Here is a 47,044-nt window from a genome sequence, read left to right as displayed (position 1 = left end):
TCTTGCACTTTATTCTCGATCGCGCGCTCAAAACCCAGGCTACCTCAAGTGCGATCGATATATTCAGCAAGCCCTAAGTAGCTCAAACTAATACGCCACGACAGAAACCCGGCTTCTTCAAGAAACCGGGTTTCTGGCTGTTCTGTTTTTTAGGTTGAGGGCAAATACCCGCACTTTACAGCTAATAACTGAATTCAACGGCTCTGTTTCCCACAAATTCCGGCGCAGCAACTGTTAAACGCATATCTTCGCAGGCAACTGTTAGCCAGGGCTGGCCTAAGTTTAAACTAACAAAAGGACTTTCTTCTGCCACTTCTAATTCGCCTTTAATCAAACCGATACGAGAGTGTAATCCTCCTTTAAACAACAGCAAATTGCTGCGGTCAGCGCTGAAAACATTTCCGCTAAAAGGCAGCGGTAAGGCTAAACTTTGCTGGCTGTAATTGAGACTGCACAGTGGACGGTTTTCTTGGCGAACTGTGACGCGGTAGCCTAGCGGTGCTGCTTTTACCGAATCGCTACCTTCCCAACTAAATTGAGCTAATTCTTTAGGAAGCCCCCAAATTTCCCGCCCACCGGCTACCGAGTTAGGATTGTCTACGTAGATGTGGGAAATCCAAGCGCCCCATTTTCCGGCATAATTGGCGATCGCGCTAACTACAATTAACTCATTGTACTCCATCACCGAACCCAACCCGTAGGAGGATATATAAATGCCAGCTAGGGTTTTTCCGGGCAATAAAGAGACAATTTCTAACTCAGAGGGAACCAAGGGGCGCACTCGTGCCACATCTACCAATTGTAAAGTCTGAACAGCATAACCTTGCAGATTCCAAGGTGCAGGTGGATATACCATTTTAAGTGATTTTAAGCTTGAGCTTTTATACTTATTTTAGCTTAAAGCCTAAAAAAGTTGTTTGGGGGCGGGTTTATTAATATTGTTAGTGGGAATTAGATGTTATTCGTAAAACCCACCCCTACCATCCGCGTTAATCCGCTTTAATCTGCGGTTAAAAACCTCCAAATCTACTTAGTAGCATAACCCGTACTTACCAAAAACTCCCGCAACTTCCCAAAGAATTGAGTGCGATCGCGCCCTTGATAAACCCTCTCCAACAACTGCCAACCTTCCGCCTCCTGGCCCATGACATACTTGTTCGCCATGAAGGCGGCCAAAACCCCTTTCACCTCCACATTGTCACTCAAACGCTTGTTAGATTCCAGCCAAAGCTCAGCAGAATTCGTGTATACTTCCACCGGATACTCCTTGGTAACATCTTGCATTTTTCCAGCGCGGTACTGCCAAATTTGCAGCGGAAAGCGAGAATCAGCGTAATTTGTAAAAGCCTCGGAAAATCGGCCGTCCTGACTCTTAAACTCTGGGATATCATTTTTGCCAAAATCGACTATTTCGTAACTCACATTGCCCCAGAAATGCTTGATATGAGTGTATTTGTTAGCCGCCGAGTCGTAGCGGTAAATAAACGAATAATTGCAGCAGCGGACGCCGCTTTTGATTGACACTAAATCGGCCAGCACTTCCGGTTCCTTGTCGCCATCCAAATCACGGATTCGCAGCGATAAAAAACGTCCTTCTGATATTTCTTGGCTAGCTCTTTTGTCGGGATTATCTACTAGAGAGCGAGTCGGAATCAGCACTGGTTCTTCTAATAAAGTTTTACCGTCGCGGATAATTCTGATGCGGAGATTTTTAGCATTTTCTGCTTCTTTTACGAAAGAAACTTCTGCGCGAAGTTTCCCCGATTCCGAGATTTCTGTTGTTCTCGGCCCGCCGATATCCGGTGGAACTTGGGCGATATATTCCGCAGGAACTAAGGCTGTTTGGCCGGGTTTGGCGATCGCCTGACAGAAAAAAGTTGCGACTTCGGCGCGAGTAACATTCCGAGTAGGTTCTAGCTGTTTAACAGCAGGATAATTGACCACAAGTTGTTTTTCTGTGGCGGCGGCGATCGCACTTCTGGCCAGTTCAGGAATATCCCGCGCATCTTCAAAAGTCGCATCCAAAATCTCAGCCGCCGACCCCGTAGGTGTATATTTCAAGCCGCTGCTTAAAGCTACCAAAGCCTGCCAGCGGGTAATATTCAAAGTGGGGTTAAAGATACTGCCACTGTATCCAGACATAAAACCCGTCTGATAAGCTTCTCGAATTGCTTTAAAACCCCAGTAATTTGTAGGAATATCTGCAAAGTCGATCGGAGCGCGGACGGTTTTGGCATCGGGAAAAGCCATGCGAACCATCGCCGCAAACTCAGCGCGGCTGACTGGGCGATCCGGGCGAAAAGTCCCGTCTTCGTAGTAGCCGCTGATAATTTTTTTCTCTGCTAACTCCTCAATGCAAGCTTGAGCCCAATGGTCGTTAACATCCTTAAATTTGGCTTCAGCAAAGGCCGGCGCTACATTCAGGCCCGGAAACATTAAATTCCCGATGATTATTCCCAGGGCTACCAGTAAAGCGATGGCAGCTTGACGTTTGTGCGATCGAACCATAGAAAAGACTCCTCTACTTGCAAATTGGCGAGCGAAAGTTCCGGAAAATTTACATAATATCAAGTATATTAGCCCGATTTAATACCATTTATTAAAAATTTAGCTGCGACCAGGGACACGGCATTGCCGTGTCCCTACTTTTTCGAGTTGGTATAATAAAGCTTACTTCGACTCGAAAGTCATCTCCATCACCATTTTTGTTGTGATGGTTAATTCTTCAGAACTGCCAGCATTTTTAGCACTCATTTCGCTATTTGAACTAACAGACCCAGTAGACCGAAAAGGCATTAATCTATCCAAGCGCATTGTGGTTGATCCCCGACCCTGAGAAGCAAAAGATTTTAGGGTTAAGGTAGTTCCCGGAGGCAGTTGGGGAGAGGTAATATTTTGAGGGTTTGCTTGCTGCTCTATACTTACATTCAGAGAGGCCACTCCATCTTGCCAGCTAGCCAATTCATAGGTAGAAATGTCATTCACATTCATGCCGAAATTAGAGGAAGAAGAAACGCGCCATTTGGCTCCTTTTCCGACTGCTTCTGCAGGCAGTGGCGAGGTAAGTTGCTCTATAGATTTAGACATTTGTCCAACCATTTGTTTGAGGTTGTTGTCAGCTCCTTGGGGCACAATAAAGTTACCTCCTTTATGAAAACCGCGATTGTCCATGATGAAAGAGCCTTTCATTCCGACCATGCTTTTGAGTGTGGAACGCATGGCATCTCGGGCGGCTGGGGGGGTATTTCCAGTATCGCCGGTGATATCTGCGTTAGTATAAGCAAACTCGTAGTGAATATCGCCGTTGGGATCAATTTTAGTGACTTTTGTCTCGAAAGTCATCACCGATACTGGACTTTTAGCAACAGGCGAAGACCGACCCGATGCGGATATTTCCATATCCATTTTTACGGTCATAACTGTCGTTTCTTTGACATCGATAGCTGGTTTTAAACGCAGTTGCTGTCGGGGTTCCACTCCCGGATTTAGCAGTTTGACTTGAGGGGTTTTTGAGTTGGCAGCAGGCGCTGATAAGCCACGGTCTGGCTGCTGCACTACAAGTGGAGTTTCAGCACTGAGGGAAGCAGGAGAAAGCTCGATCGCCCATCCCGGGGTCGCTAAACAAAGAGATGCTAGAAACAGTGTTTTTTTCATGGATTTAATTGGCGTTTACTTGAATGTTTGCTTGTTGCCACAGGCGATCGACTGTCACGAATTTGTAACCTTTATACAAAAGCAAGGGAATTATTTTTTCAGCCGAAGCTGCAACATCTTCGCCACCGCAATAGCCGTCGTGCAGTACAATAATTGATCCGTTTTCAGTTTGCTGCACAACGCGACTAATAACTTTCCTAACCCCCGGTCGAACCCAATCTTCCGGGACGACACTCCACATTACGGGGCGATATTCCCACTGTTGCAATAACTCTAATGTTCGCGGCGTAAAAATGCCGTTGGGCGGCCGCACGTCTAGGATTAATTTTGGATCTAAATCGCAAGCTTTGGCAATTGCTTTTTGCGTGTCTTCTAAACTTTGTTTCAGTTCGTGGGTTTTGAGTTTGGGAAACGATATATGCTGATAGCCGTGGAGACCGATCCAGTGTCCGCGATCGTACACTTCTTTAGCCGTTTCTGGATGCCTGTCAACGCAAAAACCTAGCCAGAAAAAACTAGCTTTGATGTCGTATTTATCTAAAATTTTTAACAGTTGAGGTGTGTGCTGACGGTGCGGCCCGTCGTCAAATGTGAGGGCAATTTCTCGGCTGTTGATATCTCCCGTCCACAGACATCTGGGAAAAGCAGATTTGAGAATGGGATAAACGACAGGAAACAGGGGTGCTAGTGGCATTGGTTAATGTTGCGAAAGTGCGATCGGGTAGAAATGAAGCTGCGTTACAATAGAGTAAAGTTAACTCAATCTAGGTAAATATGACAACTACCGTTGATATTGCAACGCTAATTGTCAGCACGCCGGAAACTTGCGGCGGCCGCCCCCTCATCGCCAAAGCCCGAATTACCGTAGAAAATATTGCTATTGATTTTAATGCTGGGCTGACTCCAGAACAAATCATTGATGAAAAACCGCACTTGACTTTAGCACAAATTCATGGTTAAGAAGCCTACTATTATGCGAACCAAGACAAAATTGACGGGGATATAGCTGCAGAAAACGCTGAGTGGGAGCGCGGGGAATCTGAATATACGATCAAACTTAAGTCGTTACAATAATAGAATTTGATAGAAATAGTTAGGAGCTTATATTAAAGCTGAATAACTGTTATGAATAGATGAGCTATCGCCACTTAAAAAGTGTTTAACTCTTTTGATAGATTCTCAAACTATCTGCGATAAATTGACCTCTATCTGAAGATCGATGCGATCGCCCTACAGCGTCCTCCTATACTGAAAACCAGCATAACTAATCGAGAAACAATCAAGGAGGAACAATGACCGAGGAATATTTAGCCGAACGAACAGTTTCAGCCGTATTTAAGGAAGAAGAACAATTAGACGGCGTAATTCGGCGGTTGCTCGATCGCGGAGTTTCCCGCGACCACATCTCAGTCATGGGAAAAAACTTTCAATCTAAAACTAAAATTGCCGGCTTTATTACTAAAAAAGATGTGATATTAGGCGGTCTGCGAAGCGGGGCGATTTTTGGTTCCTTATTCGGTTCTTTTTTGGGTTTGCTAACAGGCGTCGGCGTGCTGTTTATTCCCTTTGTCGGTGCAGTAGTCTCGGCGGGCCCGCTGGGTGCTGTACTGTTGGGTGCAGCTAGCGGCGCGATCGCAGGTTCGGCCGGTGCTGGTCTAGTTTCCGCTTTAGTTGCTTTGGGAATGCCCGAAGAAAAAGCAACTATCTATCAAACCCGCGTTGAAGCAGGCGAATTTCTCGTGATGGCAGAAGTTCCTGCAGATAAATCGGGCGAATTTCAACTTTTGCTAGAAAGTGCAGGTGGCGAAGAAGTTTCTGTTAGCGAAATGACGCTTCCGCGCGCTGTCAAAGGTCGCTGCAACAGTCCGGCAGATTTGTCTCCAGAAGTGCGATCTCACCTGTCGGAAGCTGCTCAAAAAACCTTTATGGAATCCTACAACGCCGCATTTGATGAAAGCAACGACTCCATACAAGCAGAACACACCGCTTGGAACGCCATTCACCAGCAGTATGAAGAAGATGAAAACGGCGTTTGGACTCAGCCTTTAGCCAAAGTCTAGTTTCCCGATCGCAGTAAACTAATAAAAGATAGAATGCAGCCTCTAAAACCTAATTTTTAGAGGCTTGTACGATTTGAGATTATAGATTAGAGAATATTGTCTCAGTCCTTTTAATCAAATTTTGGGACGATGCTCAAAGCCCATCCCACAATTTTTTTTATTGTGGGATGGGCTTTGAGCATCGTCCAATTTTTTTTGCAATCTTGTTTATTTTATAATTGTGAATTGTGAAAAATTTAATTCCTCTGATATTGCACAAAGTTGCGTTGTCAAGTACAATCTATAGGCTTACAATATAAAATTGAGTTAAGCAAATGCAAAAATACGTTTGTACAGTTTGCAATTACGTCTACGATCCAGCAGAAGGCGACCCCGACGGAGGCATAGATCCCGGTACTGCCTTTGAAGATATCCCCGACGATTGGGTTTGTCCCACTTGCGGGGTGGCAAAATCGGATTTTGAACCAGAATAAGCGAGAAAAAATTTGTCCGATCGAATCCTCAAAATTACAGTCATTGGCGGCGGTGCCGCTGGTTTTTTTAGTGCAATTACCTGTGCCAAAACCTACCCGCAGGCCCGCGTCACTTTACTAGAAGCTGGGCGGCAACTCCTGGCAAAAGTTCGCATCTCTGGCGGCGGGCGCTGCAACGTGACTCACGCTTGTTTTGAACCCGGTGTTTTAGTGCAGAATTACCCCAGAGGTGGGAAAGCTCTGCGCGGTGCTTTTACTCGATTTCAACCCCGCGATACTGTAGAATGGTTTGCAGGTCACGGTGTGAAGTTGAAAACAGAAGAAGACGGGCGAATGTTTCCGACCACCGACGATTCGGGGACAATTGTTAACTGTTTGATCCGGGCTGCTGAGGATGCAGGCGTAAAAATTCGCACCGGGGATGCAGTAGTTTCAGTAAGGAAATTAACCGGGAATAACGCAGAGGCCGAACACGGAGACACCGCCCCTAGGTTTGAAATTGAGTTGAAGTCGGGGGAGACATTTAAGTGCGATCGCATTCTTCTCGCTACAGGCAGCAATCCGTCGGGTTATAAGTGGGCAAAAGAGTTAGGCAATACTGTAGAACAGCCCGTTCCTTCTCTATTTACTTTTAATATTTCTGACAGCAGAATCAAAGATTTAGCCGGAATTTCTGTTCCTAATGCTAAGGTGAAATTGCCGGGGGCTAAATTAGAGCAAAGCGGGCCTTTGCTAATTACTCACTGGGGTTTAAGCGGGCCTGCTGTACTCAAACTTTCGGCTTGGGGTGCGAGATTTTTGCACGAGCGCCATTATAAAACATCTGTGCTGGTTAATTGGCTTCCCCAGTACAATGCGGAAGTTTTGCGGCAGCAACTGCTAGCGGTTAAGTCGCAGTTGTCGCACCGATTGATTGTTTCTAGCTGTCCGTTTCCGGTGCCGCGCCGCCTCTGGGAACGTTTGACAAGTTCGATCGGCATTGATGAGCAAAAACGCTGGGCCGACTTATCTAACAAAATCCTCGATCGCCTCCTGCTAGAACTCGTTCAAGGCGAATATCAGATTGCCGGAAAAGGCGCATTTAAAGAAGAGTTCGTCACCTGCGGCGGTGTCAACCTCAAAGAAGTCGATTTTAAGACAATGGAAAGCCGCCGCTGTCCCGGACTTTTCTTTGCGGGCGAAATCTTGGATATCGACGGCGTGACGGGCGGTTTCAACTTCCAAAGTGCCTGGACTACAGCGTGGTTGGCCGGGATCGCGATCGGCAAATGATCGCATTTTAGATTTTAGATTGGTCAATCAAGGTTTGGGAGTTGCGAGCGGGCGATCGGCTTGCCTGTATTAAATTTTGTGTTATTTTTGAGTTAAGGCGCACAAAATGTGTGTGCGCTTCAGCTTGTAGACAAAATTCGCAGTTTTGCGGAGTTAACATCGGGTGAGATACATGAAAAACTTGAATCTAAAAACCCTAAAGTTCGATCGCAACCTTGACAGCCATTTTGACTCACCTTTCATCGAAAAAAATGGCTTGCTGGAACTCAACCCCAAATTTATCACTCCCGAATTTTTAACAGCCTGGACGTTTGAAACACACCTGTACGACGAACAAGTTGCGATCGACCACTTTGTCATCACATTTCCCAGCCGCACCGAACTCGAAAACTACGCCGCATCTTTCCGCCCTTTCGGTGCCAAAACAGTTGAAGGCCCCGACTTGTTCCCGCTCAACTTTTGTGCGGAAAACATTAATGTTCCCTCCGACTTGTGGCTGCATTTAATGACCTTATTAATGCCAGCGGGCGGCTTAGTAGTATTAGATGCGCCCCACGCAGCCGGCGACCAAACAAACCGCTTCCAGCAAGAAAGAGGATTAGAGGCCGTTCACCACGTCGCGATTCGAGTTGAAAACGCCCAGAAAGCTGCTAAGATATGGCAAAATAAAAACTTTAAACCGCTATCAGAGCATCCTCTAAACTCCGGCTCATTAACCCAGTGGTTTCTGCAAAACCCCGCCGGACAAATTCTCGAATTAATAGAACGTCGCCACGGCAACAACGCCACGTTTGACTGCAAAAACATCGCAGGTTTGCGCCTTAGTGAAGTCGCCAGTCAGTAGGCCAGGCATCTTGCCTGCCCCACAATTAGCAATTACCCATTCCCCATTACAAAATAAAATATATGGTCGCCTTAAAAATCCCCAAAGTTACAATTCAACCCCCGGAATTCAACTCAATTGAAGAAGAACGCCGCCACCGCAAACAGCGTTTAGCCGCCGCATTCCGATTATTTGCCCGCTTCGGATTCAGCGAAGGAGTTGCCGGACACATCACCGTCCGCGACCCCGAACACCTAGACCATTTCTGGGTTAATTCTTTTGGAATGCACTTTAGTTTAATTCGAGTCAGCGACCTAATTTTAGTCAACCACAAAGGCGAAGTTGTTGAAGGCAATAAACCCGTAAACGAAGCAGCATTTGCCATTCATTCCCAAGTACACAACGCCCGCCCCGACGTAATAGCAGCAGCCCACGCTCATTCTCCCTACGGCAAAAGTTGGTCGAGTTTGGGCCGCCTGCTTGACCCGCTGACACAAGATGCTTGTTCTTTTTATGAAGACCAAGCTTTATTTGACGATTACACGGGAGTTGTTTTGGAAATCGAAGAAGCTAAACGCATAGCCAACACTTTAGGTGAGAAAAAAGCCCTTATCTTACAAAATCACGGACTGTTAACAGTAGGTCAAACAGTAGATGAAGCAGCTTGGTGGTTTATTGCAATGGAACGTTCTTGTCAAGCGCAGTTAATGGCCGAAGCTGCGGGAAAACCCATTCTCATCAAGCCAGAATGTGCGCGTTTAACACAGCAGCAAGTAGGGTCTCACCGCATGGGATGGTTTAGCTTTCAACCGCTTTATGATATGATAGTGCGCCGAGAACCAGACCTATTAGATTAGAAATTTGGCGGTTAAAACTCGGGGGTTGAAACCGCTACTACACAAACACAGCCCGCCTACGAATAAAAAATGAAGGGGTATTAAAGCCGGATTTAGTATCAGGAGTGCAAAAGTTATAAATTCATGCTGAAGCCGATTCCAACCAAGCTATCAAATCTTCTTGACTTGTAAAATCTAACAAGATTTCACCTAAGTCCTGTAATTGTTGGAGAGATAACTGCCGAATGCGAGTTTTAGTTTCTGGTGGGATTTCGCCAGTGCGCCGCGCGATTTGACGCATGATTAATGCTGTTTGTCCCTCAATTAGACCTTCTTGGCGACCTTCTTGCATCCCCTTAATAACAGCACCGCGTTGGTCTTCAAAGAACATTTCCCGCTTTTCTAATGAGGCTAACTCGTCAAGGTTTAAGGTAGACCTGTTAGCGATGTTAAAAGCTGTTTTAATTTCGGGGACTGATGCCAATTTATCCGGTATCTCGTCCAGTTCCGGAGCATTTTTGATAAAATAAATCCAGCTTTGAATCAGATTTTCAACTTGTTCTAATTTTTTGTTAAACTTTGGTAGTTCAACGAAAACTAACTCTATTTCTCTATAATACTCGAAGTTTTCTTCGACTTCTTTAAATACAAAATGTGAGAGAAACTTTTCTGTATTTTCAAACAGGATAAAATCCGTAATTGTGAGAGCGATGAGAGGATTTAATTTTGAGTATCCTTCTCTCCGTTTAAGTTGAGTGGCGTAGGTTTTGGCTGCATTATATATGACGCGCTTAGTAAAAGCTTCTACATTGATTACCTGCATTTCGATAATTACAGTTTTGTTGCCCGTAATTTTTGCTTTGACATCCAGGTAAGTGTCTTTTAATCCAGTCACGCTAGGCGCGGCGTAGGGATCGATGATTTCTAAGTCTTTAATTGTCGGCTCTGCGTTGTAGAGCATAGCATTGAGGAAGCTAATCAAAACTTCTTTGCTCTGGGGCGAAGCAAATATTTTTTTGAAACCAAAATCGGTCTTAGGATTGATGAAATTCATAATTTGTAATTAGTAAATGGTGTTTAATTGTGGTAATTATATCACAAAAGTCCTTCCATTTCTAAATCTTCAATTATCTGCAATCCGCGCGGGTCGCCGACTCGCAAAAGTGAAGATTTAGCATCTTCCCGCACGCCCATATCTTCATCTTCTTCTAAAGCTTCAATTAAACCATCGATCGCCCCAGCGTACACTATATTATTCGGCAATTCCCGCGCCAGTTGCCCGAGCGCCCAAGCGCAGTTGCTCCGCACAGCAGACACAGAATCTCCCCGCAACGCTTCAATCAACGGCGGAATCGCAGCAATCACCACATAGTAACCAACTTTTGCCATTTGACCCAAAGAACTCGCCGCCCACAAACGCACCGCCGAAATATCAGTTTTCAGAGCATCAATTAAAGATGGCAAAGCGCGGTGGTCCCTGCAATTTCCCAAGGCCCAAACTACCCCTTTGCGAACGTAACCGTTCCAATCGCGGTTAAGCTGAAGAATCAGCGGTTCCACAGCATCGGGACTCGGATTTCGCCCCAACGCATAAGCAGCGCTCACCCGCACCAAGGGGCAACCGTCTCTCAACAAATTAATTAAATGCGAAATTGCTCGATCGTCCTGCAGTTCGCAAAAAGCCCGCGCCGCAATCATCCGGTGCTGAGGTTCCGGGGATTCCAACAAAGGCAGCATTTCCTCTGGATCTGGCAGCGGGGGTTCGGATTCGTCAAATTGATCCAAAGGGCTTTCCAGTTCCGTGTCAATATCAAGGGCGTTCGGGTAGTCGTTATTGTTCATAAAAAAACTTTACCGCACTGAGGATGCTCTTCAGCAACTCAGACAACGGTCAACAGCAACTAGGATAATACCAATAAAAGTATTCCGAGGGAGGACTGAAGTCCTCATGTGGTTCATAGTGAGGACTTCAGTTCTCCTTAAAGCTCGTAGTCAAGACTTAATTTTCCATAAAGTCACAAACTTTTTAGCTTCTTTCAGTATTAGGACTCTTAGTCTTTACTACAAACAGTACGTTTTATTTTTCAAAGAGGCTTGAGCATCGAGAGGGAATGAGTGTGATAGCCTAATTTTTGATAGAGATTCACTGCAGGCTGATTGCTCAGAAATACTTGCAAACCAATTTGCCTATCGCCCCTTTGCCGCGCCCAATTTTCAGCATGAATAACTAAAGCTGCACCGACTCCTAAACGGCGATGTTCCGGTGCTACGTATAGCAAAAAAATGTGAGCGTAACGTTCTCCGGTGGTTTGGTCGATCGCATTTCCCAACCACAAACATCCGACAACCGATGTCAGAGTTTGGACTTGAGATTGGGGATTGAGATACTGCGAGGGAAGCGCTGGCAAAATTTCTGCCTCTTCCTGGCTGTTTTTCTGGCACTCTACCCACCAAACCGGCGTCTGGTTAGAAAAATACTGCTCGACAGTTTGAGCCAAATGTCCCAATTCCCCATCCGGGTAAAGCTCTCGGTAAGTCCGGTGCATAAACTTTACCAGTTTTGCCCGATCGAGTCCAGATCCTGAGCGGAGCCCGTAGCCCTGTATTAGTTGAGCAGACATCAGCTCACCGGACACGCAAAGCGGAATAATTTAGCCCCAAGAAAATTGGATTCACTACTGCCGCTTGCTTTTGGGGGATCGCTTCCTCAATCGGTGCCGGGGCAGCCATGTCAGCCGGCAAAAAGATGCGAGCGCTGACTGCTACCAGAGCCGCGAAAAATACTAATATCGCTATAAATGGAGCAATGTATTGACGAATGATAGCCATAACCGCACAAACTTGATTCTTGAGTAGATATTATTAAGTGTACCATACAAATCTTGTCAGCTATAATGGCTGCCATTGGACACTTAGCTCAAGAAGAGAGCGATCGCAAATACCAACAAACAGAAAATATAATATTATGAGTGCCTCGCCTGCTGTTTATGAAGCTCTGGCTAAATCAATTGTTTTTTTGAATCAAAAGCCGAGCGCGCAAAATGAAGTTGCGAGTTTCCTGGATACTAATGGCTACTATATTGATCGCATATTCGACGACCCAGAAACAAACTTTTATGCGATCGGGTTCGGCTCATCCAATCCTGAAAACCCGCCCGCCCTCGTATTTAAAGGTACAGACTTCATCGACGGCGACGCTATCTTTTCCGACTCCCGAGACATTGGTTTACCTGAATTTGAAAAGAACAAAGATAATATCAAAAACTGGCTAACAGAAATCGGTCAAGATACAGGTAAAAACCCCAGTAAATTATTGCCGGATGTCATCGGGCACAGTTGGGGCGGAGCCGTCGCTCAAATTGTAGCAACCGAATACACATCTCTGACCGGCGATATCTTTACTTTCAATTCTCCGGGAGTGTCAGCGAGTACATTCAACACTTTTCGGAGAAATCTCAGCAGGGCAGGCAACAAAAATGTCACTCACTACATTGTCAGCGGAGATGTAGTCAGCTTGTTTGGGGAAGCATTTATCCCGGGCAAAGTATTTATCCAAAGTTTTACAGACCCGAGTATTAATCCCTTAACTGTTTTGGCCAAACATCGAACTGAAAATTTGTTAACTACTCCGCCCGTGGGTTTTTTGCAGAGGCAAATTTCCATTGAACAATTAAACAGTCCCGAATTTACTTATAACAACGATTCCGATTTTAACGAGTTTATCGCTGCGATGAATTTCGCCTTGCCCAATGTGTCAGTAGCCATCAGAACCAGAGGGGGTGCAGAGAGTGTGAGAACAGCACCTGAATTTTCTTTTGTGCAGTTAATCAGACAAATGCAATACGGTTTAGCTCCCTTACAACCGAATTATTTATCAGGGGACGATCGCAACAATACTGCTACCGGCGGCCCTGGAGAGGATACAATTATCGGCAACGGCGGTAACGATACTCTCCGAGGCAATCGAGGTAATGACAGCATCATCGGCGGTGGTGGTGACGACTTTTTGTACGGCGGCAGAGATAACGATTATTTGGAGGGCGGCGACGGAAACGATTTGATTTCCGGTGAGTTTGGCAACGATTTTTTAATTGGCGGCGCGGGGCGCGATCGCTTTGTATTGGAATCCGGCGGCGGAGCCGATGTGATTTTAGATTTTCAAGATGGTGAAGATTTAATTGTACTGTCGAGGGGTCTAACTTTTCCTCAAATTAGAGTAACCCAAGGTGTTGACGGAGCTTTAATTACTATCCCGATTACTGGGGAAATTCTTGCTACTCTCAGAGGCGTAGTGGCAAGCGATATTACTCGGGTAGATTTTGTATAGCTTTAGGGCGAGCAAATTTTGTATTTTGGGTGGCGCGAAATCGGCATATTTTTTGTAGCGATATTGTTTTTTTGTATTAAAAAATCTCTATCAATTCGCCCCTAAAAATTTACTAAAAATGACCAATTAATATGGTCACTAAACGAAGTTTATAGTAAACTTAGTGAAGTAGCTTAAACACTAATTCCCCCTCAAACGACAGGAAATAAAAAAATATGCCCTCCTCCCCCGCCGCTTACGAAACTATAGCTAAGCAACTTGTTTACATAGATAACAACCCCCAGTCTCAAACTTTAGTTCAAACAGGTTTGAGCGCTGCGGGCTACCAAATCGATCGCACTTTTGACGATCCGGGGACTGGATTTCACGCGATCGGCTTAATTTCCACCACCCCAGACAAACCGCCCGTTTTAGTATTTCGCGGCACCGACTCACTCGTAGATGATGCTGCAAACGCAGACAAGCGCGGCGCCGGTTTCAACCAATTTGAAGCCAACAAACAGGCATTAGGAAATTGGCTGACACAAATCAGTCAAGATACAGCAAAAAACCCCCGCCGCTTGCCACCAGACCTTCTCGGACACAGCTTGGGCGGTGCTTTAACGCAGCTAGCCGCAACTGAATTCACATCTACTATTGGAGATGTTGTCACCTTCAATTCTCCCGGAGTTGCTCAGAGTACAGTCAATACATTCAAGCAGAAAGTCGGCGCCGGAAAAAATGTAACTCACTACATAGTTGGCGGCGATTTTGTGAGTTTGGGAGGAGAAGCTTTTCTGCCAGGAAAAGTAGTTCTTCAAACATTTACTAACCCGATTATCAACCCGCTACTTGTCTTAGAAAAGCACACTCAAAGCGGTTTGTTAACTTCTCCTCCTCCCGGCTTAACTCAGACAGAAATCTCTGTAGACCAGTTGAACCGCCCTGATTTCACTTTCAGAGATTCAGATTATTTAGAGCTGTTAGCTGGCTTAGACTTTGCACTGCCGGCCTTGGGAACATCCCTGGAATCGCGCAGCAGTTTAGAGCAATTAAGAACCGCTCCAGGAAGCTCCTTTTTAGCAAACGTTGCCGCAATGAAAACTGCTCTTGATCTCTCCCAAAGTAATAATTTAGTAGGCGACGATGCTAACAATACAGCATCTGGTTTGGCAGGGAATGATATTATCACTGGCAATGGGGGAAACGACAGTCTCAGCGGCAATAAAGGCAGCGATATTATCAGCGGTGGCAGCGGCAACGACCTGCTATTAGGCGGCAAAGGGGATGACAATTTGAGTGGTGGAGAAGGAGACGATACACTCATTGGCGGAGCGGGTGCGGATCTCTTAATTGGTGGCGCTGGACGCGACGTATTGGTGTTAGGAAGAGGCGCCGGTACAGATACACTTGTAGACTTTCAAAAGGGTCAAGATTTAATCGGTTTGAGCGGAGGTTTGAGCTTTAACCAATTGAGAGTTACTCCAGGCGATTTTATAACGACGATCGAAATTACCAGTAACGGCGAAGTTCTTGCCAGTATTCCTGGCATTCCAAGTAGTCCGCTAACAGCTAGTGATTTTATTGCGATTTAGTTGGCGGCTGGCAATACAGATATACAGATATTCGGTAGGGACACAACATTGTTGTGTCCTTACAGCGGATTCCAGGTTTATGCAGTACAGTAGCAGCAGTTTGTAAACCAGTTTTTAAAGTGCTTAATATTAACCAAATCAAGCGCAGTAGCTAGTAAAATGTCAACCATCTTGGTAGTAGTGGGCGAAAACTTACGTAAAAAAGATTTGAGTTGTGACCACCATAATTCGATCGGATTAAAGTCAGGAGAATAGGGTGATAAATTCAGAATACTGGCACCAGCCGCTTGAATCAATGGTTCAATCACCGACAACTTATGGGCTGGTAGATTATCCATGATAAGGACTGCACCTTCCCATAAGTTTGGCACTAAGCACTGTTCTATAAAAACTTTAAATGCCTGACTATCCATCGACCCATTCAGCGTCATTAATCCTACTACTTTTTTTAAACTAATTGCTCCAATAACTGTTACTTTTGCACCCCGATAAAATGGTTTTAAATCATACACTCTACTACCACGTCTTGAACGGGCGTGGGTTCGTGTCAACCCCCATAAAACGCCCATTTTATCCAAAAAAACCAGGTTGTTTGGGTCGATATTTTTCACTTTCTCCCAAGAAGGAACACCTCAAAATTTGCACTCGCTCGGTGGCAGCTTGACTGCTACGTATAGTCTTTTTTTTCGCGTCATATTGTGTTTTTTTAATTCGCGACACATCATACGCTTAACTGACAGATTGCTGATAGCTATCTAGCCAATATTCACAATATTCTGATAAGGTACTATCAGGATGTTTTTCCACCATCTCGATCAATTTAGTTGTGAACGAGTGCAAAACACTTTTCAGGCTTCCCCCCGTTTTTTTTGGTTGAACGTGGCCAGTTATTTTTTTTTGTTTTAAAATTTTTTGCACAAACGCTTTACTCACATCAAAACGTTGGGCTACTTTCCTGACTGATGTATCACCTTGTTCATAGGTTTTAACTATTTTTTCACGAAACTCGATCGAATAAGCTTTCATTTTTTATGCTGATATACTAAATTTAGTGTACCACACATACATGGAATCTGCTGTATTTTATTTTATGAACGCAAGCACACAGAATTTATACTCCTTCCATGATTAAAAACATCAATATTCTAGCAGTGGCGGGTTCACCGAAATCTAGAAAAAGTAGTGCAGACATTGGTAAACCCGCCCGGGTCTTATAATTATAGCGATCGCACTTGATATTAATCGAAATCGTCCAGTCCTGGTCTGGGCATGGATGCTAATTTTTTCTCATCTTCTAGGGGCAGAAAGAAAATGGTTAGCATACCGGGAATCACAGCCAGCGCGCTCATCAAAAAATAATTTTGATAGCCGAGATTCGCCTGCAAGTAGCCGCTAAAAACGCCAGGAATCAGCACTCCTGCGGCCATAAAAGCCGTTGTAATTGCATAGTGAGATGCTTCGTATTCAGGGCGGACAGTCCGCATCAAGAACACTGTATAGGCAGCTACGCCAAGTCCGTAAGTAAATTGCTCGATCGAATTTACAGCATAAGCCCATTCAATCCCCGGTTGATGTATTGCCAACAGCCAATACAGCACGTTAGTTGAATTTTGCAGAATTGCCGTCGGCCACATCCATTTTTTCAATCCTTGTTTAGCAATCAAATAGCCGCCAAGTAAACCTCCAATTAACAGAAACATTACCCCTAAAGTACCGGATAATAAACCCATTTCCGATGTAGAAACTGCTAATCCTCCTTTCTCCACTTTATCCATTAAAAATGGCGGGGCCATTTTAAACGTCAAGGCATCGCCTAACCTAAAAATCACGACATAAGTAACAATCCAACCAATTTTATCTTGCTGGAAATATGTTTTAAAGGCTTCGATAAAGCTTGTTGTTTTTTGGGGGGTATCGGATTCCAAATCGTAATTTCGAGGATAGGGAAGATACCACCGCTGAAAGAGATATATCACCACAAACATAATCGCACAAATGCCAAAGGCTGTCGCCCATCCGTAGTTAAGGGCAGACACGCTAAAATCCGAACCGAAAAGTGACAGCGGAATGTCTTGATATATTTTGGTGTCGCCTGTATTTCCGGTGACTAAATGCTGTTCGGCCAGTTTCCCCGCTAAGAACACCAATAAACCGCTACCGGCAATGACAGCACCTCTATAAGCCGTGTTGCGAACCCCGACAAACAAGGCTTGCTGGTCTTTATTGAGAGTGTTTAAATAAAATCCGTCAATGGCGATGTCGTGAGTAGCTGACACAAATGCGATCGCCGTAAAGATCACAAGCGATATAATAATCGGTTCCGGCGTTAATACGCCAAAAGCTAGGAAAGCAAACAGAAAAGCACAAATGATTTCAGTTGTTAAAATCCATTTGCGTTTGGTGGAATACAAATCAACCACTGGGCCCCACAAACCTTTTAAAACCCAAGGAAAAGACAACAGACTTGTCAATCCGATGAGCTCGTTACTGGTTCCCATACCTTTCAAAAAAATCACCGACATTAAATTAACGACGGTGTAAGGGAGGCCTTGAGCGAAGTACAATACTGATACCCACAATCCAGCGTTATGCTTTTTTTCCATTGGAAAGATATTTTGGCTAGTTAGTTATTTAATTTACTGAGTGCGATCGACAATTCCGGTCAATTAAACCGCTTGCATCACAGTATATGTCATTCCGATGCCAGCGGCAGCCATATAAATAGTGTATTTTAGCATCATTCTGGCTCACAAATATTTTCATTTTTGGAATAAGCCTGCAAAAGATGTTCTCCGTTAAAATGAACCAGGTGAGTAGCGTCTTCTGCTACCCAGACATCAGTTTCCCAGGAAATATCAGATAAATATTCCGCCATTGCCTTGCGGCTGAGGAAAGCTGTCACCATCACCAGAGGTACTGTCGAACTTCTAAAAAGATTCTCAAGCTCAGTTTTGCGTTTTGGATTAATCGGGCCGTGAGAAGTAACAGCTTCAATTAACACTAACCAGTTTTTTTCAGTGAAGTGAACAATTACATCTGGCATCTTACCGTGAGCATCGACTGTAACACCTAATGCAGTTAGCGAGGCTTCATTGAAATGAGCAAATTTCTCATCGGTATCTCCGACATAAAGCAGTCTGCCAGCAGGAGTAAAGCGCTCAGCAAACTCACTGACAATCTTTGATATTAAGACGTTATGAGCTCCGGGCGAAATAGTTTTTACATCACCTTCGATTGTAATTGCAATTCGCGCCATTTCTCGCTCTTGTGCATATCGTTGCTTCAGCGTTTCGACGGAGGCGAGGTAAGCGCGAAGATTCTTGTCCCAGTCAGAAGTGTCATAAGTTCGCAGCAGTTCTAAAGCACTTTCTTCTATCTGATAGGCAGTTTTTGGACTATTCACCGGACGTTCGGGACTGTCAGGATTAACAACAATTAAACCTGCATCTAGAAACTGATGCACAGTCTGGCGACGCACAGTTTCCCGCGTATTTGGTGCATATTTTTTTCCGTACTCCTCGTCCATAAATTCCATAATTGGTGTAATTCCCCGAAGTGGAGATTTTGCCGATTCCCAAGCATCCTTTGGCTTGAGGTCAAGCAAAGCCAGAAGGGTTAAGGCGGAACGTTCGTTAAGCTGACCTTTTGGAAAACCCAGCGCTGCAAGTATTTCTAGAGATTCATCAATACGGTTCTTGATTGTCATTGGGCTATTTTCTAACGGATTGGTGGCGTTCAGCAGTTGTCTCTCGACAAGTTGATCGATCTCCCGCTGTGTAGGAAATATTTCTCCTATTTGAGCGCCAAGTAAAAGTAATTGCTCTACATTAGGATACTTCAAAGTGCGTAAATCCGTAGCATTAACTTGAGTGTGTCCGTTGAACAGTCGGAAAAACGCATCTACCAAACTCGAATTTAGATAAACGGCCAATCCCCGCGCCAGGGTGAGGTCTAATCCGCGTCCCTGTTGGTGAAAGTAATTCAAATGGTTCTCAAAACCAACGCTAGAACTATTAATTTTATTGGCATCCCAGACAACTGCAACAATTCGCTTTTTCTCTTCCTTTGAGGAGAAGCGCTTGCTCAAAACATAATGTTCGTTAGGGACGAGGAGTGCAGCAGTTTTTTCCGTGACAGCTAAAGCTTGATGCTTTCTCGTTGCGGTGGGATATTCAACACCGCCAGCCGAGAAGTGTGCGGGATAAATCAGCGGAACTGTACCGTTTTCAGGTTTTAGCCGCAAGTCAGATCGAACACGAAAATCTACAACTTTTCCGGTGGAAACTGTTAGGCCTAATTCCTCTAACGTGCAAGTAAATTGAGCCATTTGCTCGACTATTTTCTGGCTGACAGAATCCGGTAAAATCCGAATAAATTGCTCGGAATCTTGGGGATGAATTAGGGCGGTATAGGGCTGTTGGTGAGACAAAACCAGGTCGTCATCCACGCTGCTGCTTGAGGTAATTAGTACAGTATCTGGCTGTTCTATTTGTTTGGTGGCGCGCACAATAATAGTTTCTTGCAGCACCGCATCATCGCGAAATGGCAACTGTCGCGATTCAAAGATGTGTAGTTGGCGTAAAGCCATCATTTGAAGGAATACTTTGCGGAAATCTCGAAAGTATAAACCGTTGCAAAAGCTGCGGGGAGTAATCGACACTAATTCACCGTTTGGTTTGAGCAGGTGAGCGGCAGCTACTGTGAAGCCAGCGTAGAGATTGCTGGTTTCTAGTCCTATAGAACGCAGCAAGGTTCGGGCTTGGGATTTAGCGTCTATTTTGGCATAGGGAGGATTGATAATTGCATGGGTAAATTCCCGTTTTACTGGTTGTGTAAATAGATTGGGCTGCAACATATCGGCGCTGTCTTGAATAAAATCAATTTCGCGAATCTCACAGGTAAAAGATATCCCAAAACGCTGACATTCTATACTGCACAAGTCTAAGGTTTGCTTGAGGTATTCAATCAAAATAAGGTCAATTTCATAAGCTGTAACGTGCAGGCTACGCGGTTTGTTTGGGCGCTGGCAAAGTTCGCAAACAACGGCTGCTAACAGGGAACCAATTCCTGCACCGGCATCTAAAAGCGATATATCGGCACAGTTGAATTCAAACATTCCCGCCATCAAACTTGCGACTGAGGAAGGTGTTAAAAATTGTCCCTTTTCTCCTCTCTGGCTTTGCTGCAACTTTCGGGTTGCTTCTTGGCGCCAGCCATCTACTCGCTCGAGTAAATTGCTTGCTGTTGAGTAGCTGTTACCCGGAAGGGCTAGCGTTTGAAAGTGCGGTAATATCATTTCTTCAAAAAGTGCGTTAGCGAAGCCCTCGAAGAGGATCGCCAGTTCAGTGTATTTTCGCCCAAACTTTCACCATTGTGCGAAAATGTCAAGCGGACTCTCAAACCAAAAGTCCGTAAAGGACTGTTAAACGCTCTCTCACACATTTCTGATGCGAAATACCAAAACATTCTTTTTGTCAAGCTTGTTCCTGATTGGCTTAACAATTAGTTTTCTGCTGACTCCTGGTTGGTTCTCCAATTTCCCATCCCGCGCTAGCGCAACTATGCCCCCGCAAACCCAAACCGCTGAATTTCGCGCCTTCTGGGTGGATGCCTTCAACCCCGGCTTCAAAACTCCTCAAGAAGTCACAAAATTGATCGCAGACGCGCAGCGGGCAAATGCTAACGCGATCGTCGCCCAAGTCCGCCGCCGCGGCGATGCTTTTTACACCAGTGCGATCGAACCCCGCACTCTCGATCCCAACGTTCCTGCGGGTTTCGATCCCCTGCAAGATTTGATTGACAAAGCTCACGCCGCAGGCATTGAAGTATACGCTTGGATGGTGACGCTGCCGGTGGTTTCGGGCACCAAACTTCCCGCCGGTCACGTTTGGCAACAACACGGGCCCAATGCGCCGGGAATCAACAATTGGGCGATGCTGACTTACGGGGGGGAAGCACCCGGTTTCCTCGATCCCGGCCATCCAGACGCCGTAGATTATACTGTTTCCGTCTATTTGGACTTGCTCAAGCGCTACGATGTGGACGGCGTACAGTTGGATTATGTGCGCTACGGTGGGCCGACTTGGGGCTACAATCCGACTGCGATCGCCCGTTTCAATCAGCAAACAGGTCGATCGGGCAAACCCGCACCCAGCGATCCCGCGTGGATGCAGTGGAGGCGCGATCAGGTGACAAATTTAGTGCGGAAGCTTTATGTAGAAAGCCTTGCGATTAAACCGCGCGTTAAAATTACCGCCGCCACGATCGCCTGGGGAGACGGCCCAGCAAACGATGCAGGGTGGTATCAAACGCAGCCTTACAAAGAAGTATTGCAAGATTGGCGCGCTTGGCTGGAGGAAGGGATCGTAGACATGGCGATGCCGATGACTTACCAGCGCGAGTACAAACCATCGCAAAAACTCGCTTATGACCACTGGATCGAGTTCGCCAAAGACCACCAGTACAATCGCCAAATTGCGATCGGCCCCGGCAATTACCTCAACTACATCGAAGACACCCTAGCGCAGGTTCGCCGCGCCGAACAGCCGTCTGCGAAAGGAAATCACGTAGCCGGTACGGTGCTGTATTCCTACGCTAGCAGCAACGTGTACACGAATGTGGAACTGCGATCGGGCGGTAGCGGTGATTTGCCCCGCCAGCCTTGGAAATACGTTCCCCAAAGCAACGATTTGTTTTACACCGCGCTGTCGCAGCCGAGTCAATACGTTGATGCTGCGACGGGCAAAACCTATGAAACTCAGCCTGTATGGGCGACAACCGCAGCGGTTCCCGATATGCCTTGGAAGTCGCGGCCGACTACAGGTGCGATCGCCGGAAATTGGCAGCGGTGCGCTCAAACTTGCGACGGTGCGAGCTTGACATTGCAGTCGATCGATGCTGGTGCCAAGGTTCGTCAACTGCGCGCCGATGGTAAAGGATGGTTTGGGGCGATCGAGCTTTCTCCGGGAACTTATCAGTTGAAAGTTGACGGAAGTCAAATTCAACAAACAGTTAATGTTGTCGCCGGTGAAGTAACAAAAATCAATCTCGGAGCATCTTAATCACTTTTTAAGGTGCGCCGAGATCCGCTATTACGATCGACTTACAGCGTATCCCGGGTTTATATAGCAATCCTCGCATCAGTTTCAATAACTGGTTAACTGGTTCCCACGCTCTGCCTGGGAACCGATATCACTCTTGCTCTGCCTCGGCTGCGACAATGGAGGCAGAGCCTCCGGATCTGCGTTACCAGGCTCTTCCTGGTAACGAGGATAATCATTTAGGATTGCTATAGAACCCATTTAGGATCTTTTTGTTGTCTCACAAGCCTTTGAGGTCTCTAGGTTGTATCTGGTTTGATGCCTGTTAGCTTGAAGTCCTGACTCTGGTATTAAATCCTCTGGTAAAACGATATCCTCAAAACCATATAGTTCGATCAAGAAGATACCAAATGGGTTCTATAAAGTTTCTAAGATTTCTGACTTAGGGAATCTTACTTTTGCGAGTGAAGCATACTTATCTGCTTCAGAGCGATAGCCAGCCGCACAAGCTACGACGGTAGTAAAGCCTTTTGCAGAAAGACCCAACAGGCGATCGTAATTGACAGGTTCAATTCCTTCCATTGGACAGGTGTCAACACCAAGCAATGCAGCACTGGTCATAAAGTTGCCCAGTGCAATATAAGTTTGGTGCGTTGACCATTGATTGATATTAAAACTGCGGGTACCATCAACCAAGTCACTGACGATTAGATTCCGATATCCTGCCATTGCCTCTACAGTCCCGCCTCGCACCTCGGCAGTGCGGGCAACAAAGCGATCGACATCCTCGGCAGTGAGATTCTTTTTAATCGCGAACACGACATAATGAGAGCAATCAGTAACCTGTGACTGATTCCAGGAGAGGGGCTTGAGCTGTTCTTTAAGTTCCGAGCTGGTGATAATCAGAAATTTCCAAGGTTGAAGCCCATAAGAAGATGGTGTTAACACTAACGCATCTTCTAAAGCTGTCCAGATTTCTGGAGCAATTGTTTTGGCTGGATCGAACTGTTTGGTGGCATATCGCCTTGTGAGATTTTCGAGTAAGTCTGTCGTAGTAATGTGATTCATTTCTTTTACTTAAGAAATTGCAATTAATCATGGTTGAAACGGGTAATTGCAGGCTGGTTGCAAATAATCCTGGTTCAAATGAAATGATAACGGAAGCGGTCTGCAAAAAGTAGCGAGTAGGTCGATTTGATCCCCCGACAGACTAATTTTTAGCTAATTCTTAATCGCTTTCCAGGATGCTGGCCAGCAAAGCTTGCTGAGCGTGCATCCTATTTTCTGCCTGATCCCAAACGCGCGATTGACTGCCTTCAATCACTGTATCGGTAATCTCTTCATCTCGGTGTGCGGGCAAACAGTGCAATACAATTGCATTCTTATCTGCTAACTTCAGCAACTGTTCATTTACCTGATATGGCTTAAACAAAGGAATCCTGATTTTTGCTTCCTCTTCCTGTCCCATACTCGCCCAAACATCAGTATAAATCACTTGAGCATTCTTAGCAGCAGCTTCCGCATCAGCAGTTACAGTAACTTCTGTTTTTCCCTGAGCAATTGCCTTAGCTTTTGCCACAATCTCAATATTCGGTCCGAAATCTTCAGGACAAGCAATTCTGACATTTATCCCCGTCATTGCACAGCCCAACATCAGCGAATTTGCCATGTTGTTACCGTCGCCAAAATAACTCAGGGTCAATCCTTCTAGCTTGCCAAAACACTCTTTTACTGTCAGTAAATCCGCCAGGACTTGACATGGGTGTTCGTCATCTGTAAGCGCATTAATTACAGGAATTTTCGCATAATTGGCAAAAGTTGCTAAGTCCTTTTGCTCGAAAGTCCGAATCGCCAAAATGTCTAAATACCTGTCTAAGACCCTTGCTGTATCTACCAAAGGTTCCCCGCGGCTGACTTGTGTAACGTTGGGATTGAGGTCAATCACTTGCCCTCCCAATTTATACATTGCTACCGTAAAACTTACCCTCGTTCGCGTTGAAGCTTTAGAAAATAACAAGCCGAGAACTTTATTGCGTTTCAGCTTGACCATTCCCGATTTTAAACTGGCTGCTAGATCCAGCAAATAATTTAATTCGTCAATGCTTAAATCTGCCAGACTTAATAAATCTCGCCCTTTTAATGAGTCCATGCTTTCCCCCACACACAAATTTTTAACTGTGTCTTAAATCTTAGCCTGCAGAGGTGGGTTTTGTTTCTGTAACCGCTAGTTGATATCGGCGGGTAAGGTTTATGCGGGCAATTGCTCGATCGCGCGATCGATCGAATCGCAACCTTGTTCAACCGTTTCTACCACAGCCAACACGCCCCGCAATTCCCCAGCGCCTGGGAAACCCTTAGCATACCAGGTTAAGTGCTTGCGCGCTTGGCAAACACCGCTTTCACCTTTATATTCCCACAAAGCCCGCAAATGTTCCTTAGCACATTCGAGGCGTTCAATTGGTGTCGGAGCTATCTTTTCCACACCAGTTTTCAAGAAATAATCAACTTCTCCAACCAAAAAAGGATAGCCCAAAGTTCCCCGCGAACACATCACTCCATCTGCGCCGGTTTCTTCCAGACATCGCATCGCTGCTTCCACAGAAAAAATATCCCCGTTAGCAATAACTGGAATCGATAAAACTTCTTTCACTCGGCGAATCCACTCCCATTTTGCCGGGCCGGTGTAACCTTGCGATCGAGTGCGGCCGTGTACGGTAATCATTTTTGCTCCCGCATCTTCCATCCGCTTCGCAAATTCCAAAATATTAATTTCTTTGTCAGTCCAACCGATTCTAGTTTTAACCGTGACAGGAACCTCTACCGCTTCCACAACAGCCCGCACAATTGCCTCGGCCGTTTCCGGATCTCGCAGCAGGGAAGAACCGCCGCCGTTTTTAGTAATTTTGTTAACCGGACAGCCCATATTAATATCAACAGTATCCGCTCCTTCTGCCACTGCTTTCTGGGCCGCTTCTGCCAAGAAATCCGGCCGGCAGTCAAACAATTGAATGCTAATCGGACGCTCGTTCGGGTCAACTTCCATAATTCTCGGCAGTTGCTTCACGTAGTGCAAACCCGTAGCGTTCACCATTTCCGTGTACATCATCGAATCCGGCGCGTAGCGGCGCACCAGGCGGCGAAATACCAAATCGGTAACGCCGGATAAGGGCGATTGCAGGACGCGGCTTTTAACTTCAAAATCGCCGATTTTGAGCGGAGTTGCTAACCTTTCTTTTAATTCGGGAGATAGAGCAAGCATAGTCGATCGCACTTTAATTCTAATATCTGTATATTATACTACACTTAAGATAGTTTACCGTTGTTAACTATATTTTTAGCCGATTATTGAGTGACAGCTAAAAGTATATTTAACCTGACCGCAATGCCTATTTTACAGAGCCAGATCGCCCGAATTTGAATATTGTTAAACCAGGGCCCAAAGCCCAACCTCGACCACATTTAAATCTCTGTGCCATTTCGATCTATCTATGGGGTGTTGCCATCAATCGGGGATCTACCTGGTAAGAGTGTTTGCCCAAGTCATATTTTTCTTGTTTAATTCTGCCGAATGCTCTGGCTGCCTTCGGCGCAGGCTGCCTTAAGACGACTAATGCTTAAATTTATTGGGATTCTGCAAAAGCCGTACATCAGATCGTTTTAAACTACAATTGGTGGATTCCTGACGACGCCGATCGAACATTAAAAAAATTGTAGAGAATTCCTATGGACGCCGCAGCACTCTGGCAACGCTATCAAGACTGGCTTTACTATCACGAGGGATTGGGACTTTACCTCGATATCAGCCGCATGGGATTCGACGACGCTTTCGCAGCAGCACTGAAGCCCAAATTTGACAAAGCTTTCAAAGACATGGCAGCTTTAGAAGCAGGTGCGATCGCCAATCCCGACGAAAACCGCATGGTGGGCCACTACTGGCTGCGAAACCCCGATTTAGCTCCCACTCCAGAATTAAAACAAGAAATAGTCGAAGGAATATCACAAGTCGAAACATTTGTCAAAAAAGTTCAAAACCGCGATATTAAACCGCCCTTTGCTCCGCAATTTACCGACATAATTTCGATCGGCATCGGTGGTTCCGCCCTAGGCCCCCAATTTGTCGCCGAAGCTTTATCCCCAGACATTCCGCCCCTAGCAATTCATTTTATCGACAACACTGACCCGGCGGGGATCGATCGAATCCTCAACAAAATCAAAGACAAACTCGCCAGCACCCTAGTAATTACAATTTCCAAATCCGGCGGCACCCCCGAGCCCCGCAACGGCATGATTGAAGTTAAAAAAGCCTTCGCAGCCCAAAAGCTCGACTTCGCCAAACAGGCAATTGCCATCACCGGCACAGACAGCCAACTAGACAAAATAGCCGTAGGAGAAGGCTGGATTGGCAGCTTCCCCATGTCGGACTGGGTGGGAGGACGCACTTCGGAACTCTCAGCAGTAGGACTTTTGCCAGCAGCTTTGCAAGGCATCGACATTCGGGCGATGCTCAACGGCGCTAAAGTCATGGACGAAGCTACCAGAATTCCCGACATTAAAAACAATCCCGCCGCCCTTTTAGCCATGAGTTGGTATTTTGCCTGCAACGGACGCGGCGAAAAAGACATGGTAGTTTTGCCTTACAAAGACTCCCTGCTATTGTTCAGCCGCTATTTGCAGCAATTAGTCATGGAATCTATAGGCAAACAGCAAGATTTAGACGGCAACACAGTTCATCAAGGAATCGCAGTTTACGGCAACAAAGGCAGCACCGACCAACACGCCTACGTCCAGCAACTGCGAGACGGGGTGCCGAATTTCTTCCTAACATTTATCGAAGTTTTGGAAGACAGGCAAGGAATTTCTGTTGAAGTAGAAACCGGCGTCACTTCGGGAGATTATTTGTCGGGTTTGTTGCAGGGAACTCGACAAGCTTTGTACGAAAATCACCGAGATTCCATTACTGTCACAATTCCTCAAGTCAACCCTCGGACAGTAGGAGCATTAATCGCCCTCTACGAAAGAGCCGTAGGTTTTTATGGTTCCTTGGTGAATGTCAATGCCTATCACCAACCGGGCGTAGAAGCAGGCAAAAAAGCGGCCGCGGCTGTATTGGACTTGCAGCAACGGGTACTGCAAGTGCTCAAAGACGCCCAAAAACCTCTGTCTGTCGCAGAAATAGCCAAAAAAGCAGGAAAGCCAGAGCAAATCGAGACAATTTACAAAACTCTGCGGCATTTGGCAGCAAACGGGCGCGGCGTAGCTTTGGAGGGAACATTAGGGCAGCCTGCTACTTTAACTGCAAGTTATAAACAGAATTAAACAGTAGAATTAAAAATTAAAAGTGACTAATTTCACTTTTAATTTTTAAGGTTTAATTTTTAAATTCCCCTCATGCCCTTGACGATTCTGGTTGCTGACGACGATTTCGCGACTCGCTTGTCGATTACCGATTATCTGGAAATTACCGGATACTCTGTAATCCCTGCTGAGAATGGCAAAGAAGCTTTAGGTTTGGTAGAGGAATTTCAGCCCCACTTGATTGTTACCGACATTACAATGCCGGAGATGGATGGCTACGAATTCGTGCGGCGAGTTCGGACTCGTCCCGCTTTCCGCTTGCTGCCGGTGATTTTTTTGACGGAACGCACGAGCACGCAGGAACGGATTCGCGGCTATCAGATGGGGTGCGACAATTATCTGGCTAAGCCTTTTGAACTCCAAGAATTGGGGGCGGTAATTCGCTCTTTGCTCGATCGCTACGCTCTAATTGCTCAGGCACCGTCTCATTCCCCTAAACCAGAACCGACGCCAACAGAGGCACGCAGCAGAGCCAACAGCCAGCCAGAATCTGATTTTTTTACTCAAAAGTCAGAAACCGACGATCGCGCATATACAAGCCAAAATGCTCCGAGTTTGACTCAGCGAGAGCGAGAAGTGCTAGATTTGCTGACAGAAGGTCTTTCTAATATTCAAATAGGCGATCGGCTCCACCTCAGCCCTCGAACTGTCGAAAAGCACGTCAGCAGCTTGTTCAGAAAAACAGAAAGCAACAACCGAGCAGAACTCGTTCGCTTTGCGATGGAACACCATTTAGTCGGTAATTGGTAATTGATAATTGTTAATTGGTAAGTGTGAATTTTTCCTGATTTATAACATACTCCAACAACCCTTCGCAGGCATCTAACAATAAATCAATTACTCGATCGAATCCCTCCGGTCCACCATAATAAGGATCTGGCACTTCTTTCAGGTCATATTTATGGCAAAAGTCGCACATCAACCGCACTTTTTTTTTATATTTTCCAGAATTATCGAGAGCAAGAATATTTCGATAATTGTCCTGATCCATCGCCAGAATCCAATCAAAATTCTCGAAATCTTCCCTTTGAAATTGGCGGGCTTCGCCTAACAATTCAATGTCTCGCTTCCTCGCGGCCCATGCCATCCGCCTGTCTGGGGGACTGCCAATGTGATAGCTAGCAGTTCCGGCAGAATCGCAGGTGATACGATCGCTCAAACCAGCTTGTTCAATTAAGTGATTCATAATATTTTCTGCTGAGGGCGATCGGCAGATGTTTCCGAGGCAGACAAACAATAATTTATAAGACATTTAATTGATAATTAGTAATTGGTAATTTTTAATGGCAAGGAAGAAAGAAAAATTTTTCTTTCCCCTTTTTTCCAACGTTTCGTGCTTCAGAGAAATCAATCAGTCATTAGCTATAGATTCCTTTTTAAACACAGATAGCTAACAACTAATGACTGATGACTAATGACTAACCGAAACCGGGGAGATTTAGTCCACCGGTGAGTTCTTCCATTTTCTCCCGCATCGTCATCGTAGACTTAGCGTAAGCATCCTGCATCGCCACCGTGACGAGTTCAGAAACCACATCAGCACCTTCACCGAGGGCATCCGGTGAGATTTCCACGCGGCGGGGTTCTTGGTTGCCGCTGAGAAAAACCTTGACCAAGCCGCCGCCGGCTGTTCCCTCAATTTCCATGACATCCAACTCTTCTTGGAGCTTTTTAGCTCCTTCTTGAACCTGCTGAGCTTTTTTGAAAGCTTCAGTCAGTTCTTTCATTTTGCCCAGGCCGAAGCCAAATCCTTGTCCTGATTTTGTCATAACTACTTTTTGATTGTGTGTAGGCTGGCAGTCTGCCGTTTCCGTATTACTTCAATGATGCCTTAGAAGGGAAACTCTCCCAGTATTCTAACTTCTGGCTCCAACAACAGCGACCACCGCTGCTCGACTTGCTGTTGAACGTGGCGAATCACTTGAAAAATATCATTGGCCGTTGCCGACCCGCAGTTAAGAATAAAATTAGCATGGCGCTGAGCTACTTGCGCCCCGCCGATCTGATATCCCTTCAGTCCCGCTTGTTCGATGAACCAACCTGCCGTCTTGGGGCCAGGGTTGCGGAAGACTGAGCCACAGCTCGGTAAGTGGTAAGGTTGAGTTGTCCGCCGCTGGCTGAAATGGTCATTAGTTTCTGCCATTACTTGCGATCGGTCGAATCCCGGCTGTAACTGGAAAGTCGCTTCTGTTACTAGCCGATCGCCCCCTTGCAGCACCGAAGTCCGGTAGCGGTACTCCAACTCTTGGGGAGTCAGAATTTCCACCTTGCCGCCGGGGGATAGGACGCGAGCATTGACTAGAATATCAGCAGTACAGCCTCTGTGAGCGCCTGCATTCATCACCACAGCCCCTCCCACGCTGCCCGGTATGCCGACTGCCCATTCTAGACCTTTCCAGCCCCGTTTAGCCGCCAACCAAGCGAGGCGGGGAATTGACTCCCCCGCCCCCGCTGTAACTTGACCTCTTTCTGGATTAAAATTCACCTGTTTGAGGTAGCGAGTGCCGACGACCAAACCGGACAAACCCCGATCGCTCACCAACAAATTAGAACCCGCACCCAGCAGAGTCACCGGCACTCCTTCATCGTGTGCCCAGGCAAAACTCGCTTGCAAAGCCTCCATACTGCGGGGAGCAACGTACCACTCGGCCGGGCCGCCGACTCGGAAGGAAGTCAGGCCGGCCAGCGAAACTTGGGAGTTAATCTTGCAATCAGTTCCCCGCAAAGAAATAGGAGAATACACTCGCCGATTGTCCTTAACAGAGGAGTCATTCGAGATAGTCACCATCTTGAAAATCCTTAAAAATACCTTCGCTCGAAGACGTGGTTGAAAATCCATTTAGCTAACTTATGTTGCCCCTTTGAGCGAGTCGCCCGACAGAAGTTTCGGCACAACGTGCAACGCTATAAAGTCGATCAACTCTACTCACTTCGCGAGCTAATCCGGGCGATCGGCTTGTTGATAAAAAGCCATAACCTCTGGAATAATCTGATTCAGATTGCCTGCACCCAAAAACAGAGCCAAATCCCCCGGTTGCAGATTTTCGGTTAAAAACTTACTTACCGACTCCAGGGAAGGCCGAAACTCAACCTCTCGGCCTTCTTTAGCAATCAAATCAGCAACCCGCTGCCCGCTAATCTCTCCTAAATTCGGTTCCCCAGCACTATAAATATCGCAAGCCACCACCAAATCAGCATCCCCAAAAGATTGAGCAAATTCTGGCAAAAATGTCAGAGTCCGGCTGTAACGGTGGGGTTGAAAAATGGCAACCACTCTTCGGGATTTGGGATTTTTTTCGCTACCTTCGATACGCAAGCGAGCAGCCGCCAAGGTAACGCGAATTTCACTAGGATGGTGGGCGTAGTCGTCCACAAACAGGATGTCATTGTGAAAACCCCGCACCTCAAAACGGCGGCGAGCTCCTTCAAAGCCAGCAATCGCTTTGGCAATCGCCGAAAACTCTAACCCCAACAATCGGCCCACTGCTACCGCAGCTAGTGCATTGCTGAGATTGTGTGTGCCTAGCAACTTCAACTCCATTTCCCCTAGCAAAGCTCCTCGCTCCCAAATGTGGGCCTTGGTGCTTTTGGCTCCGTACTCCACGCCCGAAGCCGTGTAGTCAGCACCGCTTTCCGGCTGCAAGCTATAACTGACATGAGGCTGAAGGCAGTCTTTGACGATTTGGTCGTCAATGCAGCCCACCAAGGTTTGACAGTTTTGGGCAAACACCTTAAATGTGTCTATTACCTGGTCAAGGGTATCGTAATGGTCTGGATGATCCAGTTCTACATTCGTCACTATGCCTATTTTGGCTACCAGCTTAACGAGAGAACCGTCGGATTCATCAGCCTCGGCCACTAAGTAGGGGCCTTCCCCCAAACGGGCATTGCCTTCCCAAGCATTTACCTCGCCTCCTACTACGATCGTCGGATCTAGACCCGCAGCCATCAGCATGAAACCGATTAAGCTGCTAGTAGTAGTTTTGCCGTGAGTCCCGGCTACGGCGATACTTTGGTAATCTTGAATTAAGGCTGCCAACACATCCGATCGATGAAAAATCGGACAGCCCAAATCTAAAGCAGCTCGATATTCGGCATTTGCCGGGTGAATTGCCGTCGAACAGACTACTTGAGGCAATCCCGGAATTGCTTGGGCGCTTGAACCGTTGCCGTTCAATTGGAGAGCTTCGGCTGTCGCGACAGAAGTTCCTACCGTACCAGCGACTGCCGAGGATACGGCCCTTTCCTGTGGCCCGCAGTCGGGACTGCTACCGTTAAGGGCCGTTTGAAATAATTCAAAATTGCTGGCGTCTTGACTCCAAAAAATATGAGCTCCCATTCCTTGCAAGCGCTCGGTTATGTGACTCGATTTAATATCGGAGCCGTACACAGGCAACTTGCGTTTAGCTAGAATGTAGGCAAGGGCTGACATCCCAATCCCACCAATGCCGATGAAATGAAATGGTCTACCGCTAAAATCAACAGAACTCGGCATCTTTGCTCCTCACACACCACACCACGCCAATAACACGCGATATCATATCAAGAATTGTTTTTTCAGGATACATTTCGCTAGAGATTTTGTACAAAATTCTCTGCGCGTCCCTAGATTTGCGGGACTTGTAGAGATGTTTGTCTTGTATCCTATATGACTTAGTACCGAGTAGTTTTCCGGAACAGTCACAGCTCGAAAATAGCAGGTAACAGAAAACGGGGTCTGGGGTCTGGGCCAATAGACTAATTTTGGGTGGTTGCATACTCCTGCATTCTTTCTATTTCGATCCGCCTGCTGTGCTCGGATACTGCAGCAAAACCCCCACAACCTTTCTACCAAGATTGAGGGTAAAACCCATAAGGATTTACAAACACTACCACGAACAACAAAATTTCGCTCCTTTTATAGTCATTTATCTACTCTTACGGTCATTTTTTCTTGAAAGTGAGAGATTGACACGATCGCAGCTATAGTATATATTCTTACTTTATTGTATATATACAAGTTATGCAGTTAGTCGAAATAGTCGCAAAGCCATAGATCAAACCAAATCATTGGTTTTGATCGAGAAGCCGATGGACGTTCTTGGCAGCCCTTAAAATTTTTACTACTGCGATAAGTATATCTACCGTCAAAACTTTTTAGACCGCCAACAAACGAATGCTCAGGCGGTCGATCGCGCACTCAAAACAAGTTGGGATTAATATTGGTAAGGTTAATCATCCAGTCCTAGAGGCACTCCGACGCTCGGAAACCGGTTTTTTAACTCTGATTGAAGGTTTGAACGAAGTAAGGGGGTTAACAAAATCGGTTTTAGCGTCCAGGACTCGTCCTGGACGCTCGCCAAAACTAATGTCCCCCTGGGGTTGGTCTCCGATGTGAAGCGAGGGTTTTGTAATAAACGAGCTTATGGTTAAAAGCGTACAAACATAAAACTTGCGCGATGTCTGTATTAATCCTGATTTTGGGGAAATATGGCGAAAATAGCGATTTTTGGGGGGACTTTTGACCCGGTTCATTGGGGCCACGTGTTGGTGGCAGAGACGGCTGCGAGTCAATTTGGTCTCGATCGAGTCATTTGGGTACCCGATCGCTCTCCTCCTCACAAAGGGCGCCCGGATTTGGCAAGTTTTGAGCAGCGGCGGGAAATGCTCGCTCTCGCGATCGGCGATCGCCCCGACTTCGTAATTTCGCCGCCGTCGGCAAATCCCTCCGACAGTTCTTTTGCGATCGACACCCTGCTGTATTTGCAAAAATTGTATCCAGGCGATCATGGCTGGTACTGGATTATTGGTAGTGACGCACTCCTTACTCTTCCCAAATGGCACCGGTGCGGCGAAATTGCCGGGTTGTGCCAGTGGTTGGTGGCCCCACGTCCGACTCAGGGAGATCGAGAGACAGCAGAAAGCGGGGAGATTGGGGAACTGTCCGAGTGGGGAGATTGTCCGGGTGGAAAACCCCTCGATTCGGGGGGGGACAGGATGCAGGTTCAGGCAAATGCTGTGGGCCGACGAGTTGCCGAACAAATGGCTCTTTTGGACGTGGAAATTCGCTGGGAGGTGCTTTCCATGCCTGCGATCGAGATTTCGTCCAGCCACATCCGCCGCTGCTACGCCGAAAGGATCGACCTCCGCTACTTAGTCCCGGATGTTGTCCGGGCTTATATTGTGACCCATCAGCTTTACCAGTAACCAGCGGCCTTCAATGCCGAATGCCTTCGGACTTGCGGTTTGGACCTTTTAAAAAAGTTCTAGCTTTTTTGATCAACACAAAAAGTTAGAAAGGATCGAGCTTTGCGATATGATCTGGTGTCAGAAGTCAATTCTTAAATTTTTCCAAAATTTAAGCCTGAGTTAAGGGCTGCCATCGTTAGGAGGTACAAGGTGATTAGAGTCGCGATCAATGGTTTTGGGCGTATCGGGCGCAGTTTTGCGCGCTGCTGGCTAGGCCGAGAAAATAGCCAGCTAGAGCTGGTAGCTATTAATGACACTTCCGATCCGAAAACTAATGCCCACTTACTGAGATACGATTCCATGATGGGAACGTTGAAGGGTGTGGACATCAGTACGGATGAAAATTCGATTATTCTCAATGGCAAGACAGTTAAATGCGTGAGCGATCGCAATCCGCTCAACCTGCCTTGGAAAGATTGGGGTATTGATCTGATTATTGAAGCAACCGGCGTCTTCGTTGACCAGGCTGGTGCATCGAAGCATATCACGGCCGGCGCTAAAAAAGTGCTGATTACTGCTCCCGGCAAGGGGCCTGAAGTCGGCACCTATGTGATGGGAGTCAACCACCACAACTACAAGCACAGTGACTACACGGTCATCAGCAATGCTAGCTGTACCACTAACTGTCTAGCTCCCGTGCTGAAGGTGCTTCATGAAAATTTTGGCATCATAAAAGGCATGATGACCACTACCCACAGCTATACTGGCGACCAGCGCTTGCTGGATGCCAGCCACCGAGATTTGCGGCGGGCCCGGGCTGCTGCAATGAATATTGTGCCGACTTCTACCGGAGCGGCCCAAGCTGTGGCTTTGGTGATTCCAGAATTGAAGGGTAAGTTAAATGGCATCGCCATGCGCGTCCCGACTCCTAATGTGTCGGTAGTTGATTTTGTGGCTCAGGTAGAGAAAAAGACTTTTAGCGAGCAGGTAAATCAAGTTTTCAAAGAAGCAGCCGAAGGCCCCATGAAAGGGATTTTGGAGTACAACGATTTGCCTCTTGTTTCTTGCGATTATCGCGGAAACGATGCTTCTTCGATCTTGGATTCCAGCTTGACCCTAGTTATGGACGGCGACATGGTGAAGCTGTTGGCTTGGTACGACAATGAGTGGGGCTACAGTCAGCGGGTGGTTGACTTGGCTGAATTGGTCGCCCAAAGGTGGGAAGCCTAGTATCCGAAGGCAGAAGGGATTAGTCATTCGGCAGAAGGTAAAAATGCTGATATTTTGTACTTCTGAGTCAATGTCTAACTGACTGGCGATCGCACAGGGGGGCAGAAACCGGATTTTTTCACCCAAATATTTGGTGGAAACCCTTAATATCGGTTAAAAACCCGGTTTCTTTAGCCTCCCTCCGGGCGTAAATCCTGAAATTTGTTTGTAGTAAGCGCTTAAACTTGCTCTGGTAAGTCCTCGGAAAATCCAAAACATTAAAAATAATAAAAATTACGACTATAAAACTCACAAAGCTGGAAAAATAGCAGCAGCTACGGTATAGTTCGGAAAACCAAATGTGATATGAAAAAAGCCTTAATTTCGGGTATCTCAGGTCAGGACGGAGCTTATTTAGCTAAACTGTTGCTCGATCGAGGTTATGAAGTTTGCGGCACATCCAGAGACGCCCAAATGTCTAGTTTCGGAAACCTGGCCCGTTTGGGAATCCGAGACAGAGTAAAACTAGAATCCATGTCTCTCAACGATTTTCGCAGCGTCTTGCAAGTGCTTGCCAAAATAGAGCCAGATGAGGTGTACAATCTAGCAGGTCAAAGTTCCGTAAGCTTGTCTTTTGAACAACCCGTTGAAACCCTCGAAAGCATTGCGACAGGCACATTAAATCTGTTAGAAGCAATTCGGTTTACCGGGGGCAAAATTAAACTTTACAACGCCAGTTCCAGCGAATGTTTTGGGGATACCCGAGGCAATCCAGCCGATGAAAATACGCCTTTTCGCCCCAGAAGTCCTTACGCGGTGGCGAAAGCAACGGCATTTTGGGAAGTAGCGAATTATCGGGAAGCGTACAATTTGTTTGCGTGTTCTGGTATTTTGTTCAATCACGAGTCGCCACTGCGCCCGGAGAGGTTCGTTACCCAAAAAATTGTATCTGTTGTGTGCCGAATTGCTGCGGGTAGTTCCGAAAAACTGCCTTTGGGAAATATTTCTGTGCAGCGGGACTGGGGTTGGGCGCCGGAATATGTGGAGGCGATGTATTTGATGTTGCAGCAGGATGAGCCGGATGATTATGTCATTGCTACGGGTGTAAGCTATCCTTTGGAGGAGTTTGTGCAGATAGCGTTTGTTTCTGCGGGTTTGGATTGGCAGGAACATTTAGTAACCGATGCGAGTCTTTACAGGCTGACGGAGATTGCTGTGGGGAGGGGAAATCCGGGTAAGGCGAAGCAAAAGTTGGGATGGGAGGCAAAGTATAAGATGCCCGATGTGGTGCGGATGATGGTGGAGGCGAGGATGATTGGAGGGAAAAGTATGGGATGAAAATATGGAGGCAGAATATCCAACGGCTAATGAGTGGTATAAAGCCAATCGCCGTCTGTAAAAAAAATATCGAGGTGAGTGGATAGCTTATAATCATCAAGGGGTGATTAGTCACGAGGGTGATTATCGAAAGATGAAGGACGGGATTCCCGCTGATATACCTAAATTGGGTTATGCGCTCGATCGTATATATGAAAGCGAGTTTATTGAGCCTGTTCGCTTCCCAGGATTCCACATTTAATTGATAAGTTAATTGACAAAAAAACGAGCAAACAAATGGTTATAGATTTAATTCGTAATTTTGTAGAAGCCGGACAGATTATCTTTGATGTCGGAGCTAATATCGGACAAAAAGCAGATTTTTTCATAGGAATTGGTGCTAAAGTAGTCTGTTTTGAGCCACAACCAAATTGTGTGGAATTCCTGTATCAAAAATATGGACATAATCCTCAAGTTACGATTGTAAATAAAGGTTTAGCAGAACATCCTGGAGAGATGCAGCTTTCTATTTCTAGTGATCTAAATGTTTTATCTACTTTTTCTGACAAGTGGAAAACGGGACGATTTGCTGGCGTTAATTGGGATCAAGAAGTAACAGTAGAAATTTCTACTTTAGATGAAATGATTCAATTGTTTGGATGCCCGCAGTTTTGCAAAATAGATGTTGAAGGATTGGAATATCTAGTTTTAAAAGGACTGTCTCAACCCATACCTTGTCTATCCTTTGAATTTACAATAGAATTTATAGATGATGCGAAAAAATCGATTACTCACTTGGAGACATTAGGATATCAACTATTTAACTTAGCAAAAGGTGAAGATAGCCATCTTGCACTAGCTGAATGGGTTTCTAGCGATCGCTTATTTGAAAGTATTAGTTCATCTAATGAACACCAATTATGGGGAGATATATACGCCACATTAGAGCCAGAAAAACTAACTCAATCACTGATTCCTACGAGGCTCAAAGAAATGGAACTTGATGGCGAAGTTCAAGTTATTAAAAATATAATTAATAAAGGCTATGTTGTTTTTGATGTAGGTGCTAATGTTGGGGATTGGACAGCGAAAGTTTTGAGCCAAGGACATGATGTAGAAGTTCACCTGTTTGAACCGGTTCCTCATGTGTACAAAAAGTTGATACAAAACCTAGATAAACAACTAATTTTCAATAATCTAGGGGTAGGACAGAAGGAAGAAGTCAAGACGTTTTATTATTACGAAGCCAATCCCCTATTGAGTACCTTCTACCGCAGAGTAGATGTTGAAAAACAAGGGTGGCTGAATCCGCCTAAAGAAATTACAGTTTTGACGACAACTATCGACAATTACTGTCAGCGCTATGGCATTAAAAGAATTAATTTCCTCAAAATCGATGTTGAGGGCGGCGAATTAGACGTTCTTGATGGGGCAAAATATTTTCTAGAATCAGGCAGAATCGATTATCTGCAATTTGAATATGGTGGAACTTATATCGATTCAAAAACAACGTTGAAAGAAGCATTTGAGTATTTGCAAAAATTCCGGTATTCAATTTTTAAGATTTTGCCGGATCGGTTAGAATACAAACCCAGCTTTTTGCCAGAGGATGAAAACTTTGAGTTCAGCAATTTCTTGGCTGTCAATGAGCGATTCCACTCGAATGTTTTGGGTGAAGTAACCGACGGAAAGCTGAACATACAGGAACTTTGTCGGCAGTATGCCATCGCCCCGCGTGGCGTGATTCATGTTGGGGCTCATGAAGGCACAGAAATCACCGCATATCAACAAATGGGCGCGCAAAAAGTGCTGTTCGTAGAAGCCAACCCAGCGGTATTTGAACGTTTGCAAGCCAATCTAACCGGGATGCCCGATGTCCGATCGGTCAACTGTGCGATCGGCAATCGCAATGGTAGTGTGGATTTGCACGTTACTTCCTTCGATCAAAGCAGTTCTATTCTGCCCTTGAAACACCATCAAGAGATTTATCCCCACATCACTGAAACTCATCAAATAACAGTACAGTCGAAAACACTCGATACTCTGCTGCAAGAACAGGAATTAAATCCCTCTGACTTTAATATCTTAAATATAGATATCCAAGGTGCAGAACTATTGGCTTTGCAAGGGGCAACCAATTGGTTGAAATCTGTTGAGTTAATTAACACAGAAGTTAATTACGAAGAACTCTATGAAGGCTGCGGGTTAATTGACCAGTTGGATGAATTTCTCGAAGGACAGGGTTTTCACCGGGTAGCAACCACAACACCAATTCACCCATCTTGGGGAGATGCAATTTATGTGAAAAAACCAGCGATTACCTCATCCGTACTCGGCATGGAGAATATGGGTCGGTTGGGAAACCAAATATTTCTGTATGCGTTTTTGAGAACTTACGCAAGGGAACACAATCTCAGGGTAGAAACGCCCGCTTGGATCGGTCAGTATCTATTCGGTCACCATGATGCGCCTATTTCTCAGCCTTTACCTCTAGTTGGAGAACAAGCGCAGCCTTACAAACTTTCCGAGTCGGCAATTCTCAATGCACGGGAACCTTTTAAAAATGTAGACTTCCACGGCTATTTTCAGTTTCACACTCAATATTACGCCCAACATAAAGAATATTTCCAATCTTTATTCAAACCTCTGCCAGAAGTCGCAGCGAAGGTGATAGAAGCTCTCGATCGCTTGCGTTCTAAAGGTAAAACAATTGTCGGCTTGCATTTGCGGCGCGGTGATTACAGAAGCGTTCATACTGTTGTGCCGTATCTGACCGTTGCTCCGAGTGGATGGTACAAGGAATGGCTGGACGGTCTGTGGGAAACTCTGGACGAACCCGTCTTGTTTATTGCTAGCGATGAAATCGAAAATGTTGTCGGGGATTTTGCGGATTACAACCCGATAACAGTCAAAGATTTGGGTGTAGAAATGCCAGAAGCACCTTTCTATCCTGATTTTTACATTTTGAGCCAATGTGATGTTTTGGCAATTTCCAATAGCACATTCTCATTTGCCGCATCGATGCTAAATGAACGGTGCAAATTTTGCTTCCGTCCCCACTTACAAAAACAAAAACTGATTCCCTACGATCCCTGGAACAGCGAACCCTTGTTACGGGATAATCCTAATGATTTGCCAGCAACAGGATCTCAAAAACCAATAAAAATTTTGAATATTCAAGGGGTGTCATTAATCTCTCCTGAAGATCCCGATTTGCTGTGGGGATTTAATATAGAGGCTCCGACGATGGGAAGCACGGTAAATCCCAGTAATATTTTGATTGGGGGTTGGGTGATAGGTAAAAAATCCCCTGCTGTTAAAGTTGAGTTGATTCGCGACGGTGAAGTAATCCGCGAAATTCCTGTAAATCAGCACCGCCCAGATGTAGCAGCAGTTTTTCCGGGAGTACCGTTAGCAGAAAATAGCGGTTATGGGACTGAATGGGAAATAACGGGAACGTTTCCTGAATGTGAGATATTTATCCAGGCGGTGTTAGCCGATGAAACCCGCGTAAAAGTAGGAGTCGTCCAGTGGAAAGAAACCATCTCTCACACACCCTCACATAACGACAGAGCCAAGTGTGAACTCAGTGTTTGCGCGATTATGAAGGATGAGGCTCCTTACCTAATAGAGTGGTTGGAGTTTCATAAAATAGTAGGGGTTGAGAGATTTTACTTATACAACAATAACAGCACCGACAATACTATAGACATCCTTCAGCCCTACCTTAAATCAGGCGAAGTAATTTTACACGATTGGCCAGTAACACCAGGACAAATACCGGCCTACGAACATTGCCTCAGTGCGTACAAAATCGAATCAGATTGGATCGCTTTCATTGATTTAGATGAATTTCTTTTCCCCACCGAAAAGGATGATTTAAAAGAAGTATTAAAAGAATTTGATGGGGTAGTAGGTGTCGGAGTTAATCAGTTATTTTTTGGTTCTTCAGGTCACAAAATCAGACCTGAAGGGCTACAAATAGAGCATTTCACTAAACGAGCAGCAGATAATTTTGACAGTAATAAATATGTCAAAAGCATTGTGCGAACCGAACAAGTCCTTCGCCCTAGCTGCCCTCACTTTTTCATACCAATTAGTAAGGATACGTTTTCGGTTACAGAGAATAGGGAACCGTTAAGCTGTTCTATAGCTGAAAAAACTTCAGTCCAAAAGCTGCGAATCAACCATTACTACACTAAGTCTCAAGAAGAGATGAAGCTGAAATTGATCAGAGGCTGGGCTTGCGGGGTGGAAAATCCGAGGACTTCCTTGGGCTTGGAATATCACGATCGCAATGAAGTAGAAGATTTAACGATTCAACGCTTTATTCCCAAGCTGAGGCAGGCTGTTGATTCAGTTAGAGCTCAATCTCGAATAGCGCAGATATTAACACAACATTGGCATTTGCAATCTAAGCTGTACCAAATGCAAATAGAATTAGAGGAATCCCAGAGAAAAGTGCACCTAAACTCTGAGGATTTCGAGCCACTTACAGCTCGATCGCAACAAATTAAAGAGGAACTCCAACAAATTAAAGAAGAACAGGAATGCTTGCAGGTTCACTACCGTAAAACTCAGGAAGAACTAGACAAAACTCAGTCACAACTTAGGGAAATTCATGCTCAAATACAAGAGATGGAGAGTGCAGCAGTTATGTTAAATCAACTGGCAGAGTTGCATTTAGCTCAAGGTAAGCTCGATCAGGCTCTTATTACTTGCGAGCAATTACTAAAGATTCAACCCAAATTTGCTCCGGGGCGCAAGACATTAGGAAATGTCTTGCACGCTCAGGGGAAACTGGATGAGGCTAAGAGTTGGTACATTTGCGCTCTAGAAATTCAGCCTGATTTTGCTGAAGCTTTAGCGAACCTCGGAACTGTTTATGCACAGCAGCAACAGTGGCAACAGGCGATCACGGCTTACCAAAAAGCGATCGCTATTCAACCCAATTTTGCTGGGGTCTACCGCAACTTAGCTAAAGTCTTATCCAAAATTGGCAAGCCAGAGGATGCCGCTGATTGCTGGTACGCGGCGCTGATTTTGGAACCGGAAAAAGCAACTGCTGAGGAATATCTCAATTTGGGAAATACGCTACTAGAACAACAGAAATGCGGTCGGGCGATCGTCTGTTACCGCCGCGCTGTTTACTTAAACCCAAGTTGTCAGGCAGCTTATTGCAAGTTAGGAGATGTCCTTAAAGAACAAGGACTAGCCGATGAAGCAATGGGCGCTCATAGGCAAGCAGACGAACTCAAATCAGGAAATTAAATTCTGTCTGATTGTTTTCGAGATTAGAATGGGGATAGTTGATCTATCCCCGAAGTGCGGGCTGACTATCTTTGCTAAAACCCGCTGCTACTCAAAATTAGCATTGGCAGATATCAAGGCCGCATCGCTACTAACGCAAAACACGGCCCGTTAATATGATCGAGCTGCTCAAAATTGACTTGAATTTCAGTTAAGCCAAAATATTTCAAACATGATAAAATATCCTCGCGGTTCAACCAATGACTGAAGGCGCTGCTACCCCCACAGAAGCCAGCATAATCTAACGCCACTTGATATTCTTGACGGTATGCCGTATATTTAAACCCTTCATGCTCGGTGGTTACTTGCGCCTGAAATTTAGGACTGAGGTGAGGTTGCCCGTGGATAATAGCCCAGTCGTAGTAGTGAGTCCAAATAAATACTTGGTCTGATGCTTTAGCAATCAAAGAAATTAGCTCGACGGGGTTAGCCATGTGCTAGAGAATACCGCTAGCCAAGCAAACATCAAATTTGTTATGACTTGACCGCAGATATTCTACACAGTCGCCGTACAGCAAATGCGCTTTTTGAAGTTTCATTACTTCTTTGACTATCAGGCATTTCAGGTAGGCGCGACTGTTGGCCTCAATTGCTGAAATTGAAGATGCACCAAGTTTTTCTAGCATATAGGTGTGCCCGGCTTCGAGCGGCACTAATTCAATAATATGCTTGCTTTGAACTCCCTTTAATTGTTCAATTGCCCACGTTATGCGGTTATCTTCAAACAGCGGAATTGTTCCAGCTACTAATGACGAATTCGCTGCAAACATAGATGCCCACTCACCTTTAAAGATGTCCAGTGCGTTCTGGCTACTCGGTGCTCACTTTATATAAAAATCTAGAACTTCCATACAGTTATGCTTTGCTACAGGTTAAGTAAATATCCAATTGTTCGATTTGTGAGAGGATAAGAATCCATTTATTGTTGACTGACAATAACAACTTTTCTTGACTCATTTTTGGACTCAACGCAGTTTTCTTAATATCGTAACAATTTCATCAAAATTTTCTTTAAGTAATTCAATTTCAAAACCAAAAGATAGATTGTTTTTACAGTATGCGAGGAATTCTGGAAAAGTCTCTGCTGTCCAGACGTGAAAATGAATGCTGTAGTCTATATCAAGTAGATGTTGCATCCGTACTGGCACACTTTCTTGATGAAATTTGTTGTCAACGAGGCTGACCCATTCTTGATAATGACTTAACTTAGACCATTCGGGACCTTCATGATAGTCTTGAATTAGGTGGTTGAGGGATGTGAGAGGGCGATCGATATCAAATGTATAGCGTTTGTCCGGCACGCCCATATATACAAGCCCTCCCGGTTTAATAACTCTCAAGAAGTTTTCCAGGGCCCCGATCGGGTTTTGACAGTGTTCTATCATGTGATTGGCGATCAAAAAATCCCAAGAGTTGTCGGCTATGGATGAGAGAGTTTCACCATTATCTACGATGTCCGCCTCTACTAAACCAACCGCCCCTAACTCTGGGTATTGCTTCCTCAAATCGCTTACAGACATTCTATCGACGTAATGAACCTTGACGCTTTCAGGGACTTGAAGAGGAGCATGAAGGGCTCCTACTTCTATCCCCTCGCCCTTGAGGTATTGAAAAGCAATGTCTTTCCGTACTTGCTGAAAATCCACAGTTAACCTCCATGATTAAAAAGTTGCTCGATATCGAGCGACTTTAAGTTACTCTTTTTTCTGTACTCAGTCTAGCTCTTTCCTCTGATGCTGAGGTTGGGCTTTAACTAAACCTTACAAGAATACAGCCCGATCTACCTTCCTAGTTTACCCGATCGCGCGTGTCGGTCGATCGATTGAGTGCGATCATCTTCGTGTGTTGATTTTTGGGGTAATATCTATTGTTAAGCTCGATGGCTTAGGGCTTGGGGGCGATCGCCCATATATAATACCTGGTGCGTGCGGGAACATCCTCAGAGGGCTGAAGTCTGATATCCTTGGGAAAGCAACGGCTTGAGTTCATTTGGAGTTCATTGGGGGCGATCGGGCAAAACTTTCCCTAAATTGTGATAAATTTCTAAGCAACCATTAGACATCGACCAAATTTTAATTTTAGCCTAGATAGGAAAATGCTTGCAGACTCATTCTCTGAGATGTATATTTTAGGAATATCTTGTCTCAGACCGAAGAGGAGTTAAAAAAATACTATGGCGTTATATTTTTATTTATAGGGACGCCAGTACACTGGAATACACGTGGTAAAATGTTTCGTTGGTATCTAGTAAAATCAGCATGAATAAAGAAAGACTAGAAAAGATCAAAGGTGATTTGGAGCGTTCGCAATTAAAGCTCAAGCAAATTCAAGATGAACTAGAACAATCGTCTGATACTAATCTTCAAAAAGCAGTCAACAAAAGTGACAAAATTATCAACTCTACAACAGAAAATAATTCATCTAATCGATTATTGTTGTCCAACGAGGAAGCTAACGCAGGTTTGCATAGAGAGTCTGTTGGAGGAATGTGGGACGAAATAGGTAAATTACAGTTTGATTTTATTTTAAACCAGGGATTAAAACCCGAGATGAAGTTTGTTGATATAGGGTGTGGATGTTTTAGGGGAGGAGTTCATTTCCTTCGTTATCTCAATAGTGGGAATTACTACGGTATAGACATGAACTCTTCCCTTATAGATGCTGGATATCAACAAGAATTAGATGTTACAAATAGAAACAAGCTGCCTAAAAAAAACTTGTTAGTTAACGATCACTTTGAATTATATTTGTTAGGAGTAGAATTTGAATTTGCTCTAGCACAATCAGTGTTCACTCATCTTCCGCTGAATCATATTCGACGCTGCTTGTTTGAACTCGCTAAATGTGTTAAACAAGGAGGTAAGTTTTATGCAACGTTTTTTGAGTGTTCATCAGACTCACTCTATACGTTGACAACACACCAACCAGGTGGAATAATCACCTATATGGATTCAGATCCTTATCACTATCAGTTACAAGATTTTTTTTGGTTAATCAAGGGAATCCCGTGGACAATAAGTTACATAGGTGATTGGAAGCATCCAAGAGGTCAAAAAATGTTATCTTTTACTAAAATGTAAGCAAGGTTTGATGAAAGTAAAATTATCGACAAGGCAAAATATCTTTCATTTTTATATTGCCGACAGTCATAGTTCACGAGTTTGTTGAAAAGTCGGTGGGGTCTGAAAAATAAAGTTTACATAATAGGAGTTTAGACAAGCGATGAACAATTATAGCACAGCAAAATCCGATATTCTGGTGATAATCAGTATGCACCGTTCTGGTAGTTCCTTGACAGCATCCTTGCTTCAAAGTGCTGGTTTGCACATTGGTCGCAAGTTACTAGGACCACATAGTGCAAACATCAAAGGTTATTTTGAAAATATTGATTTTTTTGAATTTCACAAGGCGGTGCTGCGTTCGCAAGCAATTATCGAGGATGGTTGGACTTTACAGGGAAAAATAAATGTTGAAGATCGTTTTGTAGAACAAGCTAAAGAAATAGTCGCCAAAAACTCTATGAGTAGAGTATGGGGATGGAAAGAACCCCGCACAACGTTATTTTTGGATTTCTGGTCTGACTTGTTGCCAGAAGCGAAATTTTTGCTAATTTATCGTTCTCCTTGGGAAGTAGTAGATTCTCTTTATCGTAGGGGTGATCGTACTTTTCAAGATCAGCCTGAATTGGCTTTGAAAGTATGGCATCAATACAATCAAATAATCATTGATTTTTACGATCACTTTTCTAATCGTTGCCTTCTAGCAAATATTAACACCATAGTCAATTTTAAAGACTCATATATTAAAGCAATAAACCAGAAATTCAAGACTAACTTAACTGCTCCTGAATCAACGGTTTATGACCCATCCTTATTTCACGCTCAACCATTAGACAGCTATCGACCTAGCTTGGTTAATCATTACTGCCCAGAAGCAGTAGAGATGTATCAAGAACTCGATGCTAGGGCATGGTGGCCGGATGAAACACCAAATTTCTCTTGGCGGGAACTAATAAAACCCGTTTACAAGGCTGAGGCTTTTCAGGAGTGGGTGAATACTCGCAACCAGGAAAGAGAAAATAAAGCACTGCGAGTCCAATTGGAAAACTTCCAGTCTCAACTGCATCAAACTCAGGGGGAATTGGAAAACTCCCAAACTCAACTGAATCAAATTCAGGGGGAATTAGAAAGCTCCCAAACTCAACTGCATCAAACTCAGGGAGAATTCACATACTCGAAATCTCAACTACATCAAACTCAAACTCAACTGCATCAAACTCAGGGGGAATTGCATCAGACTCAGGTGGAATTTAAGAGATCGCAGTCTCAACTGCATCAGACTCAGAGGGAATTGGAAAACTCCCAAACTCAACTGCATCAGACTCAAACGGAATTGGAAAACTCCCAAACTCAACTGCATCAAACTCAGGAAGAATTCGCATACTTGAAATCTCAACTGCATCAAACTCAGGGGGAATTGCATCAAACTCAGGGGGAATTGCATCAGACTCAGGTGGAGTTTAAGAGATCGCAGTCTCAACTGCATCAGACTCAGGGGGAATTGGAAAACTCCCAAACTCAACTGCATCAGACTCAAACGGAATTGGAAAACTCCCAAACTCAACTGCATCAGACTCAAGCGGAATTGGAAAACTCCCAAACTCAACTGCATCAGACTCAAACGGAATTAAAGAGATCGCAGTCTCAACTCGATCAGACGCAGGAAGAATTGGCGCAATCGCACTCTCAAGTTTACCAAAGCCAGAGAGAATTAGAACATTCACAGATACAACTGCATGAAACCGAGGCTTTATTAGAACATTCACAGATGCAACTGCATCAAAGCGAGGCTTTATTAGAACAGTCGCAGACTCAACTGCATCAGAAGCAAGAGGAATGGAACCGATTGCAGACGCAACTGTATCAAATTCAGGAAAAATTAGAACAATCTCAGACGCAACAGCATCAAATCGAGGCAAAAGTGCAACAATTTCAGATGCAACTTCATCAAACTCAAGAGCAATTGCAACAGTCTCAGACTCAACTTCATCAAACTCAAGAGCAATTGCAACAGTCTCAGACTCAACTTCATCAAACTCAAGAGCAATTGCAACAGTCTCAGACTCAACTTCATCAGACTCAAGGAGAATTAGAACTATCCCAGTTTCAGCAAGCTTTAGGCAACGATAAAGATGGACAATACCAAATGCAGTACAGACTTTTAGTGTGGGAGGCGTGTCGCGCTTATCACAATAACGCTTTGACTAAGATGCAGGAGTGCTTGCAGCAATCTTTAAAATATACGCCTTTTTCAGGAACCCAAACCGTTAATGACTGGTTAGAGAGTTTGGCTAAGTTTTCCTCAGAAAAAGGTTGTGAATTTGATATCTATTCGCTGACTAACTCACAAGAGTGGAAACAATTAATGGGTCGATCCGTTAGGGTTAAGCCAATACTAGGCAGAAGTCGATTTGTGGGACAGGCCTAGAATAAAAGGCGTTGCTGAATCACGGTATGACAATAGATAAGTTGGAAATTCCGAAGATGTTCGGCTCTCCTGAACTTATGGTTATAAGTTTATCTAATCAGAAAAGCAAGCTAATACACGATTCTTGAAATTATTAAAA

Annotated in this window: 39 protein-coding genes and 1 pseudogene; 18 read left to right on the top strand and 22 right to left on the bottom strand. The window is 45.1% G+C overall.

The genetic code is table 11. The features are described 5' to 3' along the window. Positions 1 to 181: 181 nt before the first annotated feature. The 4 genes from QUA40_RS11565 to QUA40_RS11550 all read right to left on the bottom strand — a co-directional run bounded on the left by QUA40_RS11565 (position 182) and on the right by QUA40_RS11550 (position 4,348). Entirely contained in the window at positions 182 to 856 is a 675-nt protein-coding gene (locus QUA40_RS11565; protein WP_333125452.1) for an acetoacetate decarboxylase family protein, read from the bottom strand. 170 nt (positions 857 to 1,026) lie between these two features. Next, positions 1,027 to 2,508: an S-layer homology domain-containing protein gene (locus QUA40_RS11560; protein WP_333125449.1), complete on the bottom strand. Its 1,482-nt coding sequence runs from the start codon at positions 2,506 to 2,508 to the stop codon at positions 1,027 to 1,029. A gap of 162 nt (positions 2,509 to 2,670) precedes the next feature. Continuing rightward, positions 2,671 to 3,654 (bottom strand): DUF6263 family protein, encoded by a 984-nt coding sequence (locus tag QUA40_RS11555; RefSeq protein WP_333125447.1) that lies wholly within the window; start codon positions 3,652 to 3,654, stop codon positions 2,671 to 2,673. A 4-nt stretch (positions 3,655 to 3,658) separates the two neighbouring features. After that, positions 3,659 to 4,348, bottom strand: a complete 690-nt coding sequence (locus QUA40_RS11550; protein ID WP_333125445.1) for a polysaccharide deacetylase family protein — start codon at positions 4,346 to 4,348, stop codon at positions 3,659 to 3,661. 80 nt (positions 4,349 to 4,428) lie between these two features. Here QUA40_RS11550 and QUA40_RS11545 point away from each other — a divergent pair, with 80 nt between their 5' ends. The 6 genes from QUA40_RS11545 (at position 4,429) to QUA40_RS11520 (ending at position 9,139) form a co-directional block, all read left to right on the top strand. Continuing rightward, positions 4,429 to 4,614, top strand: a complete 186-nt coding sequence (locus QUA40_RS11545; protein ID WP_333125440.1) for a DUF433 domain-containing protein — start codon at positions 4,429 to 4,431, stop codon at positions 4,612 to 4,614. Positions 4,615 to 4,946: 332 nt separating this feature from the next. Then, positions 4,947 to 5,714: a ChaB family protein gene (locus tag QUA40_RS11540; RefSeq protein WP_333125437.1), complete on the top strand. Its 768-nt coding sequence runs from the start codon at positions 4,947 to 4,949 to the stop codon at positions 5,712 to 5,714. A 314-nt stretch (positions 5,715 to 6,028) separates the two neighbouring features. Then, a complete protein-coding gene (gene rd / locus QUA40_RS11535; protein ID WP_333125434.1) occupies positions 6,029 to 6,187 on the top strand; it encodes a rubredoxin in 159 nt (52 codons plus the stop codon). A gap of 12 nt (positions 6,188 to 6,199) precedes the next feature. Then, entirely contained in the window at positions 6,200 to 7,459 is a 1,260-nt protein-coding gene (locus QUA40_RS11530) for an NAD(P)/FAD-dependent oxidoreductase (protein ID WP_333125431.1), read from the top strand. Between the two features lie 172 nt (positions 7,460 to 7,631). Then, positions 7,632 to 8,303 (top strand): hypothetical protein, encoded by a 672-nt coding sequence (locus QUA40_RS11525; RefSeq protein WP_333125429.1) that lies wholly within the window; start codon positions 7,632 to 7,634, stop codon positions 8,301 to 8,303. 62 nt (positions 8,304 to 8,365) lie between these two features. Continuing rightward, a complete protein-coding gene (locus QUA40_RS11520; RefSeq protein ID WP_333125427.1) occupies positions 8,366 to 9,139 on the top strand; it encodes a class II aldolase/adducin family protein in 774 nt (257 codons plus the stop codon). Positions 9,140 to 9,260: 121 nt separating this feature from the next. On the opposite strand, the gene QUA40_RS11515 is transcribed toward QUA40_RS11520, so the two are convergent. The 4 genes from QUA40_RS11515 to QUA40_RS11500 form a co-directional block, all read right to left on the bottom strand. Continuing rightward, complete coding sequence (locus QUA40_RS11515) at positions 9,261 to 10,172, bottom strand: Rpn family recombination-promoting nuclease/putative transposase (RefSeq protein ID WP_333125424.1); 912 nt, start codon at positions 10,170 to 10,172, stop codon at positions 9,261 to 9,263. A gap of 41 nt (positions 10,173 to 10,213) precedes the next feature. Then, positions 10,214 to 10,960 (bottom strand): HEAT repeat domain-containing protein, encoded by a 747-nt coding sequence (locus QUA40_RS11510; protein WP_333125422.1) that lies wholly within the window; start codon positions 10,958 to 10,960, stop codon positions 10,214 to 10,216. A 242-nt stretch (positions 10,961 to 11,202) separates the two neighbouring features. Next, on the bottom strand, positions 11,203 to 11,739 hold the full coding sequence (locus QUA40_RS11505; RefSeq protein ID WP_333125420.1) for a GNAT family N-acetyltransferase: 537 nt from the start codon (positions 11,737 to 11,739) through the stop codon (positions 11,203 to 11,205). 4 nt (positions 11,740 to 11,743) lie between these two features. Next, on the bottom strand, positions 11,744 to 11,947 hold the full coding sequence (locus tag QUA40_RS11500) for a hypothetical protein (protein ID WP_190663521.1): 204 nt from the start codon (positions 11,945 to 11,947) through the stop codon (positions 11,744 to 11,746). Between the two features lie 136 nt (positions 11,948 to 12,083). Here QUA40_RS11500 and QUA40_RS11495 point away from each other — a divergent pair, with 136 nt between their 5' ends. Together QUA40_RS11495 and QUA40_RS11490 are read left to right on the top strand one after the other, a co-directional pair. Continuing rightward, on the top strand, positions 12,084 to 13,445 hold the full coding sequence (locus QUA40_RS11495; RefSeq protein ID WP_333125417.1) for a calcium-binding protein: 1,362 nt from the start codon (positions 12,084 to 12,086) through the stop codon (positions 13,443 to 13,445). 215 nt (positions 13,446 to 13,660) lie between these two features. Then, positions 13,661 to 15,019, top strand: a complete 1,359-nt coding sequence (locus tag QUA40_RS11490) for a calcium-binding protein (protein WP_333125415.1) — start codon at positions 13,661 to 13,663, stop codon at positions 15,017 to 15,019. 77 nt (positions 15,020 to 15,096) lie between these two features. On the opposite strand, the gene QUA40_RS11485 is transcribed toward QUA40_RS11490, so the two are convergent. The 4 genes from QUA40_RS11485 to QUA40_RS11470 form a co-directional block, all read right to left on the bottom strand. After that, positions 15,097 to 15,630, bottom strand: a complete 534-nt coding sequence (locus QUA40_RS11485; protein ID WP_333125413.1) for a transposase — start codon at positions 15,628 to 15,630, stop codon at positions 15,097 to 15,099. Positions 15,631 to 15,748: 118 nt separating this feature from the next. Further along, on the bottom strand, positions 15,749 to 16,045 hold the full coding sequence (locus QUA40_RS11480) for a hypothetical protein (protein ID WP_333125411.1): 297 nt from the start codon (positions 16,043 to 16,045) through the stop codon (positions 15,749 to 15,751). Positions 16,046 to 16,257: 212 nt separating this feature from the next. After that, positions 16,258 to 17,622 carry an MFS transporter gene (locus tag QUA40_RS11475; RefSeq protein WP_333125409.1) on the bottom strand — a complete coding sequence of 455 codons (1,365 nt, stop codon included), beginning with the start codon at positions 17,620 to 17,622 and terminating at the stop codon, positions 16,258 to 16,260. Positions 17,623 to 17,756: 134 nt separating this feature from the next. Continuing rightward, positions 17,757 to 20,315 (bottom strand): BsuBI/PstI family type II restriction endonuclease, encoded by a 2,559-nt coding sequence (locus QUA40_RS11470; protein ID WP_333125407.1) that lies wholly within the window; start codon positions 20,313 to 20,315, stop codon positions 17,757 to 17,759. Between the two features lie 151 nt (positions 20,316 to 20,466). Between QUA40_RS11470 and QUA40_RS11465 the strand changes: the two genes are divergently transcribed. Next, positions 20,467 to 22,080, top strand: a complete 1,614-nt coding sequence (locus tag QUA40_RS11465) for a family 10 glycosylhydrolase (protein ID WP_333125406.1) — start codon at positions 20,467 to 20,469, stop codon at positions 22,078 to 22,080. Positions 22,081 to 22,476: 396 nt separating this feature from the next. Here the strand turns inward: QUA40_RS11465 and QUA40_RS11460 are convergent, their stop codons facing one another. From QUA40_RS11460 to dusB, 3 genes are all read right to left on the bottom strand, one after another. After that, entirely contained in the window at positions 22,477 to 23,127 is a 651-nt protein-coding gene (locus tag QUA40_RS11460) for an NAD(P)H-dependent oxidoreductase (RefSeq protein ID WP_333125404.1), read from the bottom strand. Positions 23,128 to 23,287: 160 nt separating this feature from the next. Then, positions 23,288 to 24,208 (bottom strand): ornithine carbamoyltransferase, encoded by a 921-nt coding sequence (gene argF, locus QUA40_RS11455; protein ID WP_333125401.1) that lies wholly within the window; start codon positions 24,206 to 24,208, stop codon positions 23,288 to 23,290. 99 nt (positions 24,209 to 24,307) lie between these two features. Further along, positions 24,308 to 25,318 carry a tRNA dihydrouridine synthase DusB gene (dusB, locus tag QUA40_RS11450; protein WP_333125398.1) on the bottom strand — a complete coding sequence of 337 codons (1,011 nt, stop codon included), beginning with the start codon at positions 25,316 to 25,318 and terminating at the stop codon, positions 24,308 to 24,310. 464 nt (positions 25,319 to 25,782) lie between these two features. Here dusB and QUA40_RS11445 point away from each other — a divergent pair, with 464 nt between their 5' ends. Then, the gene (locus tag QUA40_RS11445) at positions 25,783 to 27,375 is read left to right on the top strand and encodes a glucose-6-phosphate isomerase (protein ID WP_333125395.1); all 1,593 of its coding nucleotides are present in this window, start codon (positions 25,783 to 25,785) and stop codon (positions 27,373 to 27,375) included. 72 nt (positions 27,376 to 27,447) lie between these two features. Then, on the top strand, positions 27,448 to 28,164 hold the full coding sequence (locus tag QUA40_RS11440) for a response regulator transcription factor (RefSeq protein WP_333125393.1): 717 nt from the start codon (positions 27,448 to 27,450) through the stop codon (positions 28,162 to 28,164). A 10-nt stretch (positions 28,165 to 28,174) separates the two neighbouring features. On the opposite strand, the gene QUA40_RS11435 is transcribed toward QUA40_RS11440, so the two are convergent. From QUA40_RS11435 to murC, 4 genes are all read right to left on the bottom strand, one after another. Continuing rightward, entirely contained in the window at positions 28,175 to 28,666 is a 492-nt protein-coding gene (locus QUA40_RS11435; RefSeq protein ID WP_333125390.1) for a low molecular weight protein-tyrosine-phosphatase, read from the bottom strand. A gap of 166 nt (positions 28,667 to 28,832) precedes the next feature. Further along, positions 28,833 to 29,183 (bottom strand): YbaB/EbfC family nucleoid-associated protein, encoded by a 351-nt coding sequence (locus QUA40_RS11430; RefSeq protein WP_006634273.1) that lies wholly within the window; start codon positions 29,181 to 29,183, stop codon positions 28,833 to 28,835. A 62-nt stretch (positions 29,184 to 29,245) separates the two neighbouring features. After that, the gene (gene murB, locus QUA40_RS11425) at positions 29,246 to 30,202 is read right to left on the bottom strand and encodes a UDP-N-acetylmuramate dehydrogenase (RefSeq protein WP_333125387.1); all 957 of its coding nucleotides are present in this window, start codon (positions 30,200 to 30,202) and stop codon (positions 29,246 to 29,248) included. A gap of 150 nt (positions 30,203 to 30,352) precedes the next feature. Beyond that, positions 30,353 to 31,909: a UDP-N-acetylmuramate--L-alanine ligase gene (murC, locus tag QUA40_RS11420; RefSeq protein ID WP_333125386.1), complete on the bottom strand. Its 1,557-nt coding sequence runs from the start codon at positions 31,907 to 31,909 to the stop codon at positions 30,353 to 30,355. A 974-nt stretch (positions 31,910 to 32,883) separates the two neighbouring features. Here murC and nadD point away from each other — a divergent pair. The 5 genes and pseudogenes from nadD to QUA40_RS11395 all read left to right on the top strand — a co-directional run bounded on the left by nadD (position 32,884) and on the right by QUA40_RS11395 (position 41,379). Then, positions 32,884 to 33,600, top strand: coding sequence for a nicotinate (nicotinamide) nucleotide adenylyltransferase (nadD, locus tag QUA40_RS11415; RefSeq protein ID WP_333125384.1), 717 nt, complete (start codon positions 32,884 to 32,886; stop codon positions 33,598 to 33,600). 192 nt (positions 33,601 to 33,792) lie between these two features. Continuing rightward, complete coding sequence (locus QUA40_RS11410; RefSeq protein WP_333125381.1) at positions 33,793 to 34,812, top strand: type I glyceraldehyde-3-phosphate dehydrogenase; 1,020 nt, start codon at positions 33,793 to 33,795, stop codon at positions 34,810 to 34,812. A gap of 345 nt (positions 34,813 to 35,157) precedes the next feature. Continuing rightward, the gene (locus QUA40_RS11405; protein ID WP_333125379.1) at positions 35,158 to 36,129 is read left to right on the top strand and encodes a GDP-mannose 4,6-dehydratase; all 972 of its coding nucleotides are present in this window, start codon (positions 35,158 to 35,160) and stop codon (positions 36,127 to 36,129) included. Positions 36,130 to 36,202: 73 nt separating this feature from the next. Then, a pseudogene (locus QUA40_RS11400) lies at positions 36,203 to 36,370 on the top strand (DUF5678 domain-containing protein); the annotation flags it as partial. A 35-nt stretch (positions 36,371 to 36,405) separates the two neighbouring features. Continuing rightward, on the top strand, positions 36,406 to 41,379 hold the full coding sequence (locus tag QUA40_RS11395) for an FkbM family methyltransferase (RefSeq protein WP_333125375.1): 4,974 nt from the start codon (positions 36,406 to 36,408) through the stop codon (positions 41,377 to 41,379). A 113-nt stretch (positions 41,380 to 41,492) separates the two neighbouring features. On the opposite strand, the gene QUA40_RS11390 is transcribed toward QUA40_RS11395, so the two are convergent. From QUA40_RS11390 to QUA40_RS11380, 3 genes are all read right to left on the bottom strand, one after another. Then, positions 41,493 to 41,852, bottom strand: coding sequence for a hypothetical protein (locus tag QUA40_RS11390; protein ID WP_333125374.1), 360 nt, complete (start codon positions 41,850 to 41,852; stop codon positions 41,493 to 41,495). 3 nt (positions 41,853 to 41,855) lie between these two features. Next, positions 41,856 to 42,188: a hypothetical protein gene (locus QUA40_RS11385; protein WP_333125372.1), complete on the bottom strand. Its 333-nt coding sequence runs from the start codon at positions 42,186 to 42,188 to the stop codon at positions 41,856 to 41,858. Between the two features lie 195 nt (positions 42,189 to 42,383). Beyond that, on the bottom strand, positions 42,384 to 43,064 hold the full coding sequence (locus QUA40_RS11380) for a methyltransferase domain-containing protein (protein ID WP_333125369.1): 681 nt from the start codon (positions 43,062 to 43,064) through the stop codon (positions 42,384 to 42,386). A 612-nt stretch (positions 43,065 to 43,676) separates the two neighbouring features. Between QUA40_RS11380 and QUA40_RS11375 the strand changes: the two genes are divergently transcribed. Together QUA40_RS11375 and QUA40_RS11370 are read left to right on the top strand one after the other, a co-directional pair. Next, positions 43,677 to 44,498, top strand: a complete 822-nt coding sequence (locus QUA40_RS11375; protein ID WP_333125367.1) for a class I SAM-dependent methyltransferase — start codon at positions 43,677 to 43,679, stop codon at positions 44,496 to 44,498. A gap of 142 nt (positions 44,499 to 44,640) precedes the next feature. After that, the gene (locus tag QUA40_RS11370) at positions 44,641 to 46,905 is read left to right on the top strand and encodes a chromosome partitioning protein ParA (RefSeq protein WP_333125365.1); all 2,265 of its coding nucleotides are present in this window, start codon (positions 44,641 to 44,643) and stop codon (positions 46,903 to 46,905) included. The last annotated feature ends 139 nt before the right edge of the window (positions 46,906 to 47,044 follow it).

This window comes from Microcoleus sp. Pol11C3 (assembly GCF_036701485.1).
Taxonomy (GTDB): domain Bacteria; phylum Cyanobacteriota; class Cyanobacteriia; order Cyanobacteriales; family Microcoleaceae; genus Microcoleus.
This window is presented reverse-complemented; position numbering and strand designations above follow the sequence as displayed.

Excerpts from the sequence above, each read along its gene's own strand:
- murB (WP_333125387.1), bottom strand. The coding sequence starts at position 30,202 with ATGGTGACTATCTCGAATGACTCCTCTGTTAAGGACAATCGGCGAGTG.
- QUA40_RS11430 (WP_006634273.1), bottom strand. The coding sequence starts at position 29,183 with ATGACAAAATCAGGACAAGGATTTGGCTTCGGCCTGGGCAAAATGAAA.
- QUA40_RS11495 (WP_333125417.1), top strand. The coding sequence starts at position 12,084 with ATGAGTGCCTCGCCTGCTGTTTATGAAGCTCTGGCTAAATCAATTGTT.
- QUA40_RS11445 (WP_333125395.1), top strand. The coding sequence starts at position 25,783 with ATGGACGCCGCAGCACTCTGGCAACGCTATCAAGACTGGCTTTACTAT.
- nadD (WP_333125384.1), top strand. The coding sequence starts at position 32,884 with ATGGCGAAAATAGCGATTTTTGGGGGGACTTTTGACCCGGTTCATTGG.
- QUA40_RS11515 (WP_333125424.1), bottom strand. The coding sequence starts at position 10,172 with ATGAATTTCATCAATCCTAAGACCGATTTTGGTTTCAAAAAAATATTT.
- QUA40_RS11525 (WP_333125429.1), top strand. The coding sequence starts at position 7,632 with ATGAAAAACTTGAATCTAAAAACCCTAAAGTTCGATCGCAACCTTGAC.
- QUA40_RS11510 (WP_333125422.1), bottom strand. The coding sequence starts at position 10,960 with ATGAACAATAACGACTACCCGAACGCCCTTGATATTGACACGGAACTG.
- QUA40_RS11560 (WP_333125449.1), bottom strand. The coding sequence starts at position 2,508 with ATGGTTCGATCGCACAAACGTCAAGCTGCCATCGCTTTACTGGTAGCC.
- QUA40_RS11520 (WP_333125427.1), top strand. The coding sequence starts at position 8,366 with ATGGTCGCCTTAAAAATCCCCAAAGTTACAATTCAACCCCCGGAATTC.
- QUA40_RS11390 (WP_333125374.1), bottom strand. The coding sequence starts at position 41,852 with ATGGCTAACCCCGTCGAGCTAATTTCTTTGATTGCTAAAGCATCAGAC.
- QUA40_RS11395 (WP_333125375.1), top strand. The coding sequence starts at position 36,406 with ATGGTTATAGATTTAATTCGTAATTTTGTAGAAGCCGGACAGATTATC.
- QUA40_RS11550 (WP_333125445.1), bottom strand. The coding sequence starts at position 4,348 with ATGCCACTAGCACCCCTGTTTCCTGTCGTTTATCCCATTCTCAAATCT.
- QUA40_RS11385 (WP_333125372.1), bottom strand. The coding sequence starts at position 42,188 with ATGTTTGCAGCGAATTCGTCATTAGTAGCTGGAACAATTCCGCTGTTT.
- QUA40_RS11465 (WP_333125406.1), top strand. The coding sequence starts at position 20,467 with ATGCGAAATACCAAAACATTCTTTTTGTCAAGCTTGTTCCTGATTGGC.
- QUA40_RS11475 (WP_333125409.1), bottom strand. The coding sequence starts at position 17,622 with ATGGAAAAAAAGCATAACGCTGGATTGTGGGTATCAGTATTGTACTTC.
- QUA40_RS11440 (WP_333125393.1), top strand. The coding sequence starts at position 27,448 with ATGCCCTTGACGATTCTGGTTGCTGACGACGATTTCGCGACTCGCTTG.
- QUA40_RS11545 (WP_333125440.1), top strand. The coding sequence starts at position 4,429 with ATGACAACTACCGTTGATATTGCAACGCTAATTGTCAGCACGCCGGAA.
- QUA40_RS11565 (WP_333125452.1), bottom strand. The coding sequence starts at position 856 with ATGGTATATCCACCTGCACCTTGGAATCTGCAAGGTTATGCTGTTCAG.
- dusB (WP_333125398.1), bottom strand. The coding sequence starts at position 25,318 with ATGCTTGCTCTATCTCCCGAATTAAAAGAAAGGTTAGCAACTCCGCTC.
- murC (WP_333125386.1), bottom strand. The coding sequence starts at position 31,909 with ATGCCGAGTTCTGTTGATTTTAGCGGTAGACCATTTCATTTCATCGGC.
- QUA40_RS11435 (WP_333125390.1), bottom strand. The coding sequence starts at position 28,666 with ATGTCTTATAAATTATTGTTTGTCTGCCTCGGAAACATCTGCCGATCG.
- QUA40_RS11555 (WP_333125447.1), bottom strand. The coding sequence starts at position 3,654 with ATGAAAAAAACACTGTTTCTAGCATCTCTTTGTTTAGCGACCCCGGGA.
- argF (WP_333125401.1), bottom strand. The coding sequence starts at position 24,208 with ATGGACTCATTAAAAGGGCGAGATTTATTAAGTCTGGCAGATTTAAGC.
- QUA40_RS11375 (WP_333125367.1), top strand. The coding sequence starts at position 43,677 with ATGAATAAAGAAAGACTAGAAAAGATCAAAGGTGATTTGGAGCGTTCG.
- QUA40_RS11405 (WP_333125379.1), top strand. The coding sequence starts at position 35,158 with ATGAAAAAAGCCTTAATTTCGGGTATCTCAGGTCAGGACGGAGCTTAT.
- QUA40_RS11460 (WP_333125404.1), bottom strand. The coding sequence starts at position 23,127 with ATGAATCACATTACTACGACAGACTTACTCGAAAATCTCACAAGGCGA.
- QUA40_RS11370 (WP_333125365.1), top strand. The coding sequence starts at position 44,641 with ATGAACAATTATAGCACAGCAAAATCCGATATTCTGGTGATAATCAGT.
- QUA40_RS11540 (WP_333125437.1), top strand. The coding sequence starts at position 4,947 with ATGACCGAGGAATATTTAGCCGAACGAACAGTTTCAGCCGTATTTAAG.
- QUA40_RS11500 (WP_190663521.1), bottom strand. The coding sequence starts at position 11,947 with ATGGCTATCATTCGTCAATACATTGCTCCATTTATAGCGATATTAGTA.
- QUA40_RS11470 (WP_333125407.1), bottom strand. The coding sequence starts at position 20,315 with ATGATATTACCGCACTTTCAAACGCTAGCCCTTCCGGGTAACAGCTAC.
- QUA40_RS11505 (WP_333125420.1), bottom strand. The coding sequence starts at position 11,739 with ATGTCTGCTCAACTAATACAGGGCTACGGGCTCCGCTCAGGATCTGGA.
- QUA40_RS11490 (WP_333125415.1), top strand. The coding sequence starts at position 13,661 with ATGCCCTCCTCCCCCGCCGCTTACGAAACTATAGCTAAGCAACTTGTT.
- rd (WP_333125434.1), top strand. The coding sequence starts at position 6,029 with ATGCAAAAATACGTTTGTACAGTTTGCAATTACGTCTACGATCCAGCA.
- QUA40_RS11480 (WP_333125411.1), bottom strand. The coding sequence starts at position 16,045 with ATGAAAGCTTATTCGATCGAGTTTCGTGAAAAAATAGTTAAAACCTAT.